Genomic DNA, 54,889 nt, shown 5'->3' with positions numbered 1-54,889 from the left:
GCGTTGAAGGAGTGCTTGGCGACGAACTTCAGCAGCCAGGCGATGGAGCCGTAGGCGACCACGAAGGAGACGATCGTGCCGACGGCCAGCGGTGCGGCGCCGACGCCCGCGCCGAGGGCGTCCTTGAGCTCGTAGATGCCGGCGCCGGTCAGGGCCGGGATGCCGAGGAAGAAGGAGAGCCGGGTGGCGGCGACGCGGTCCAGGTCCAGGACGAGCGCGGTGGACATGGTGGCGCCGGAGCGGGAGAAGCCGGGGAAGAGCAGGGCGAGGATCTGCGAGCAGCCGACCAGCATCGCGTCCTTGAAGGAGGTGTCGTCCTCACCGCGCTTGTGGCGGCCCATCTGGTCCGCGCACCACATCACAGCGGACCCGACGATGAGCGAGCCGCCGACCACCCAGAGGGACCCGAGCGCACCGTCGATCAGCGGCTTGGCGGCCAGGCCGACCAGGACGATCGGGATGGTCGCGTAGATGACCCACCAGGCGAACTTGTAGTCGTGGTGGTAGCGCTCCTCCTTGTTGGTCAGACCGCGGAACCAGGCGGAGACGATCCGCTTGATGTCCTTGAAGAAGTAGACCAGTACGGCGGCGATGGCACCCACCTGGATGACGGCGGAGAACCCGACGACGGACTTGTCGTCGACGGGGATGTTCATGAGCCCCTCGGTGATCTTGAGGTGACCGGTGGAGGACACCGGGAGGAACTCCGTCACCCCCTCGACGACACCGAGGACGACGGCTTGACCGACGGAGATGGCGCTCATGGGATCCAGTTCTGCAGAGTTTGGTCGACAGTGCTGTAGACAGTCCTACAGCGCGCGGGTGTGAAGCAAGTTCTACGCCCACAGGGCCTGGGCGATCGCCGCCCCGGCGAAGGCCGCCCCGAGCCCGGCGACGAGACTCGCGACGACGTTGGCCGCAGCGTAGAGCCCCGCGCCGGTCTCGGTCAGCCGCAGTGTCTCGTAAGAGAACGTCGAGTACGTGGTGAGCGCCCCGCACAGGCCGGTGCCCAGCAGGAGCTGGAGGTGCGGGCTCGCGGCGCCCGCCGCGGCCGCGCCGGTCAGGAGGCCCAGGATCAGGCAGCCGGCGACGTTCACGACGAACGTACCCCAGGGGAAGACGGAGTCGTGCCGGGTCTGGACGGCGCGGTCGGTGAGGTAGCGCAGCGGGGCACCGGCGGCGGCACCGAGGACGACCAGCAGCCAATTCACAACGAGTTCTTACCTTCCACGTCCGGTTCGCCCGGGTTGTCCGTCCGGCCGACATACCTGATGACCTCGCAGTCGTCCAAGGTCACCAGGCCTTCGGTCACCAGTTCGTCGAGCTGCGGCAGGAACGCCCGGATCCGCTCCTCGGTGTCCACGACCACCACCGCCACCGGCAGGTCCTCGCTGAGCGACAGCAGCCGGGAGGTGTGGATGCGGGAGGAGGCACCGAAGCCCTCGACCCCCCGGAAGACGCTGGCGCCCGCGAGGCCGGCCGTGTGGGCGCGGTGCACGATCTCGCTGTAGAGGGGCCTGTGGTGCCAGGTGTCGTCCTCGCCGACGTAGACGGTCAGGCGCAGGGCACGGCCGGTCAGTCTCGTCATCGCTGCCTCCGGGTGAGGACACGGCGGGTCACGGTGGCCGCGCACCACACCGCCGCGAGGGCCGCACACAAGGTCGCGGCGAGATAGGCGAGGCCGGTGGCGGGCCTGCCGTGGTCGACCAGTTTCTGGATGTCGACGGCGTAGGTGGAGAAGGTGGTGAAGCCGCCGAGGACACCGGTGCCGAAGAAGGGCCGGACCAGGCGGTGCGCGGGCAGTGACTCGGTGATCAGGACCAGGAAGGCCCCGATCACCGCGCAGCCGATGACGTTCGTCCAGAAGGTCGCCCAGGGGAACCCGCCCGCCGCGGTGGGCAGGGCCAGGGCGAGGGCGTAACGGGCCACCGCGCCGATCGCGCCGCCCGCCGCGACCATCGCGACGACCGGGGCCTGGGTACGCCATTCGGACCGACGCCGGGGCGTCGGCTGGACATGGAGGCTCTCGGCCTCCGGGGCTGTCATGGGTCGTACATCTCCTGTTCGGGCACCGCCCCGACGGGTGCAACAGGTTACCGCCGGGCGTACCCGCAGGTCACTTCGCGGTGGGCGCCGTGCAGACGGCGACACCGGGCTCCCAGACGCTGCCGAGGACCAGGAGCCGGCCGGTCACGCAGACACTGGTGGCCATCCGGAAGCCGGAGCGCTGCCGGGCGAGGTGGTGGACGACGCGGCCGTCGTCGTCGAGGGCCATGACGGCGACGGTGCCGACCGGGCGGTAGGGGGCGTGCACGGCGGCACGGGCGGCCGTCCGCCGCACGGCGGACGGGGTGCGGTGCAGCAGATCGAGCGGGGGGTTGCGCGGCCCGGCGAGGGCCACCCAGGTGAGATCACCGTCCCGCCACATGTTGTCGGGCATGCCCGGCAGTTCGGCGAAGAACTCGGCGCGGCCGGCGCGCGGGCCGGTGAGCCAGTACCGGGTCAGCCGGTACGCGCCGGTCTCGGCGACGATCAGAAAGGTGCCGTCGCCGCTCACCGCCAGCCCGTTGGCGAACTGCAACCCCTCGCAGACCACTTCGGGGCCCCGGGCGCCGGGGGCGAGGCGCAGCAGACGGCCGGTGCCGCTGTGCTCGACGATGTCGCCGACCCACTGGTGCAGGGGGAAGCGACGACTGGCGACCGTGAAGTACGCGGTGCCGTCGGGCAGGGCGACCACGTTGCTCGCGAACCGCAGCGGCTCCCCCTCGACCGCGTCGGCGAGGACGCGCACCGCACCGTCGGCGAGTGCGACGCGCAGCAGGCCGCGCTCCGCGTCGCACACCAGCAGGTCGCCGTCCGGGAGGAGTTCGAGTCCCAGCGGGCGGCCGCCGGTCTCCGCCAGCACCCGCACCCGGACGGTGTCCGGGTCGCCGAGGCCGTCCAGGCGCAGGATGCGGCCGTCCTCGACGCCGGTCAGGACCCGCCCGTCCGGATCCGTGACCACGTCCTCCGGGCCTCGGCCGCCGACGGCGACGTAGTGGAGGGGGACGAGGCGCGTGGGTCGGTCCATGGGCCCCATGGTGGCAGCCGGGGGCGCTGCCCGGCGACCCGCGAACCGGCCCCGTTTCACCAGCCTTTTTCGAACAGCCGGGCCACCTCGGCGATCCGGATGTCGTCACGCCGGTAGTAGACCCGGTGCCGGATGCGCTTGGTGCGCAGCAGGCCGAGGCGGGTCAGCAGGTCCAGGTGGGCGCCGGCGACCCGGCGGGAGACTCCGAGCTTCGCGGCGACGGCCCGGACACTGACGCCGTCCTCGGCGAGGTCCGCGTGGCGCTGGGGCGGGAAGTGGGCCGCCGGATCATTGAGCCAGTCCAGAATGTCCAGGCGGCTTGTGCTCTTGGCGTTCCTCAGCATCCCCACCGGCCTCCGTCCCTGCCTCCTCGTAGTTCGTGATGCCCACCTTCGCGCAGCCGAAGCCACCACGTCCGGGGCTCGTTGCGCGATGTCCGAGAAGGGACGTCCGGACAGGGCGGAGGGGCCCGGCCGTCCCCTTACGGCCGGGCCCCCGTCAGTGGTGGTTCAGCGGTGGCCGAACCACGCCATGGAGGACAGCGCCCTGTCGTCGTAGCCGAACAGGGCCTGGTTCTCCCAGCCGTTGCCCGAGGTGGCGTCGGTCGGGTCCCAGCCGTTGCCGGTGACGGCGGTCCAGGTCGCCTCCCAGTAGAAGACGCCGAGCCCACGGCCGTTCGGGACGGCCTCCACGATGTTCGCGACGGCGTTCATCCAGGCCAGCTGACCGGCCGCGCTGGCCGGGTAGCCGGTGACCAGTTCGCTGCTGGTGTCTATCTGGTTCTCCAGCGAGTCGTCCTGGGCGAGGGTGAACGGGTAGGCGGTCTCGGCAATGAACACCGGCTTGGCGTAGCGGGAGGCCACGTCGTCCAGGGTGGCCTGGGCGGCGGCGAGCGAGCCGTGCCAGTAGCCGTAGTACGACAGCCCGATCACGTCGTAGTTGATGCCGTAGGTCTTGGCGCTGTCGAACCACCAGCGGACCGTGGCGTCGTCGCCCGCGTTGGCCAGGTGCAGGGCGACCCGGGTGGACGAGGAGACCGCCTTGGCGGCGCTGTAACCGGAGTTGATCAGGCCGGCGAGCTGCGACCAGTTGTCGGTGGAGCCCTCGGACCAGAGCATGCCGCCGTTGATCTCGTTGCCGATCTGGACCATGTCGGCGGTGGTGCCCTGGGCCTTCAGCGCGTTGAGGACGTCGTACGTGTGGTTGTACACGTCGGTCTTCAGCTGGCTGTAGGAGTGCCCGGACCAGGCGGCGGGCTTGGTCTGCTTGCCCGGGTCGGCCCAGCTGTCCGAGTAGTGGAAGTCGACCAGCAGCTTCATGCCGGCCGCCTTGACGCGCCTGGCCATGGCCAGCACGTGCGCCTTGTCGTTGTAGCCGTCGGCCGGGTTGACCCAGACCTTCAGGCGGGCGTAGTTCATGCCGGCGTTCTTGAGGATGGTGACCGCGTCCCCGGTGGTGCCGGAACTGGTCTTGTAGACCCCGCCCTTGGCCTCGCTCTTGGCCAGTGACGAGATGTCGGCGCCCTTGACGGCCAGGCCCGTCGAGCCCGCGGCGAACGTCACGTCGTCGACGTTGATCCAGTTGCCCGCGTTGGCGTCGGAGTAGAAGCTGATCGTGCACTGGTTGTTGGTGACCGCGATCGAGGTGACGATCCGGACCCAGCTTCCGGTGGAGACCGGCAGGTCGGTCCGCTGCTCCGCACTGCCGCAGTTCTTCAGGGACATGTAGGCGGCGTTCTGCCCGCCGCTGGAGCGGACCCAGGCGGTGAGCGTGTAGTTCCCGTTGGTCAGTCCCGACAGGTACTGGTACGTCTCCACCTTGTAGGCGGAGGCCGAGTACTGGCTCAGGCGGTAACTGCCGCTGTGGCCGCCGGACTCGGTGTACGAGGCGCCCGTGTCGCCGTACTCCGACCAGCCGGTGGGCGTGGCCACGCCCGCACCGTCGGATTCGAAGCCGCCGTTGGTGAGGGTGGCCGCCGCCTGGGCGGTTCCCGCGGGAAGGGCGGTGAGGGCGAGCCCGGCCAGGAGCGGCAGCAGCAGGGCTCTGATGGTGCGTCTGGGATGGAACATCATCGTCCGTCGTCCCTTCGACGTGACTGGGGAGGGGGTGTCCTCCGGCGGACCGGAGGAGGGCCCCTCCGCCCGCGGCTCTCGTGGCACACGCGGACGGAGGGGAGTCTCGGCGGACCGGCGCGGCGGCCCGGTCCGCGGCCGGGTCAGCCGTCGAGCCGTACGACCCGGACGGCGCCCGCGGGGACCGCGAGCCGGCCCGCGGCGCGTTCGCCCGTGAGCAGTTCGGTGCCGTGCGCCTCCAGCGGCACCTTGGCGTCGGTGGCGGTGTGGTTGATCGCGAACACGAAGGTGCCGGACTCGCCGCTGCGACGGACCACCTCGACGTCGCGGGGCAGTTCGGCCCGGGGATCGATCCGGGCGTCCTCGGCGGCCCGGCCGAGCAGCGCGTCCAGGCCGTGTGCGTCCAGACGGGTCGACACGTACCAGGCGACACCCTCCCCCAGCTGGTGCCGGGTGACCGCCGGCCGGCCGGCGGTGAGACCGTCGGCGTAGGTCCAGACGGTCTCGGCACCGCGCGGCACGACGAACTCGGTCCACACGTCGCCGGTCAGCTCGGAGCCCTCGGGGCCGGCCAGCCGTACCCGCTGGTCCTTCAGCAGCGGTGAGAACTCCTCCACGGTGAGGCCCAGGGTCTCGCGCAGCGCGCCCGGGTAGGCGCCTTCGTGGACGGCGTCGTGCTCGTCGACGATCCCGGAGAAGTAGGAGACGACGAGGGTGCCGCCGTTCTCGACGTACTCCCTGAGGTTGTTCCCGGCCGCCTCCGTCATGAGGTACAGGGCCGGTACGACGACAAGGGGATAGGCCGACATGTCGCTTTCCGGGTGGGCGAAGTCGACGGTGAGGTGACGGTCGTAGAGGGCCTCGTAGAAGGCGTCGGCGCGCTCGCGCGGGTCGTGGTCCTCACTGGGGCGCCACTGGAGGTTCTGCGCCCACCAGGACTGCCAGTCCCACAGGACCGCCACGTCGGCCCGGGTGCGGGTGCCCTTGATCGGGGTCAGGGAGTCGAGGGACGCGCCCAGTTCGACCACCTCACGCCAGACCCGGGTCTCGGTGCCGCCGTGCGGGAGCATCGCGGAGTGGAACTTCTCGGCGCCGCGCCGGGACTGCCGCCACTGGAAGAACATCGCGCCGTCCGAGCCGCGGGCCACGTGGGCGAGGGAGTTGCGGGCCATCTGGCCGGGCGCCTTGGCCGGATTGCGGGGCTGCCAGTTGACGCCCGACGTGGAGTGCTCCAGGAGCAGCCAGGGGGCGCCGGCGGCGACGGACCGGGTGAGGTCGGCGGCCATGGCGAGGTTGACGTGGGTACGGCGGCCGTCGGTGATCAGGTAGTGGTCGTTGGTGACCAGGTCGACCTCGCGGCCCCAGGCCCAGTAGTCCATCGAGTCGCACTGGCTGAGGGCGGTCATGAAGTTGGTGGTCACCGGGACGCCGGGCGAGAGGCGGTGCAGGATGTCCCGCTCCATCCGGAAGTTCTCGCGGATGGTGGCGTCGGCGAACCGCTTGTAGTCGAGGGCCTGGCCCGGGTTGCCGACGGTCGGGGTGGCGCGCGGGGGGTTGATCTGCCCGAGGTCCGTGTAGTGCTGACCCCAGAAGGCCGTGCCCCAGGCCGCGTTGACCGCGTCGACCGTGCCGTAGGTGTCCGCGAGCCAGCGGCGGAAGTGCGCGGCGCAGGAGTCGCAGTAGCAGGCCGAGACGGGGACGCCGTACTCGTTGTGGACGTGCCAGAGCGCGAGGGCCGGGTGGTCGCCGTAGCGCTCGGCGAGCTTCGTGGTGATGGCGGCGGCGGCCGTGCGGTAGTCGGCGTTGGAGTGGCAGACGGCGCCCCGGGAGCCGAACTCGTGGCGCATGCCCTCGGCGGTGACCGGCAGGGCCTCGGGGTGCGCGCGGTAGAACCAGGCGGGCGGCACCACGGTGGGCGTGCCGAGGTCGACGCGGATGCCGTTCTCGTGCAGCAGGCCGAGGACCCGGTCGAGCCACCCGAAGTCGTACTCCCCCGGCGCCGGCTCGAGCAGGGCCCAGGAGAAGATCCCGACGCTCACCATCGTGACCCCGGCCTCGCGCATCAGCCGGACGTCCTCCTGCCAGACGTTTTCCGGCCACTGCTCGGGGTTGTAGTCCCCACCGAAGGCGAGCCTCGTGAGGCCCCTGGGGCTGGTGTCCGGCATGGATCTCTCCCGTTTATTCGATCACTTGGGAACGTGCACACACATCGGCGGCGGCGTGAGCCCAACATAACCGCACAGCAACAACCATTGACAAGTGTCCGGGATGTTTCTCTACTGTGAACGCTCACAGAGCAGGGCACGGACTCGCGTGGGGCGAGGATCCGGGTCCGAGAACGCTCACAGCATCTGCATGGCAGGTTCCCGCGACGGGCGGGGACCCAGGTCAGGGGAGAGATCCATGCCGCACACGAAGCGCCGTCGCCTCGTGACAACCGCCGTCGCCGTCTCGCTCGGCGCCACCGCCCTCGCCGCCTGTGGCTCGTCCGACGACAGCAAGGCCGACTCGGGACCGGTCTCGCTGACGTACTGGGCCTGGGCGCCCGGTATGGACAAGGTCGTCGACCTCTGGAACAAGGGCGAGGGCAAGAAGGACCAGATCACCGTCACGGTGAAGAAGCAGGCGTCCGGGGACACCCTGGTCACCAAGATCCTCACCGCGCACAAGGCGAAGAACGGCCCCGACCTGGTGCAGGCCGAGTACCAGGCACTGCCGACGCTGGTCAGCAACAACGCGGTCGCCGACATATCCAAGTCGGTCGGGGACGCCAGGTCGAAGTTCGCCGACGGCGTCTGGCAGCAGGTCACGCTGGGCACGGACGCGGTGTACGCGGTGCCGCAGGACATCGGCCCGATGATGTTCTACTACCGCGCGGACCTCTTCAAGAAGTACGGCCTCAAGGTCCCCACCACCTGGGACGAGTTCGCCCGGACCGCCCGCGCCCTGAAGAAGAAGGCGCCGGACGTCGACCTCACCACCTTCTCCGCCAACGACTCCGGTCTCTTCGCGGGCCTCGCCCAGCAGGCCGGCGCCAAGTGGTGGACCACCTCCGGTGACAAGTGGAAGGTCGCCATCAACGACGCGGCCACCCAGAAGGTCGCGAAGTTCTGGGGCGGCCTGGTCAAGGAGGGCGCGATCGACAACCAGCCGATGTACACCCCGGCCTGGAACAAGGCGCTGGACACCGGCAAGCAGATCGCCTGGGTCTCCGCGGTGTGGGCGCCGGGCACGCTGACCACGGCCGCGCCGGACACCAAGGGGAAGTGGGCGATGGCCCCGCTCCCCCAGTGGTCCGCGGACCAGGACGTCACCGGCAGCTGGGGCGGCTCCTCCACCGCCGTCACCACCGACTCCAAGCACCAGGAGGCCGCCGCCAAGTTCGCCGCCTGGCTGAACACGAACGGCGACGCGCTCAACGCGCTGGCCAAGGAGAGCGGCATCTACCCGGCGTCCAGCTCGGCCCAGCTCAGCGGCGCCTTCTCGAACCCGCCGGAGTACTTCTCGAACCAGGCCGACTTCTACACCGAGGCCGCCAAGATCGCGGGGACCACGGCCCCCTCCGCCTGGGGCCCGAACGTGAACGTCGCCTACACGACCTTCAACGACGCGTTCGGCGCCGCCGCCAAGAACAAGTCGGACTTCGTGACCGCCCTGAACACCGTGCAGGACGCCACGGTCGCCGACATGAAGAAGCAGGGCTTCGAGGTCTCTCAGTGACCAGCGCCACCAGCCGGAGGTCGTACGGGGCCAAGGGGGCCCCGTACGCCTTCCTGATCCCCGCAACGGTCCTGTTCGCCCTCTTCTTCGCGCTGCCCATCGGGTACGCGGTCTGGCTCAGTTTCCGCAAGGTGCACGTCTCCGGCCTCGGCCTGGGCGCGGGCGCCCGCAGCGAGGTCTGGGCCGGCCTGGAGAACTACCGCGACGCGCTCACCGACAGCGAGTTCTACGCGGGCGCCCTGCGCGTCCTCGGCTACGGCTGCATCGTCGTCCCGGTGATGCTGGGCCTCGCCCTCCTGTTCGCCCTGATGCTCGACTCCGAGCGGGTCCGTCTCGCCTCCTTCACCCGGCTCGCGATCTTCCTGCCGTATGCCATCCCCGGTGTGGTGGCCGCGCTGCTGTGGGGCTTCCTCTACCTGCCGGACGTCAGCCCCTTCTCCTACGTCCTCGACAAGCTGCACCTGCCACAGCCCGACCTGCTGGACGGCGGCCCGCTGTTCCTGGCCCTGTCCAACATCGCGGTCTGGGGCGGCACCGGCTTCAACATGATCGTCATCTACACCTCGCTCAGGTCCATTCCGGCCGAGGTGTACGAGGCGGCGAAGCTGGACGGGGCCACGCCGCGACAGATCGCCCTGCGGATCAAGATCCCGATGGTGGCGCCCTCCCTGGTGCTGACCTTCTTCTTCTCGATCATCGCCACGCTGCAGGTGTTCAACGAGCCGATGACCCTCAAACCCCTGACCAACTCGGTCAGCACGACCTGGAGCCCGCTGATGAAGGTGTACGTCGACGCCTTCGGCAAGGGGGACATCTACTCGGCGGCGGCCGAGGCGACCCTGATCGCCCTCGCCACGCTGGCCTTGTCCTTCGCATTCCTGCGGGCCGCGAACCGCCGCAACAGGCAGGAGGCAGCACAGTGAGTTCTCTTGCCGTCCGCAAGGCCGCACCGGCGGCCGGCACGACGCCCGGCACCGCCCAGGGCCCGCCGCTGCGCCGCCGTGTCGCCCTGATCCCGACGGCCCTCCTGGTGCTGGGCGCGGTGTACACGCTGCTGCCGGTCGCCTGGGTGGTGATCGCGTCCACCAAGTCGGGCAGCGAGCTGTTCTCCACGTTCACCTTCCTGCCCGGCAGCGGCTTCGCCCAGAACCTCAAGGACCTCAACGGCTACCGGGACGGCATCTACTGGCAGTGGATGGCCAACTCCGCCCTGTACGCCGGGCTCGGTGCCGTGGTCTCGACGTGCGTGTCGGCGGTCAGCGGCTACGCCCTCGCCGTCTACCGGTTCCGGGGCCGCGAGACGCTCTTCAACGTGCTGCTCGCGGGCGTCCTGATGCCCCCGGTCATCCTCGCCATCCCGCAGTACCTGCTGCTCGCCAAGGCGAACCTCACGGACTCCTACCTGTCCGTGCTGCTCCCCCAGATCCTCGCCCCGTACGGGGTCTACCTCTCACGGATCTACGCTGCCGCGGCCGTCCCCGCCGACGTGGTGGAGGCCGGACGGATGGACGGCGCGGGCGAGTGGCGGATCTTCACCCGGATCGCACTGCCGATGATGATCCCGGGCATGGTGACGGTGTTCCTGTTCCAGTTCGTGGCCATCTGGAACAACTTCCTGCTGCCGTACATCATGCTGAGCAACGACGAGCGGTTCCCGCTCACGCTCGGGCTGTACACGCTCCTGATGCAGGGCGCGAACACTCCGGCCCTGTACACCCTGGTGATCACCGGCGCGTTCCTGGCCGTGCTGCCGCTGATCGCGCTCTTCCTCGTCATTCAGCGGTTCTGGAGCCTTGACCTGCTGTCCGGGGCCGTAAAGTCATGACCATGAGCAGTAGTGCGGGGGGCCGCCGCAGACCGCCGACGATCCACGACGTGGCCCGTGAGGCCGGTGTCTCACGGGGCACGGTCTCGCGGGTGCTCAACGGCGGGCACTACGTCAGTCCCGCCGCGCAGGAGGCGGTCAACGACGCCATCCGCAGGACGGGTTACGTCGTGAACCGGCACGCCCGTTCACTGATCACCGGGCGTTCGGACTCGGTGGGCTTCCTGCTGACCGAACCCCAGGAGCGGTTCTTCGAGGACCCCAACTTCAATGTGCTGCTGAGCGGTTGCACGAAGGCCCTGGCCGGGCACGACATCCCGTTGCTGCTGATGCTGGCGGGCACGAAGGACGAACGGCGGCGGATCACTCGCTACATCACGGCCGGGCACGTCGACGGGGTGCTGCTGGTCTCCAGCCACTCCGGCGATCCGGTCGCGGAGGAACTGCGCCAGGCGGGGGTGCCGCTGGTCGCCTGCGGCAAGCCGATCGGGCTCGGTTCGAAGGTCGGCTACGTGGCCGCCGACGACCGGGACGGCGCCCGGGACATGGTCCGGCACCTGCTGGCCGTGGGCCGCCGCAGGATCGGCATGATCACCGGCCCGCTGGACACCCCCGGCGGTGTCGAGCGGCTCGCCGGGTACCAGGAGGTCCTCACCGAGGCGGGTGTCGGGATCGACGAGGCGCTCGTCGTGTCCGGGGACTACAGCCGGGCCAGCGGTGCGGCCGGGGCCGAGCGGCTGCTCGCCCAGGCACCGGACCTGGACGCGGTGTTCGTGGCCTCCGACCTCATGGCGCAGGGCGTGCTGACGGTGCTGGAGCGGGCCGGGAAGCGGGTGCCGGACGACATCGCTGTCGGCGGCTTCGACGACTCTCCGGTGGCGACCGAGGTGAGCCCGGCGCTCACCACGATCCGGCAGCCCTGGGACCGGATCAGCGCCGAGATGGTGCGGGTGCTGCTCGCGCAGATCGGCGGGGAGGATCCGGCGGCGGTGATCCTGCCGACGGAGCTGGTGGTGCGCGACTCCGCGTGAGCCGGGTCGGTCGGGCGCCGCAGGGGGGTGCCGGGAAAGGCCGTCGGGCGTCTGCCGCGCCGTCGTGGCCGCGCAGTTCCTCGCGCCCCTGACGGGGCGCGTCGCCTGGGGCCGGCAACCGGTCAGGATCGGAGAAGCCGCCGTGGGCGTCCCCCGCTTAGCGTGGGATCACCGACCGAGAAAGCGTCGGGACTCGCAGTGCGACAAGGAGAAGGTCCCATGACCGCAGGCATCCAGACGATCGTCTACCCCGTGAAGGACGCGGAGCGCGCCAAGGCCGTGTTCGGTGCGCTGCTGGGCGTCGAGCCGTACGCCGACACGCCGTACTACATCGGGTACAAGGCCGCCGGGCAGGACGTCGGCCTCGACCCGAACGGGCACACCCAGGGGCTCACCGGGCCCACGCCGTTCTGGCACGTCACCGACCTGCGGGAGCGGCTCGCGGCGCTGCTGGCGGCGGGGGCCGAGCTGGTGCAGGACGCTCGGGACGTCGGCAACGGGCGGCTGATCGCCTCGGTGAAGGACGCCGACGGCAACATGGTGGGGCTGCTCCAGGACCCGGTCGCCTGATCGCCGGACCGCATGCGCCTGCACTAGTTGCACGCTCAATGATTGGCTGGATCAGTGCTACCGTGCGGGTATGGCAGTCAAGACGGCGGAGGCCCGGCTCGAAGACCGGTGGCGGGACATCCTGTCGGTGCACGCGCGCACGATGTGCGAGATCGACCGGGTGCTGCATCCGCACGGGCTGGGCGCGAGCGACTTCGAGGTGCTCGACCTGCTGGTCACCGAGACGCCCGCCGAGGGTGACCACTGCCGGGTGCAGAACCTGGTCGGACGGGTGCATCTGAGCCAGAGCGCGCTGTCCCGGCTGATCGGACGGCTGGAGAAGGACGGCCTGGTGGAGCGGTCGGTCTGTGTCGAGGACCGGCGGGGCGTGTGGGTCGCGCTCACCGCCAAGGGCCGCGCCCTGCACGCGGAGGTACGGCCGTTGCAGCGGGCGGTGCTGGAGCGGATGCTGGAGCACCCCGCGGAGCAGTAGTGCTCCGTAGGGCGCTGTCGCTCCTCAGAGGGCGAGCTCGATTCCGTCCGGGAGGACTTCGACGCCTTCCGCGGCCACCTGGGCGCGGGCCCCGGAGGCCGGGTCGAGCAGCGGGTTCGCGTTGTCGAGGTGGGTGTAGATCCGGCGGGCGCGCGGGTGGCGGGCCAGGCCGGCGAGGCTGCCGTGCCGGCCGGAGACGGGCAGATGGTCCCTGGCCGCCTGCCGGGGACCGGAGCGGGCCTTGGCGCCCGCCTCTCCCGCCGTGAAGAAGGTGCCGTCCAGCAGGACGCAGTCCGCCTCCGCGCACAGCTCGTCGAGGGTGTCGCTCCAGGCACCGATGTGGGGCGCGTAGAGCAGCACTCCCCCGGTGGCCAGGTCCTCGATCCGGTACGCCGTGACCCAGCGTCCGTCGCCCTCGGCGAGCCCGGGCGGCACGTACGTCGGGGCCCCGGCGCCCATCGGGTGGGCGGTGACCACCAGCCCGCCGGCCAGCACGAACCCGCCGTCGGCCAGGCTGTCGGCCCACTCCCAGGGGGTGTGGCGGTCGAGGGCGGCACGGGCGGGAGCCAGCACCGTGCGTACCGGCGGGGCCGCGTACACCTTCAGGTCCGACGCGCCGCGCAGCACGCCCAGCCCGGTGACGTGCTCGGCCTCCGCGTCGGTGAGCAGCACTCCGCGCACCGGGGTGTCCCGGGCACCGGGTCCCGGCCACAGCGCGGTGGTGGCGGTGAGCTGGGCGCGGATGTCCGGGGAGGCGTTGAGCAACCACCAGTCCCGGCCGTTGCCGGTCAGGGCGACACACTCCTGGGTGCGGAAGGGCAGCTTGCCGTCCCGGGCGGCGGCGCACAGCGCGCAGGCGCAGTTCCACCGCGGGAACCCGCCGTCGGCTGCGGTGCCCAGCAGGACGACCCTCACGACGATCCGCCCCTCTCGCTCTCCCCGGCCCCTGGTGGGATCTTCCCTCGGGACGGGCCTCGCTACCCGTGGGCGGGGGGAACTTCCGGCCGACCTTCACCGGGCCGCCGGTCCACCGGGCGGCGCGGCGGGATCGGCTCCGAGGGGAAGTCGCGCGGGCCGGTCCACAGGGCGGGTACGGCGTCGCAGCGGCGGCACAGCTCGTAGGCGACGGACTCGTAGTTGACCCGCCAGCCGTGGAAGTGCGGCCAGGCCTCCGCGGTGGAGCGCTCGGCCCGGAAACCGGTCCTCTCCAGCATGGCCACGGCCGCCTCGAACTCCGCGTAGGTCAGGTGGATGGGAGCGTCCGGGGCCGGGTCGGCCTCGAAGGTCGCCCGCACCGAGGCGGCGATGTCGCGCAGCGAGGTGAAGCCGGCGCGCAGCACCAGACGGGCCGCCGGCGGCGCGCTGCCGGGAGCGAGGGCGAGCTGCATGGCCGCCGCGTCCATGACGGCGATCAGGCCGACCAGCCAGCTGCGGTAGGGGCGGGGCGAGCGGAACGCCAGCAGGACCGGATAGGTGGCGTGGCTCTCCCCCATGTCCGCGGCCAGCCGCTCCCAGGCCCGGTACAGCTCGGGCAGCGCGGTCTCGGTGTCGACCAGCCACTGCCGGGCGAGGATCTCCGGGCCCCAGGCGGGCTCGCCGGCCCGGGACTGGAGCAGGGTGACCTCCAGTTCGCGGCGGTTGTAGGCCGCGTACAGCGTGGGGAGGTAGGCGATCTGCAGGGCGATGACGACGGGGCCGGTGGCGGCGGCGACGAAGTCCAGCGCGGACAGCCGCAGCCGGGCGCCGCTGGCGAACCCGAGGGTGAACAGGCTGGAGCCCGCCTCCCGGAAGGCGGTGCTCCAGGACAGCGGGGAGAACGCGTACAGCAGCATCCCGAAGCCGAGGAACGCCCCGCCCAGCCAGGCGGCGAGCATGCCGACCAGCATCAGGGGGGCGAGCCAGGTCTGGGCGCGGTCGATGGCGCGGTAGCCGCCCCGGTGGGCGAGGAGGCAGAGCACCCGGCGCAGGGTCGACCACAGCCGGTACACCAGCACGGAGTACAGGCCTCTGGGGACCACGAGCGTGCGCAGGATGCTGCGCAGGACCAGGATGAGTACCAGGCCCCCGGCCACCCCGGAGATCCATTCCATGGCGCCATTCTGGCCCGCATGGCGGCCTCCCGGTGACCGGGGCCCTGCGTCGTGTCAGCCCGCCGACGGGGCGAGCAGGGTCCGGACTCCCTCCGAGGTGAGGGTCAGCGCGTGCGCGGAGCTGCCGTCGATCGCGAGCGAGAGGTTGTCCTCCGGCCACTGGGAGGCGAGCGCGCCCAGCGGCACCACGCGGTAGCGGGAGACGGTCGGCAGCAGACCGGTCAGTTCTCCTTCCGAGGTGAACACGGGGACGACGGGGTCGCCGTCGGGACGTTCCAGGACCGGCAGCGCGATCACCGCGGGGTCGGCCGCCTCACCGGCGTCGTCCGGCACCGGGACGAGCACGTCGCTGTGGGCGAGCGTGTCCAGGGCGGTGCGGTCCTCGGCGTTCGCGGCCAGCGTGTCGAGCGCCCGCTGGGCCGGCGTCGGGAAGTCGTCGTGTGCGGGTGTCTCCATAGCAGATCCCCAGATAGGTGGTGGTACCGGCCGTCACCGGCAGGTCGCCGGGCGGCCACGGCTCGCGTACCCGAACGGCGCCGGGGCATGCGCCCGTGGTCCCGTGCGCCGAGACCGGTCGCGCTGCCACGCACGCGACGCGTCCTGACCTGCGGCCCCTGGGCCGTGCGTGGCGGAAACCACCGTCCGGGGTGACAGGGGCGGGCCCGGGGGTGGTGCGGAGGCAGTTCCCGGGGGCACGTGCCTCGCGCTCCCTCACCCGGCATTACTCACCGCCGGTGACCAGGGGTAGGGCTAGCCGCGGAAGGTGACGCTCCGCATGCGAGCCGTCACTGCTGCGACAGGAGGGAAGGAACGTCATGTCGGTCGAGACCGGTACGGCGCCCGGGGCGGGCGCCGACGGGCGGGAGCAGCAGAGCCTCGGTACCGCGGCGGCACGGAACCTCACGACGACGACCAAGTCCGCACCGCAGATGCAGGAGATCAGCTCGCGGTGGCTGACCCGGATGCTGCCGTGGGTGGAGGTGCCCGGCGGGACGTACCGCGTCAACCGCAGGCTGTCCTACCGGGTCGGGGACGGCCGGGTGACCTTCGTCCAGACCGGCTCCCGGGTTGCCGTGATCCCCGACGAGCTGGCGGAACTGCCGCTGCTGCGCGGCTTCGAGGACGGCACCGCGCTCCAGGCCCTGGCGGCGCGGTTCGAGCAGCGGGACTACGCGCCGGGACAGGTGATCGTGAGTGCGGGACGGCCCGCCGACCACGTCTACCTGATCGCGCACGGCAAGGTGGAACGGATCACCGAGGGCCCCTACGGCGAGGAGGCGGTCGTCGGACTGCTGACGGACGGCGACCACTTCGGCGGCCGGGTGCTCGCCGGTCCGGACGGCGCCTGGGAGTTCACGGCCCGTGCCGCGACCTCGACCACCGTGCTGAAACTGCCGTACCGGGCGTACGCGGAGGTGACGGACCAGCACGCCGGCCTGCGGGCGCACGTGGAGCTGGCGAGACTCGACGGGCACCGGGACACCAACGCCTTCGGCGAGGCCGCGGTCGCACTCAGCGCGGGCCATGCCGGCGAGCCGGACATCCCGCACACCTTCGTCGACTACGAGCCGGCGCCGCGCGAGTACGAACTGAGCGTCGCCCAGACGGTGCTGCGCGTCCACTCCCGGGTGGCCGACCTCTACAACCAGCCGATGAACCAGACGGAGCAGCAGCTCAGGCTCACCGTGCAGGTGTTGCGGGAGCGCCAGGAGCACGAGCTGGTCAACAACCGGGACTTCGGCCTGCTCCACAACGCCGACCACGGGCACCGGATCTCCACCCATGCGGGCCCGCCGACCCCGGACGACCTCGACGAGCTGCTCGGCATGCGGCGCGAGACGACCCACCTGTTCGCACACCCCAAGGCGATCGCCGCGTTCGGCCGCGAGTGCAACAAGCGAGGCCTGTACTTCGGCAGCGTCGAGGTGGGCGGCCACCACCTTCCGGCCTGGCGCGGTGTGCCGCTGCTTCCCTGCGGCAAGATCCCGGTCTCGGAGTCCCACACCTCCTCCATCATCGCGATGCGCGTCGGCGAACAGAACCAGGGCGTGGTCGGCCTCTTCCAGACCGGCCTCCCCGACGAGGTGGAACCGGGCCTCAACGTCCGCTTCATGGGCATCAACCAACAGGCCGTCGCCTCCTACCTGGTCAGCACCTACTACTCGGCCGCCGTCCTCGTCCCCGACGCCCTCGGCGTCCTGGAGAACGTGGAGGTGTCTCGCCGGGGCTGAGGACCAGCCTTACCCCCCCACGCCGGCGCCCCCCGGCCGGAGCAGTCCGCCGAACTACGCGACAGCACCGTCGAGTTCGCCGACAACCAGACCCCGCCGCCGTCCGAGAGGGAGCGCGGGCAGCTGCTGCGGGCGCTGTCCTCCGACGCGATCCGGGGCAGTCTGGAACGGCACTTCGGGGTCGCCCTCGCCTTCCAGAACTGCCACCGGGTCGCGGTGTTCCCGCCCCAGGCGCGCGGCGGCCGGACGCACCAGCGCTTCACCTCGACGCGCGCGCAGGTCCTCAACCAGTCGCCGGAGTTCCGCGACTGCTGACCCGGTGCCGGGCAGCCGGTCCAGGAGCCGTGGCGACACGTGTTCCTGGCCTGGGCCGGCTACTCGGGCCGGGCGGCGAAGAGTTCGGCGAACCGCTCCACGCCCACGTTGCCGCCGGAGAGGATGACGCCGATCCGGCGCGGCAGCGGCGCCACCCGGTGGGCCAGCAGCGCGGCGAGACCGCTGGCGCCGCTCGGCTCCACGACGGTCTTCAGCCGCTCGAAGGCGAACCGCATCGCGTCCCGGATCTGGTCGTCGCTCACCAGCGAGATGCCGTCCACCAGACGCCGGTTGACGGAGAAGGTCAGCTCGCCGGGGATGTCCGCGGCCTGGCCGTCGGCGATGGTCCTGGGCACCGGGACGGAGACCCGCCGACCCGCCTCCAGAGACCGCTTGGTGTCGTCCCCGGCCTCCGGCTCGACCCCGACGATCCGGATCGCGGGCAGCAGCCCCTTGGCCGCGGTGGCACTGCCGGCGATCAGCCCGCCGCCCCCGACCGGTACCACCAGGGCGTCCAACTCGCCTACCTCCTCGATAAGTTCGAGGGCGGCCGTGCCCTGCCCCGCGATCACGTGCGGGTGCTCGTACGGCGGGACCAGGGCGAGCCCGCGGTCGGCGGCCAGGGCCTCGCCGATCGCGACCCGGTCGCCGGTGTAGCGGTCGTAGGTCACGATCTCCGCGCCGTATCCGGCCGTCGCCGCCAGCTTCGCGCGCGGGGTGTCCTCGGGCATCACGATGACGGCGGTGGTGCCGAGCTCGCGTGCGGCGAGGGCGACGGCCTGGGCGTGGTTGCCGGAGGAGTAGGCGGCGACCCCCTTGGCCAGCTGTGCGGCGGACAGCCGGGACACCGCGTTGTAGGCACCCCGGAACTTGAACGCGCCGATGCGCTGGAGGTTCTCGCACTTCAGGAAGACCTCGGCGCCGACCAGCCCGTCCAGGGTGCGCGAGCGCAGCACGGGGGTGCGGTGCGCGACCCCCTCGATCCGCGCGGCCGCGTCGCGGACGTCCCGGAGGGTCACGGGCGGGGTGTCGGGCATGTTCGTCCTCCGTTCGACGCCAGTCGTCGTCTAGAATTATTGTCTATCATTTGGACGTAAAGTCCAGACCCGACCGGAGCGGGGGCACCGATGCCACACGGATCGGCACGAGGGGCGGCCGGCGAGGCCGGGGCGCGAGCCGAGCAGGACGCGATCATCGCCGCGCTGGCCCCGGTCGTCGACGGGATCGCGGCGACCTTCGGTTCCTTCTGCGAGGCCGTCGTCCACGACTTCCGCCGCCCGGAGCGGTCCGTCGTCGCCATCGCCGGGTCGGTCACCGGCCGGGGGGTCGGCGGGTCGATGAGCGAGATCGGCATGAAGCTGCTGGCCGCCGGGGACGAGGCGGGCGACGAGCTGAACTACCTGACCCGCACCCGGGACGGAAAGCTGGTCAAGTCCTCCACGATGGTGCTGCGCGACTCGGCCGGCACCGTGTTCGGGGCGCTGTGCGTCAACCTCGACGTCACGGTCGTCCACCAGATGCACGCCCTGGTCGGCGGCCTCGCCGGGGTCGACCCCGAGCCCGGGACGGCACCGACCACCACGTTCGGCGACGACATCGCCGCCGTACTGGACTCCGTCGTCGACGCCCGCCAGCTCCGCCGGAACAAGCCGTGGCACCAGCTCAGCCGGGCGGAACGGATCGAGCTGTTCCAGGACCTGGACCGGCAGGGCGTCTTCGCCGTGCGCGGCGCGGTGCGGCAGGTCGCGACGCGGCTCGGCATCTCCCGGGCCTCCGCCTACAACTACCTGGCCGCGGCCCGCGCCGGCTGAGCTGCCGTCCGGTCACCCGATCTCGACGACGCGTGCCCAGCCGGGCGGCTCGTCCGGTACGTAGCCGTCCTCGCTCCAGGTGCCGCCGTGCCGCCTCGGGAACAGGCCCACCACCGTCCGGCACGGCGGCTGCGCCTCGGGCCAGGGCGTCTGCCCGTCGGTCAGAACCACCACGACGTCCGGCGCCGGGCGGGCCCGCAGCGCTCTGGCGAAGCCGGCGCGCAGGTCCGTACCGCCGCCGCCCACCAGGGGGATGCCCTCCGCGCGGCACAGCGGGTGCGCGGTCCGGGCGGCCGCGTCGCAGGACACCACGGACACCAGGTCGCGGCGGCCGCCGACGGCCCGGGAGATGGCGGCCACCTCCAGCAGGGCACCGCCCAGTTCGGCGTCGCTGACCGACGCGGAGGTGTCGATGACGACGCAGACCCGCGGCGGCCGACGGCGCAGGGCGGGCAGCACCACCCCGGGCAGGGCGGCCGAGCGGCGCGCCGGGCGTCCGAAGCTGTAGTCGTCGCCGGCCCCCGCGGCCGAGACCGCCGAGCGGACCGCCGCTCCCAGCAACTCCCGCCAGGGCTGCGGTGGATGGAAGGCCTCCTCCGCCCAGCGCCGCCAGCCGTCGGGGGTGCTGCCGGGGCGGCCGGTGATGGCCTGCGCGACCCGGAACCGGACCCCGTCGCGCTCCTGCTCGCTGAGACCGTGCGCGCCGTCGGGCCCCAGGTCCCACTCCCGCTCGCGGCCGTCGGCGCCGCTGCCGCAGTCCAGCCAGGTCAGGTCCTGGGTCAGCGGTCCCAGCCGGAACTGCCGCAGGTACTCCTCCATCAGCAGGCCCTCGTCCAGCCTCAACGTCTGCGGCCGGACCGCACCCCGGGGGCGGGCCAGGCCGTCGCCGTAGGCGTCGTCGTTGATCTCCAGGTCCGCCGCGATGTTCATCCGCAGCCGCTCACCCGGCCCGGTCAGCCCGCGCTCCCGCGCGACCCGGTCACTGCGGGTGTGGTGGTCGCGCAGCAGGTGGGACACCTCGTGCACCCACACCCCGGCCAGGTCCTCCACCGGCATCCGGGCCACGAACGCGGGCGAGACGTAGCAGCGCCAGTGCCGGTCGACGGCCATGGTCGGCACCTGCCGGGAGACCACGACGTGCAGGGCGAACAGGGCGGTGGCGAGGTAGGGACGAGCACGTGCGGCCTGCAGCCGGGCCGCGTACAGCTTGTCCAGGTCCAGGTCCAGGTCCAGGTCCAGGGCCGGGGCCGGGGCCGGGGCCGGGGTGTCGGCTGTCGTGGGTGTGGTCATCGGGTCGCCTGGGCCGCGACGCGGGCGGCGGCCCGGTCGGCGCGCCGGGAGACGGCCACCGCTCCGGCGAGCCGCTCGACGGCCGCCGGTACGTCCCAGTCGTCCCGGCGCAGCGAGGCGAGGGTGGTGGCCGGGACCACCACCAGGTCGGGGGCGCCGGTGTCCAGGGCCCGCACCAGCAACGCCCAGGCGGCGTCCCAGCGGGCCCGGTCCGGTCGCTCGCGGACCGCGGCCACCACCCCGTCCAGCACGGCCTGGCGCAGGTCACCGCGTTCGGGCAGGTCGGCGGCGGCCGGGTCGGCGAGCAGGAGCTCGGGGTCGGGGAGCTCCAACCGGTCCACGCTCGCCAGCAGTTCGAGCCCAGGACCGTCCCCGACCGTCCCCCTGACCAGCAGGGAGAGCACGTCCCGTGAGGAACCGGCGGCGTACGCGAAGGCGACCAGACGCAGCGTCATGTCCCAGCTGCGGGGCGACGGCCAGGCGCCGCCGCGCCGCACCTCGCCGCTGGGCAGGCGGTGCACGAGCGTGGGGCGGGTGGCGAGCAGCCCGCACACCGCGCGGCGCGCGAAGTCCACGGCGGCGGGCAGCCGGCCGGGGTCGAGCCGGGGCGGGGTCGCCCGCGGCCAGGTGCCGCCGAGGCCGCGTACGACGACCTCGTGGTCGTGGGCCCACTGGAGGTGCACGAACCGGTTGGCCAGCGGCGGGCTGAGCTCCCAGCCGTCGGCTGCCGAGGACCGGGGGTTGGCGGCGGCCACGATCCGTACGCCGGGCGGGAGCCGCAGGGCGCCGACGCGACGCTCCAGGACCAGCCGCAGGAGGGCGGCCTGCACGGCGGGCGGCGCGGTGGACAGTTCGTCGAGGAACAGCAGGCCCCGGCCCGCCGCCACCAGTCGTACGGCCCAGTCCGGCGGAGCCATGGGGACGCCCTGGACGGCGGGATCGTCCCCTACGACGGGCAGCCCGGAGAAGTCGGACGGCTCGTGCACGCTGGCGATCACCGTGGTCAGGGGCAGGTCGAGGGCCGCGGCCAGCTGGTGGAGGGCGGCCGTCTTGCCGATGCCGGGTTCGCCCCACAGCAGGACGGGCAGATCGGCGGCGACGGCCAGGGTGAGCGCCTCCAGCTGGGTGTCCGGGCGGGGTTCGGTGGTGAAGGCGCCGAGCAGGTTCAACAGGTCGTCGGCGGTGGCGAGTTGGTCGGAGACGTGAGTGGGCATGTCTGCATCACCTCGGGGTGTGGGAGGGCAACGGGCAGGGTTCGGCGCCGGACGGCGTGTCAGCGCCAGGCGGCGGGGCGGGGGCCGAGGCGCGGATCGTGCGGGGACCGGTGGCGCCGGGTGCGGACCGGCGCGGGGCGGGATCCGGCGAGACCCGCCCGGTAGAGGCCGTACGCGATCCGGCGGCGCGCCGCCGACTCCAGGGCCTCCTTCAACGGGCCGTCGCGCAGGGCGGCTTCGGGTCCCAGCAGCCCTTCGACGACGGCGAGCGCACCGGCGACGTCCCCGTGGTCGAGGCGGTCACGGACACTGGTGAGGCAGTCGGGGCGGCGGTGCGCCTCGTCGATGGCCCGCAGACAGGGCAGCGGCGGTCCGCCGAGCGCCACCAGCAGTTCCTCGCGCCGCAGTTCGTCCGGGGAGTGGTCCAGCGCGGACAGCACCCCGTCGACCATCCCGATCCGGTGCCGGACGCCCCGGCACTCCACGGGACGCGGCTGCCCGGCCGGTTCCCGGTCCGGGGTCCGGACGGCCGGCACCTGACCGGGTGCGAGTGCGGTGGCGACCAGCGGATGCAGCCGTCCGGCGTCGATCAGCCCGGCGCGCAGCAGCTCCAGGTCCGGGAGCAGCCGGGTGGCCGCGTCCGGCAGCACGGCGACCGCGGCGCTGCCGGTGCCGAGACCGGTGGTCGCCGTCCCGTCGGGCGCGAGGTGCAGTGCGAGCCACCGCCGGCCGCCCGGGCGCACGGCCACGGTGCCGCTGTCCAGCCCCTCGGCACGCAGCACGATCCTCGCCTCGTCCGGCCAGCGGTGCACGGCGCACGGCGTGAGCCGGTCGGCGCCCGCGCGGGTGCGCAGTTCGCCGGCGACGTCGGCGTCCCACAGGTGGCGATGCAGATCGAACCGGTACCGACGGCTGGGACGCGGATGGGGGTGCCCGCGGGCCGCGGGCTCGCCGGACCTGCCGTCCCAGACCGCGAGGCTGACGCGTTGTCCGGCGTCGGCCCAGGCGGGCGGTGTCCGCACCACCAGGTGCAGGGGCCTTCGTCCGGTGTCGTAGCGGGCGAGCGGCATGGTCAGCCCAGGGCGCAGCAGGCCGTCGGGGGCGATCCTCGGCAGGTGCCAGCGCAGCAGGTCGGGGGCGAGCCGGCGCAGGTCGGCGCGGATCCGGTCCCGGACGTCCCGGCCCCGGTCGCGGGCCAGGGCACGGAGGTCGAGGTCGAGGTCGAAACCGGCGGCGGCGCAGGCCCCGGCCCAGTCGCCGGTCTCCCGGCGGGCGGTCGCGGTCTCGATCATGGCGGGCGGCACGGCGAACTCGCGCACGCGCCGCCAGAGGGTGAGGCGGGTGTTCCCGTCCGAGAGGTGAGTGGCCATCAGCACTCACCTTGCGTGGACGGGACCCCCCATCTGCGAACAGAGTGAGTGGTCATCGCCGGGAGCATACGATGAGCCGATCCCGGCCGGCCAGGCATTTACGCGACCGCCGTCCTGACGGTCGCTCAGTCTTTCTTGACCGCCACCCCGCCGTAGAAGCCGATCTGTTCCGAGCCGGGCGGCGGAGTGGTCTCCGGGCGCCAGAACGGGACCTGCGCCACGCCGGGCTCGACCAGCTCGAAGCCCTCGAAGAACCGCTCGACCCGGTCCCGGGGGCGCAGGGTCATGGTGGCGGTGGCGTTGTTGTAGACGGCCTGGGCGTCGGTGCGGTCGGCGAAGTCGGCCGTGGCGTGCGAGAGGACCAGGAAGCTGCCGGGCGGGAGGGCGTCGCGCAGGGTGGCGACGATCCGCTCGGGTTCCTCGTCGTCGCGCACGAAGTGCAGGATGGCGACGAGGAAGAGGGCCACCGGACGGCCGAAGTCGATGACGCGCCGTACTTCGGGGTGGTCCACGACGGACCGGGGGTCGCGCAGGTCGGCGAGGACGATGCTGGTGGAGCCGGAGCGGCTGAGCAGCGCGTCGCCGTGCGCCTTCACGATCGGGTCGTTGTCGACGTAGGCCACGCGCACGTCCGGCGCCAGCTGCTGGGCGACCTCGTGGATGTTCGGCGAGGTGGGCAGCCCAGTGCCGACGTCGAGGATCTGGCGGACGCCGCTGTCGACGACGTGGCGGACCGCCCGCTGGAGGAACGCCCGGTTGGCCCGGACCCCGATGAACACCTCGGGCGCGACGGCGGCGAGCCGGTCGGCGGCCTGGCGGTCCACGTCGTAGTTGTCCTTGCCGCCCAGCAGGTAGTCGTAGATCCGCGCGGGATGCGGTTTGCTGGTGTCGATCTCCACGGGCCGTATGCCGTCCTGCGTCACGTGCGCTCCTCTCGACGACCGCCGGGCCCCCCTTGGCACACCGGCGGCAGGCGACAGCTTTCCACACCGACTTCACTGCCTGCGCACCGAGTTCCCCCACCCCACAGGTCACACGGGGCACAGCCGCCACTCCGGCCGGTGGGCGGAGTCGCCCGGGCCGTACCGACCTGACTACCATCTGGTCCAGGTGTCCGGGCAGGTGGCCCGGTTTGGTTGGGGGTTTCGTATGGTTACCGGTCGTGTGGTGCGGTTCGACAGCTCGCGCGGATACGGGTTCATCGCTCCGGACGGCGGCGGCGAGGACGTCTTCCTGCACGTGAACGACATGCAGATGCCGGAGTCCTACGTCCGCCCGGGTGTGGCCGTGGAGTTCGAGATCGAGAGCGGTGAGCGCGGGCCGAAGGCGTCCGGCGTCCGGCTCGCCCGGGGAGCCGACGTCAGGACGCTCGGCCCGGACGACGATTCGCTGTGCGACCTGCTCAGCGCCGAGGAGTTCACCCGCGAGGTGACCGAGACACTGCTGGCGTCGGCGCCCACCCTGACCGCCGAGGAGATCGTGCGGGTCCGCGGCGCCCTGGCCCAGTTCGCGAAGAACCACGGCTGGATCGAGGGCTGACCCACCCGGGCGGATCCGGGGAGGAAGCGGGTCGCGGTCAGGACGCGAACGGTACCTGGGGCGTCGGTGTCTCGGTCCGTCCGGCGGGGTGCCGCCACACCCCGTCCGCGGCCAGCCGGGGCAGTACCCCCTCCCCGAACCAGTACGCCTCCTCCAGGTGCGGATAGCCGGACAGCACGAACTCCTCGATCCCCAGCGCCGCGTACTCCTTGATCCGCGTGGCGACCTCGTCGTGCGAGCCGACCAGCGCGGTGCCGGCGCCACCGCGTACCAGCCCGATGCCCGCCCAGAGGTTGGGGTGGATCTCCAGTGCGTCCCGGCGGCCCCCGTGCAGGGCCAGCATCCGCTGCTGGCCCTCGGACTCGCTGCGGGCGAGCCCGGTCTGCACCGACCGCACCGTCTCCGGGTCGAACCCGGCCAGCAGCCGGTCGGCCTCCGCCCAGGCCTGCGCGGACGTGTCCCGGGTGATGACGTGCAGCCGGATCCCGAACCGCAGCCTGCGCCCCTGCGGCTCCGCGAGCCCCCGGATCCAGGCGATCTTCTCGGCGACCTGGGCCGGCGGCTCGCCCCAGGTCAGGTACACGTCGACATGACGGGCCGCGACCTCACCCGCGAGCGGCGAGGACCCGCCGAAGTACACCTCCGGCACCGGATCGGGCACCCGGGCCAGCCTCGCGTCCTCGACCCGGAGGTGCTCCCCCGCCAGATCGACCGTCTTGCCCTCCCACAGGCCCCGTACGATCTCCAGGAACTCTCCGGTGCGGCGGTACCGGTCGTCCTTGCCGAGGAAGTCGCCGTAGGCCCGCTGCTCGTGGCTCTCGCCGCCGGTGACCACGTTGAGCAGCAGCCGTCCGCCGGTCCCCCGTTGGAAGGTGGCGGCCATCTGCGCGGCCAGTGTCGGCGAGACGAAGCCCGGCCGGAAGGCGACCAGGAACTTCAGCCGCTCGGTGTGCCGGCTGACCATCGCCGTGGTCAGCCAGGCGTCCTCGCACCAGGCGCCGGTGGGGGTGAGCGCGCCCACGAAGCCGAGGTCCTCCGCGGCCTGGGCGATCTGGCTCAGGTAGGCGACCGTCGGCGGCCGGTCCCGGCCGGAGGCCGTCGCCGGGGTGCCGTGGCCGCCGCCGACGACATGACGGCTGTCACCGTTGGTGGGCAGGAACCAGTGGAAGGTGAGGGACACGGGGAGGTCTCCGTTCGTCAGTGGCCGTCAGAGCAGGCCGTGGCGGGGCGGCGGCGTGCCGTTCAGCACGTACCGGCCGATGTGCTGGATCTTCCAGCGGGCCGGATCGTGCAGCGTGTGGGTGCGGGCGTCGCGCCAGTGCCGGTGCAGGTTGAGGGAGTCGAGGGCCGAGCGGGTGCCGGACACCTCGAACAGCGCTCCGGCGACCTCGACGGCGGAAGCGGCCGCCGTGACCTTCGCGGCGGCCACGGCGATGGACGCCTCGGCGGCCGAGGCGTGGGTGAGGTCGGCGCCGGCCGCGTCGACCGCGCGGGCGGCCTCCCGCAGCAGCGCCTCGGACGCCCTCACCCGTACGGCGAGTTCACCGAACCGCTGGATCAGCAGCGGGTCCTCGGCGGCGGTCTCCACTCCGCTCTCGAACCAGGGCCGGCTCCTGGTGCGGACGAACTCGACGGCCTCGGCCAGGGCTCCCCCGGCAATCCCCACGTCGATGGCGGCATGCAGCAACTGGGCGACCGCCCCGTGGAGTTGTGGTCCCCGGAAGGTCAGGTGATGGGGCAGCACCCGGTCCCCCGGCACGGCGACGCCGTCCAGCCGGACCGTCCCGCTGGCGGTCGTGCGCTGCCCCATGCCGTCCCAGTCGTCGACGACGGTGACACCGGGTGCGTCCCGGGGGACGTACGCCACGTGCAGGTCGTCGTCCTCGGCGCGGGCCAGGACGGGGATCCAGTCGGCGAAGAGCGCGCCGGTGGAGTAGTGCTTGACTCCGGTGAGCAGGTAGGAGCCGTCGCCACGGGGCTCCAGCCGGGTCCGGATGTCCTGGACGTGTTTCGTACCGGCCTCGGACTGGGCGTTGCCGAGGCGGCTGCCCGCCAGCAGCTCGGCGAAGAAGAACTTCCGCTGCTCCTCGCTGCCCTGACGGCGGATCACGTTGGCGTAGACGAAGTGGCTCTGCGGGATCTGGGCGAGGCTGGCATCGGCCGACGCGAGGATCCGGAAGATCTCCGCGAGGGTGCCGGCTCCGACGTCGGCGCCGCCGTGCTCGACCGGCACCGTCACCCCGAGCAGGCCGGAGGCGGACAGCCGGTCCAACTCGTCCCGTGGCAGGCGGCGTTCGGCGTCCCGAAGGGCGGCCCCGGCGCGGAACTCCGCGGCCAGGGCCGTCGCGACGGCGAGCGCCTCCGTGTCGTCGGCGATGATGTGCGCGGTCACCGGTCAGCCCGCCACGGCGAGGACGGGCGTCCGTCCGGCGAGCGCGGTGGAGAACTGGTCGACGACCGGGGTGAGGGCCGCGGCGGCGGCCGGCGCGAGGGCGAGGGTGCCGTCCTCGCGGACGGTGATGTCCTTGTCGAGGGTGAACCAGCCCTGGACGATGTGGGCGGCGCCCATCGAGGTCAGGACCGGGCGCAGCGCGTAGTCGATGGCGAGGACGTGCGCGACCGAGCCACCGGTGGCCAGCGGCAGCACGGTCTTGCCGGTGAGCGCGTACTGCGGGAGCAGGTCGAGCAGCGCCTTGAGGACACCGGAGTACGACGCCTTGTAGACGGGGGTGCCGACCACGACCCCGTCGGCGCGGGCGAACAGTTCGGTCGCCTCGACGATCGCGGGGTGCCGGAAGTCGGCGCCGAGCAGCGCCTCGGCGGGGATGGTGCGGACGTCGAGCGGGATCACCTCGTGGCCCTGGGCGGTGAGCCGCTGGTCGAGGTGGCGCAGCAGCCGTCCGGTGCGGGAGGAGGCGGAGGGACTGCCGGAGACGGACAGGACGGTGGCCATGGAGCTGCCTCTTTCTGGTGGTCCGGGCGCCCGTGCGAGGCGGGCGCCCGGCGGGGAAGGGTCAGGAGTACCAGGTGGGTTCGGGCAGTTCGCCTTCGAGGACCCAGCGGCCCACCTCGCGCCGCTTGTAGGCGACCGGGTCGTGCAGGGTGTGGGTGCGGACGTTGCGCCAGAAGCGGTCCAGGCCCTCGGCGGTGGCCGTGGCACGGGCGCCGGTGACCTCGAAGATCCGGTTGCCGATCTCCAGGGCGACGTCGGTGGCGCGGGCCTTGATCGCGGCGACCCGGACCTCGAAGGCGCCCCGCGCCTCGGGGGTGACGGCGTCCGGGTCGTCGTGCAGCTTCTGGCCCTCGGCGGCGACGGCGTCGGCGAGGGCCTCGGCCGCCCAGAGCTTCGCGGTCAGGTCGCCGTACGTGTCGATGACGTACGGCTCGTCGACGGCGCGTTCGTAACCACCGTGCAGCCAGGAACGGGACCTGGTACGGGTGTAGGTGGCGGCGGTCTCCAGGGCGCCCGCCGCGATACCGAGGTAGAAGTTGACGAACACCAGCTGGATGGTGGGGACGTTGAGGGTGTTGTAGACCCGCGGCCGGAACTCCTTGTCGACGTATCCGGCGGCCGACGACCAGGGGGCGCGTACGCCGTCGAGGGTGACGCCGCCGCTCTCGGTGAGCCGCTGGCCGATGTTGTCCCAGTCGTCGTGGAAGGTCAGGCCCTCGCTGTCGGAGGGGACAATGGCGAAGACGTGTTTGTCGGTGCCTTCGAAGACGCCTTCGAGGACGGTGACGTCGGAGACCCGGCTGCCGGTGGAGAAGGACTTGCGGCCGGTGAAGACCAGGTCGTCGCCGTCCTCGGTGACGACCACGTCCTGGTCGCGGGGGTTGACGGCGCCGCCGAAGAACCAGCGGTTGCGGGCGGCCTCGGCCTCGACGTGCTCCCACTGCTCGCGGGTGCCGACCAGCCGGGCGGCCCAGTTCCAGAGGTAGTGGTAGCCGAGGAGCTGGCCGATGGAGCCGTCGGCCTTGGCGACCTCGCGGACGACCCGGTAGGCGGTGGGCCAGTCCTGGCCCGCGCCGCCGTGCTCGACGGGGCCCAGCAGGGTGACCAGGCCGGAGTCCTTGAGGAGCCGGACCTCGGCGTGCGGGGTGGCGCCGGCCCGGTCGCGGGCGGCGGCGTCGGTGGCGAGGACGGCGGCGACCTCGGCGGCGCGGGCGATCCACTCGTCGGCGGTGGCGGGGACCGGGCGGGTCTCCCAGTCGGCGGGGGTGACGGTGCTCATGGGGTTTCCTCTTTCGCGGCGTGGGGGGTCAGACGTGGGCGGGCTCGGACTCCTGGTCCGGGTCCGGGAGAGCGGCTTCGAGTTCGCGTACGAGGGGCAGCACCCGCCTGCCGAAGTACTCGACCTCCTCGTGGTAGTGCAGGAAGCCGAGCAGGAAGAGGTCGACGCCGAGCCGCTTGTAGGCCACGATCCGTTCGGCGATCTGCTCGGGGGTGCCGATCAGACCGGTGCGGAAGCCGTCGTTGTACTGGACGAGGTCCTCGAAGGTGGAGTCCTGCCACATGCCCTTGCCGTCGGCGGCGGACTGCCCGGCCTGTTTCACGGCCGCGCCGAACCCCGCGACGGCCTCCCTGTCGGCCTTGGCGATGATCTCGCGGAGGGTGTCGCGCGCCTCGGCCTCGGTGTCGCGGGCGATGAGGAAGCCGTTGAGGCCGAACCTCGGTGCCGTGCGGCCCGCTTCGGCCGCGGCCTTGCGGACGTCGTTGATCTGCTCGATCACCCCGTCGAAGTCCTTGCCGTTGGAGAAGTACCAGTCGGAGACCCGCCCGGCCATCGCGCGGGCGGCGGTGGAGTTGCCGCCCTGGAAGATCTCCGGGTGCGGACGCTCGGGGGTGTTGAGCGGCTTGGGCTTCAGGGAGAAGTCCCGCAGCCGGTAGAAGTCGCCCGCGAGTTCGGTGTGGTCCTCGGTCCAGATCTGGCGCAGTGCACGGATGAACTCCTCGGCCCGGCGGTAGCGTTCGTCGTGCTCCAGCCAGGGTTCGCCGAGCGCGGTGAACTCGCCCTTGAACCAGCCGGAGACGACGTTGACCGCGAAGCGGCCGTTCGAGAGGTGGTCGGCGGTGGCGCCGAACTTGGCGAGGACGCCCGGGTGCCAGAGGCCGGGGTGGACGGCGGCGATCACCTTCAGGCGTTCGGTGGCGAGCAGCAGCGCGAGGCTGAAGCCGGTGGACTCGTGCTGGTACTCGGCGCCGTAACTGGCCATGTAACGGACCTGGCTGAGCGCGTACTCGAAGCCGTTGTTCTCGGCGAGGACGGCGAGTTCGCGGTTGTAGTCGTACCCCCAGTCGGTGCGTTGCTCGATGGTGCTGGTGACGAGTCCTCCGCTGACGTTGGGGACCCAGTAGGCGAATTTCAAGGGCGCGGCGGGCATGCGGAACTCCTGTTGCGGTTTTTCGGGCACGCCGGAATTCGGACGGTGCACGGCGCGGAGCAGCACGGGGCGCGGTGCGGTGAATTCGGGCGGGAAAAGGTGATACGCAGAGCGCGGCGGATCTTGGTGGGGCGATCAGGCCGCGGCGCAACAGGAGGCGCTGGAGACGCGCGCGAGGTCGACGTGGCGTCGCCGCGTGAGGTCCAGTCGCATCTTCATGTCGTCGATGGTCGCAGTGGGCGCCGAGACCAGTCAAGGAAAACCCGACCGTTCTCGTATCGCGGACCATTGAATTTCACGAACGTGTGACAGGGAAACCCTTGAACCCGTCCCCGTCGGCCGCGCATTCTGCCGGGATGCGGACCGAACAGCTGGAATACATAGCGGCCGTGACCCGGCTCGGCTCGCTGCGCCGGGCGGCCGACGAACTGCGCCTTTCCCAGCCCGCGTTGAGCGAGACGGTGCGGAACCTGGAGCGGGAACTGGGCGTCGATCTGCTGGAGCGCAAGCGCACCGGGGCGACGATGAGCGCGGCCGGGCAGGAGCTGCTGCCCCGGATCGTCGATGTGCTGGAGGCGGTGGACCGGCTGCGGCTGGCAGCGGGTGAGCAGCACCGCATCAGCCGTATGGTGCGCGTGGGCACGGTCAACGCGGCGACCGTGCCATTGCTCATCCCGGTGCTGCGGGACTTCCGCACCGCGCATCCGGTGACCCAGGTCGAGGTGGTGGGCGCCCAGCAGACGGAGATCCACCGCGGCCTCGCCGAGGGCGGGTTCGACCTGGGTCTCGTGAACCACCTGGACGGTGACGACGTGCCGGCCGGTTTCGAGGCCACCGAACTGCTGCACGGGCGGCCGGTGGTGTGTGTACGGCCGGACAGTCCGCTGGCCGGCCGGGCCGAGGTGACGGCCGACGAGTTGCTCTCCGTGCCGTTGATCGCCATGCGCACCGGTTATGTGATGCACCGTTATGTGCACCGGCTGCTGGCGGGCCGCGCACCCGCGTTCTCCTACTCGACCGACGGCGCGGAGATGGGCAAGCTGATGGTCGCGGAGGGACTCGGGGCCACGGTGCTGCCGGACTTCAGCGTGGTCGGGGACCCGCTGGAGCGCGAGGGGACGATCGTGTGCCGGCCGCTGGCCGGGGACGCCACCCGGGTGCTGCTGACACTGCAGCGCCGGCGGGCCGACTCGGTGCCGCGGGCGGCGCGGGACCTGCACGAGACGTTCGTGCGCCGGGCGGCCGAACTGGGCGGGACGGTGGCCCCGCGGCAGCGTCCCTGACGGTACGTGGACGTGCGGCGCGACGCCCCCGAGCGTGTGGTGCGGGTCTGTTCCACCGCCGTAGCCGGTGGTGCAGGAGGGTGACACCGCGGTGCGGGCGCGCGCCCGGGAGTTGGGGGTGCCGCTGAGCGTCGCCAACCCCAGCACGGTGATCGGTCCCGGGCAGTACCTCGGCCTGGCCACGATGGTCGCGGATCTGTGGCAGGGCCGGCTGGCGGCGCTGCCCGGCGGTCCCGACGTCTTCGTCCCGGTGGTGCCCCTGGACCACTTCGTCCGCTTCCTGGCCGCTCTTCCCGAGGACGAGGAGAGCGCCGGCCGCACCTACTACGTGCTGGACGACTCGACGCCCGAACTGCCGGAGCTGGTCGGCCTGCTCGCCGGTCACATGGGGGTGCGCCCGCCCCGCCGGTCGATCCCGGTGGGCGTGCTGCGCAGGCTGCCGCGCGCGATCACCCGGTCGGACCCCGAGACCCTCTCGTTCCTGTCGGCGGACCGCTACGACACGGCCTCCGCCCACGCCCTTGCGGCGGCGCACGGACCGGCCATGGAACCGGTGGCGACGGCCCTGCGCCGGTGGGCCGACGACCTGGTCGCCACCCGCTTCGGCCGCAGTGCCCCCTGCCGCCGTCCCTACGGCTTCGGCGACGTGGGTGGCGGCCGGACCTGGGTCACGGGCGAACGCCGGCACCCCGGCTGCGTACTGCTGCACGGCCTGCTGCTGAGCGGCGACGCGTGGGCGCGGACCACCGCGAGCCGTTCGGACTCGGCCTCGGGCGCGCCGGCGTCCGTCCACGCCTCCCGGGCCGCCACCACCGCGGCCGCCTGACTGCGGTTCCAGCCGCCGCTGCTGGATCCGGCCCAGCCGTCCGGTGGGGTCCTCACACATGTGCCCGGCGATCCGGACGGGCAGTTGTGCGGCCCAGGGGGCGGTCAGCCGGGACACCCCGGACCGGCCCGCCAGCAGCGCCGCCCAGCTGGCGGGTACGTCGCCGCCCAGTGGGGTGGTCGCGCCGAGGCCGGTCACCAGGACCTCACTGGTGGCGCTCAGCATGACGGATTCCTTCCGCGCGGTGTTCCGGTCCCTGGTCGTGGGCGGCGGGTGCGGGGCTCGGCGTCCGCCCGGTTCCCCGGGGGAACCCCGGCGACACCAGCGCCATGATGGCGATCAGTAATTCCCCGGTGGTGAGAATTTCTTCGGTCCTTTCCATACCCTTCCCGGAACCTCGAATATCGACCGACTGCTGCGAGCAATCTACGCGCAGGAAAGGGCTCGGCGCGTCACCCCTTTTCACGACATCCGGGCGGGTCCGGCCGACCACACAAAGGACTACTTGCACTATTAACAGTCCGTCAGCAGTCCTATTTTATGCAGATAGCCAGGCATCGACCTCTCCAATGTGTCTGTTGCAGCGATGCTTAGCCATGCTCGATAGTGAGGTAGTCATGCCACGGGGGAGCGAAACGCCCAGCACCTTTCATTTTTCACCGCGCCCGAAAGGGGACGATAATTCGTGCCGCAATACACTGAGGGGCAGTTATTCTCAGCCACCCAGGACGTGCGTGTCCTGCGCCGGCCGGTCGAGGTGCAGGGACTGGAGCAGTTGCGGCGCCGGGGAATCCCCCGCCTCCTCGTGGTCGAGAACGGCGCGACCCCGCCGGTGCCGAGCGACTCACGGGAGGACTGGATCCGACCCAGATGAACCTGCTGGAGCCGCTGGTCGAGAGGTACGGCACCCTCGTGGCCCGGCACGAGCTGATCGCGCTGCTCCGCGCCCGCCGCGGAACGGCGAGCCGGAACGCCCTGGACCTGAACATCATGAGAATCCGGCGCAGGCTCGCCCCCCTCGGACTGCGCATCCGGACCGCGAACGCACGGGGCTACCTCCTCGAACCGAGCGAGTGAGTCCCGCAACGGACAGCAGGAGGCGACGCCCTCCACGGCACTCATCGCGCCCAGCAGGGCGCCCCGCCGCCGCACGGGCGCCACCTCCGTGAGGATCGTCAGGTTCAGCGGCATCAGCAGCGCGGCGCCCAGACCCTGGACGGCACGTGCCGCGATCAGGGCGCCGATGCCGGGTGCCAGCGCGGCGGTGGCCGACGCGAGGACGAAGACCAGCATCCCGACACCGAACATCCGTCGCCGTCCGAACCGGTCCCCGAGGGCCGCGCCGGTCAGCATGAGCACCGCGTAGGTGAGGGTGTAGGCGTTGACGGTCCACTCGAGTTGCCGGATGCTCCCGCCGAGATCCGCCCGGATCGAGGGCAGGGCCGCGATGACGACGAGGTTGTCGAGCGACACCATGGCCACACCCAGGCCGCAGCAGAAGAAGGTCCACAGCACGTTCCGTTGCCGCACGCTCATGTCCACCTCCGAGATCGACTCACCAGCCGCAGGAGGTGCGGCAGCAGGAGCGCCGGCTCGACCGGCCGGCGCGCCCTCTCGCGCCACTGTTCGGTGCGCGGCCTGGTGACCTGGTGCACGTCGAGACGGACTTCGGGCCGCACCCGCCGCCCGGCCAGCAGCCGCACCACCATGTGGGAACTGATCACCCCGAACGCCGACGCGGTGTAGGCGACTTGGGGGAAGCTGTAGTCCGGCCGGGCGTGGTTGGCCCGGATCTCCGCCAGCATGTCGGTCGGCACGTGCCGCAACGGCACCGCCCGGCGCAGCAGCTCCCGAATGTCCAGACGGTCCGCGTCGTGCGGGTCGACGGCTCCGGCGAAGGGGGCCCGGACGCTGCGGTAGTCGTAGCAGCGGACGTACTCGGTGCCCGCCATGTCCCAGCCGGTGATCAGGGGCAGCCGCCGCCGGACGGCGTTCCGGTGCAGCAGCTTGGCCCGCCACCCGTCGGTGGTCGTGGCGTCCACGCCGTCGATGATCACCTGGCAGGAGGCGGTCAGCTTCTCGACGGTCTGCTCGGTGACGCCGTCGGTGAAGACCTCGACGGAGGCGTGGGGGTTGATCGCGCGGACCCGCTGCCCGGCCAGCTCGGCCTTGTTCAGTTCGTAGGTCCCCGGGTCGGCGAGGACGAACCGCTGCGAACGGTAGGGGGCCCGGGCATCGGGCATCCACCGCGCCAACACAAGCCCGAAGGGAAGCGAACAGGACACGGAAAGAAGGAACAGGAAGCAGCGGCCGGGAAACAGATGACGGAAAGGGAATTCGCCTCGGGTCCCTAGCTAGGTGCACCACCCTGCGATGCTCCGCGACTTCGTTCGTGCGAGCGTGAAGCGGAGGAGGGCGGACCCCGGGCGCCGATCTCCCTGGTACTGGTCGTTGAAGTTCTCGATCCGGACCAGCTCCAGATCATTGCTCGCGCAGTGATCGCGCATCCACTTCAGGGCGGCATTGGTGGCATCGCCCTGGCCCCGGCCGGCGAAAGTGACCAGGCCGAGGAGGACACGGCGGCCAGGTCGCCGGCCGCCGCCAGGGAAAGCTGATGACGACGCGGGACACCAACGTTCGGGCGATGGACTGCCGCACCCCCGATGTCACCCACGGCCCGAACGGCCCTCCGTGCCCCCCTTCGCCGACGGCCTTCTGGTCACACCCTCCGGGAGGCGGTGAACAGGCCGGGCTGGTGTCGGACGCGCCCCGGGCGCCCCGGCCACTGGTGGTTCACGGCTTGCGGTAGGTGCAGATGTACGTCGGTGCCTGTCCGGCGTACGGGCGGCCGTCCCACGAACCGAGGCGGCTCTCCGGGGTCAGACCGGCTTCGAGGCCGTAGGCGTCGACCTCGTGCGGGTGGGTCAGGCGGGACAGCTCGGAGCCTACCCGGGTGGTGCCGTCGGACTCGTACCAGATGTGCGAGCAGCGCCAGATCCGCTCGGTCGAGGAGAGGACCGAGTGCATCTGGAGGCCGGTGCCCGGCTCTGGGTAGGGAAAGAAAAAGGTCTCGCGGGCGCGGCCGTCGTGCATGGCCTCGATGGTCGCGGGGTCGTGCGTCTCGACGACCAACAGACCGCCCGGCACGAGCAGTTCCGCGGCCCGCTCGATCACCCGGCGCTGCTCCTCGGGGTCGAGGACCATCGAGAGCGTGCCGCAGATGCAGTAGACGAGGGCGAAACGGCGGTCGTCACGGAAGGCCCGCATGTCGCCGTGCACCGGTTCCACGAGCCCGGCTTCCGCGTCTGCCCGCAGGCCGGCCAGCATCTCCAACGAGGAGTCGACGCCCACGACCGGGCCCACCCGAGCGGCGAGCGGGATCGCCACGCGGCCGGTGCCGACGCCGAATTCCAGCGTGCCGGCCTCGGGCGCCGGGTGGAGCTGCGCCAGCCTCTCGGCCGCTTCCTCGGCTACTTGGTCCTTGGGGTAGACCCGGTCGTACCAGCCGTCGAATTGCCGTCCGTATCCGATGTCGTCGACCACGCCGTCGGCGTGCCGTGTGTGCATCCGCTTCTCACTCTCCATGACGTCTGCTCCGGGGGCACCGGCCACTCGGCCGACGCCCCCGGAGCGGGGATTCGGAACTACCGGTCGATCAGAGGGATCACTTGTACGTGGTGGTCGTGGTGATCGTGATCAGAGTGGTCGACGTGGTGGTCCCACGGGCCTGGACCTCGGTCTCGTCGTTGGGGCTCTTCAGGCTCTGGAGCTGGAGGATCTGCATGGTTTCGGCTTTCTGGTAGGAGGAGTTGGTCAGGCGAGGGACTCGGCGGCCTCGGCCGGCTCGTCCGGGCTGACGGTGGTGATGGTGGTGATGGTGGTGACGGTGATCGTGGTGGTTGCGGTGCTGCACGCCGCACCGGTCTGGCCGGCGTCCTCAAGGGCCTGAAGCCGCAGAACGTCCATGAAGATCTCCCTGTGTCGAGTGATGGTTGGGGCAACCGCCGGGCCGTCCGGCCCGGCGGAGATCGTGGGGTGCCTAGGCACCGAGCAGCGGTGCCAGCAGGTCCGCCCGCCGGTGGGCGCTCTCCAGCGCCAGCAGAACGCCGGCCGTTCCGGTCGCGAGATCCATGGAGAGCCGCAGAAGGCCGTCGCCGGGGAAGGCGAGTCCCTGTGCGTGGGCGACGGCGTGCTGCCAGATGTCGCGCTGGTGCCCGGCGAGCGCTTCGGCGTCCGTGACCGCTTCCGACGCCGTCGCGGCGAGGAAGTACAGCAGTCCGGCCCGTCCGTTCAGAAGGCCCGAGGTCGTCACGAACGGCACCGCCGCCGCTCTCCGGGTCTCGGCCAGCGCGGCCTCTGCGTCGGGATCACGGTGTTGTGCCAGGACGGCCTGCAGCGCGAGACCGAGGCCGGCGCCGCCCGCGCGCAAGGACACCATCGGCCGACGGTCGTGCTCGGCGCGCATGGCTTCGGTCGCCTTCCGGTAGGCGACGACGTCTCGCTTCACGTACCGCAGCGCGGCGTCGTCCGGTACAGCGTGGTCGCCGGTGTCCTGCCGAAGCCGGCTCAGGAACAGAGCGGCGCCGGACAGGCCTCTCTCAAGGCCCCAGCCGGGTTCCCCGGTGCGGCTCCCGACGAGGTCCGTCATCCGGGCCGCCACCTCGTGGGCCCGTCGCAGGTGGCGGTCGTCGCCGCTCCTGCGGTGGAAGCCGAGCAGCGACAGGCCGATGCCGGGCAGGCCGGACAGCAGGCTCAGGTCGGCGGGCTCGGGCCGTGCGAGGGTGCGCCCGAGCAGTTCTGCGGCTTCCTGGTGGCGTCCCAGCAGGTCAAGCACGGTGGCCACGCCGTGCGCCCCGGTGAAGAGTCCGGCCGGGAGGGCGTCGGCCTCTCTGGTCGTGGCAGCCACGAGCCAGTCCAGCCAGGAATCGGGGAAGGGGAGGTCCGCCGCCCGGAGGGCATACAGCACGCCGGCGGCGCCGTGCAGCAGATTGACCCCGCCGCCGGGTTCGAAGCCCGCGGGTGCCCCGGGAAACAGCCTGTCGTCGCGGTCCGGGGACGCGGTGGCGGTGATCGCGCGGGCCAGCAGGCCCCGGTCCTCGGCCCACCGGCCGATGGGTTCGGCCCGACCAGGAGAGGCGTCCGGGCCGGTCCGGGGCGGCCGGTCACGGGACCAGGCGCGCAACCGTGCCGCGGCCGCCCGTGCGTAGCCTTCCGGGAGGGGGTAGCACCGTTCGGCCCAGTCCGCGAACAGTTCGGGCTTGTGGGGGTTGCCGGGGTAGAGCGCGGTCAGCGGGATGAACTGGTGCAGTTTCAGTGCGGCCAGCCCGTGCGCGTCGATGTCGGTGCCGCTCAGATGCGTGGGGGCGGCGAAGCCCGGAGCGCCGAGCAGACCGGTGCGTCGTGCGCCGACCGGATGGCAGGCCTCCAGATCGATGAGGGTGACCTGTCCGTCGGGTCTGACGATGACGTTGTTCGGATGGACGTCGCCGAGGACGAAGCCGGCCGCGTTGACGGCCTCGACCGCCCGCTCGATGCGGTGGACCACGTCGAGGGACCACGCGGTGTAGTCGCGGTAGTCCTGTTGCCCGGCATCGCTCCAGGAGATCGGCCGACGCCGGTCGGTCGCCTCGGCGAAGGTGTCGCCGGTGACATACTCCTGCACCAGGAAGTGATGCTCCCAGAAGACGTGATAGCCATACACCTTGGGCACCAGGCCGGTGTCCTGGAGCGCGACCATCACCTCGTGCTCGTGCCGGAGCCGGGCGACGGCGTCCGCACCGGTGCGATCGAAAGCGGCCAGCGGGCGGGCTTCCTTGAGGACGACCCGCTCGCCGGTCTCACGGATCGTGGCCAGATAGACGCCGCCCCCATTGGAGAAGTGGAGGGCCTTGTCGATCTCGTACGGCATGTCCACGAAGCTGGAGCGTGCCAGCTCCTCGATGCGGTCCTGGACGAAGGCTGGGACGTCCAGCCAGTCCGGCAGATGGAAACTGGCACCGCGTCGGTCGGGTACCAGCGTGCCGTCCGGCCGCCGTAAGGCCAGCACGACCCTTCCGTCTGCCTGCTCGGTGTAGATCCGGGCGAACCCACCGTAGCGAAGGTAGACCGGGGCTCGGTCACTCCAACGGAGATCGGAGAGAATATACGGACCGCGAAATCCGTCGAGGGCGCGGGTGAGTTCGCCGAGGATGTCCTTGAGTTCCTGCTCTTCGGCTGGATAGATGGCGATGAATTTTCCGGCCGAGCCACGGTGGGCGTATTTCGAGTTGAAGATTTCCAGCAGGGTGCTGCTGCGCAGGTATTTGAAGTCGGCATGGTGCCGCGCGCATACTCCGGCGGTCAGGGCGAGTACCGAGGGAGCGTCCGCCGCCACCGCCGACACATGGATCTTCCAGCCCTGTGGTGGCAGTCCGCGCCCATAGGACACCGAGGTCCAGACGCTGTGGCCGTCAATCCGGACGCCACCGTCCAGGTCCGGGGTCCTCCAGCGGGTGGCCGTGTCGTCGATCAGCTCCGGCGCTTCGTAGAAAACGGGATCCGCGTATGCGTGGAGATCGAAGCCGGTGAGGCCCATCACATTCCTCTCGGGCAGTGAGTCGGTTCCGGAGTGGTCTGCCGAATGTTCACCGCAGCCCTTCTCGCCCTCTCAGCATGCCAAGTGGAAAGTCGGCTTCATATTCGCAAAAAGAATGGACTTGACAAGCTCCGGAAATCCATGGCGCGGTCTGCACGTCGGCCCTCAGGCGTGATCAGTTCCGGGCCGGTCGTTCGTGGGGAGAGGTGTCGAGCAACCCCCGGCTCGCGGCCGCGGCACCCGCCTGGAACCGGCTGGTGGCATCCAACTGCTCCATGAGTTCGGCGATGTGGCGGCGTACGGTGCGCAGTGACATGCCCAGCCGCCGGGCGATGGCCTCGTCCTTCAGCCCGGCGCCGAGCAGCCTGAGCACGGTGGTGTGAATCTCCCGGGAGACCTGTTCCAGACCCTGGTGAGCCGCGTCGACGAAAGGCGTCGCCCGCTCCCAGGTCTGCTCGAAGATCTCGCAGAGGTAGGAGATGAGGTTCGGATCTGTCACCTCCACAGCCCCTGACGAGTCGTCGGACAGGGGCAGGAACGCGACCGTCCGGTCGAAGACGATGAGTCGGCCGAACAGCTCATGCACGGTCCGGTACCGCGCGCCGAGCGCGGACGCCGCCGACACATACGCCTGACTGGGCCCGTTGAAACGGGCGGTGTGGTGGTAGAGGGTGCGGATACCGACCCCGCGCTCCAGCATCGCCCGGTCGCGGCCGATGGCCTCCTCCATGGCCTCCGGCTTCCGGGAGCCGCCGCCGGGCTGAGAACTGAGCATCTCCCTGACGCACCGCCCAGCGGCCTGGTTGAGCCGACTGCGTACCTCGGCGAGGCTGTCCAGCATGCGCACGGCCGACGCTTCGTCCGGCCGGACCTGGGGGTACAACTCCCGAAAGGCAGCCACCTCTGCCCGAATCCGAGCGGCTTCGGCCTGGCCGGCACGGATGCTCTCCTCGATCGGACCGGTCAGCTGGGCGGCGGCCGTCTCGGGTGCGACGGTGAATCCGACCGCGGGGTCGACCGTGCTGACGCAGATCAGGTGCGCCGCGACCAGGCGCCGAACACTCGCGGCCGCGTCCTCCGGTGAGATTCCCAGGGCCGACGCGAGATACGTCGCCGACACCTGCCGTGTCCTGCCCACGCAGGCGTAGACGTCCTGATCGGTCCTCTGCAGTGTCAGCGGCGCCATCGAGTCCGCCGGCCCGTCCGGTTTGGGCACGTCTGCTCCCTTGTCACTGTCTGGTCAATGCAGCTTGGTGAGAAACCCGGAACCTCGCGTCACGTCCGGCGATGAACGAGGCTCTTCGATGTTCGGCCACTTCTGATCGGAGGTTCCTCATGAAGCGCCTCGAATGTCTGCTGCGCACCCGGCGCCTTGCTACGACGGCCTTGGCGGTCCTTTTCCTCACCGTCGTCGGCCCTGCCGCGGCGGACGAGTCCGGACCGGCGTCGACGGCCACGCCGACCGCCGACGCGCCGGCGTCGAACACGCCCGTGGAGACATCGGCCGTGTCGTCGACCACGCGGTGCACCGCGTACTTCCGCTGCTACGACAGTTCCTGGGGAGGCTGAGATGGGGGCGACGAACGACACCGGCCATCCGCTGTCCACGCTCAGCAGGAGAGAGCGACAGATCCTCGCCGAGCTGCCGGCGGGCACCACCTATGACGTCATCGCCCGACGCCTCGGCCTGAGCAAGCACACGGTGTACACCTACATCCGTCGGATCCGCGAGAAGACCGGCGTCGTCAACCGAACGCAGATGGTCGTCCTCGCCCTACAATCGGCTCGCCCGGCCCCGCCGGGCGTCGTCTCCACGCCGGACCAGTGAGACGCGCGGCCTGGCCCCCGGTCGCGGAGAAGCCGAAACCGGTCCACGGAGCAGGTACCCGCGGCCGAGCCGTTGCACCTCGGCACAGAGCACAGCGGAGGCATTCCCTGGTACGGCGATGGCACGTCCGGGGAGCGCGGAGGCCAGGCGGGCCTGGGACGGGCGAGCAGTGGACCGCGGGCCCGGCCTGGTGCCTCCGGAGGTGCCGGCGGCATGGGGCGGCCAGCGGCGCTCCGTCCTAGGGGGCCAGCGTCCTGAGGTCGGTCACCGAGTAGGACAGTTCGAAGCGAAAACCGGGCCCTGTCCGTACCGGTGCCAGATCATGGAGCTCCTCGCCGGGAGCGATCGGGAAGTCGAGCTCGCTCGAACCGGTCCACGCGTTGGTCACCGTCTGGTCGTCGAAGACGGCCATGACCAGTTCGTGGACCGCGGGCCTGTGCTGCTCGGCCGCCGCGAGGCTCGGGAAGTGCCGGAGATTCACCGTGGGCCGCGTCATCAGGGTGCGCGGATCGTGCACCGGCTCCTCCACGGTGACCAGCGCGTTGGCGAGCCGGTGACCGGCCGCCGAGACCGTCGCGGCGAAACGTCCCCCCGGGGCGAGGGTTGGAGCCGCGTGGTTCGGCACGTCGAACATCCTGGTCTGGTGAACCGTGCCGAGCTTCTTGGGGAAGCCCTGGACCCAGCCGCGGGCCAGCGCGTGGTCGTTGTCGACGTAGATGTAGGGGCACCAGGAAACGGGCCTGTCCTGCCACCGGGCGTCCAGAAGGATGAAGAACTCCCGGTACTGACTCCGCGCGGGGTCGAGATATTCGTCCCGCCCGCCCGAGTACTGCCAGTCGATGAACAGGGCCGTCCCGTGTCCCGCCGATTCCGGATCGGGCGTGAGGCCCTCCGGGAGGGTTGCCGCCGCGGCAGCAGGATCGGTCCAGAACTCCGCCCCGACGACGGTGCCGGCGTAGTGCCACGGCGGCTTCGTCGCCAGGTTCGCGACGCCACGCGGGGACAACGGGACGGTATAGCCTCGAAGCATTTGTCTCTCCCACAGCGAACTGCTCTCGACATGGCCCGGTGTATGTCCACGTCCGGCAGAAAGCAGTCTTCGTCGATATGGGTGAACCGGCCATGTGCGGGTGCCCAAAAGCTGGGCGTTTCTTCGGCCCCGCACCCGAGGGCGTGACTGCGACGATGACCGCCGTGACGACTTGAGGCACCTGGGCGGCGCCCCGGCCGCCCGTCCTGCCCTCGAACGCCCTTCTGACCCCGGACGGGCGCCGGCTGGACGTCGCGGACGCCGAGCGGCGCCGCCACCCCGCTCTCCCACACGGACGGGCAGTCGATCGGCTCCGCGGGGATCGCCACGGCCGTCGCGGTGGCGTTCGCCCTCTTCGCCTGGCACCCGACGCCTGCCATGGTCACAGGTCAGCGCGGTGAGCCTCGGCGACCGAGGTTGCCGGTCCCATACCGCGGACGGATTCACGTACACCGCGTACGCCCTGAGCGGCCTGGCGGCCGGTACCGGCAGCACGGCCGCTTCGCCGCCGTGCGGCAGGCCGTCGACACCCGACTCCGCGCGTGGGCGGCACCGGGCCCGGCAGTGCCATGAAGCCCGGCGTGACCTCTGGGCGCGGTGGCTCGACGGGGGTGGGATCAGGTGGGGATGTGGAAGGATCGGGTCTGTGAGTGTGCTTCCCCCGTCCGGAACGGGTGCGGGTGCCGCAGGCGGTGGTGAACTGCGGCGGGTTCTGGAGCGTTTCGACATCGGCGTCGTGGTGCGCCGGATGGATGCGGGGTTCGGCCGGTTGCCGGCCTACACCGCGTTCGAGTGGCCGGTGGACCGGGCGGCCGTGGTGCGCTGGAACGTCGACCTCATACTGCGCTGGATGGTCAACGGGATCCCGCCGGACAGTTACCTCCGTTCCGAGCTGCACGAGTTCCTGCGCGCCCGCGCCGTCGCCGGCCAGCCGATCGAGGACAGCATCCTGGTCTACCGCCGTGGCGCGCGGATGTTCTGGGAGGCGCTGCTCGACCTGGCCGGTGACGAGGACCGGGCGGTGCTCGTCGCGGAGTGGGACACGGTCTGGGGTTGTCTGGAGGACTACCTCGACCTGGTCGTGGACGTGTTCGCGCGGGCGTACGCCGATCAGCAGGACGCGCCGTCCACGGCCGGTGACCGGCGTGCCAGAGCCCTGTTCGACCGGTTGTGCGCGCGGCTGCCGGTCACGATCGAGGACCGGGACCGGGCCGCCCGGCTCGGCTTCGACCTGGCCGAACCGTACCGTCCGTTCGTCGCCCTGCTGGCCGGGGCCTCGGTCGCCGGTCAGTCCGATCTCGCGTCGCGGCTGCGTACGGCGGGGGCGCTCGCGTTCACCGAGGGGCTCCGGGTGACGGGGCTGACACCGCCAGGGTTCGGCTGGGCGCCGTTCCTGGAGGACCCCCGGCTGATCCTGGCCCAGGATCCGCCACTGACCCGCGACCGGCTCGGCACGGCGGTCGACGGCCTGCGCGCGTTGCTCGCGATCGCGGCCCGGTCCGGGCGCCGCGGCCGGGTGCGCGCCGACGACTACCTGCCCGAACTGCTACTGGCCGACTCGCCGGAAGCCTCCGACCGGATCGTCCGACGGGTCTTCGGTCCGCTGGAGCGTGCCGAAGCCGTGGATCTGGCGGACACGTTGCGGTGCCTCGCCGTGCACGGTTTCGACAGCACGGCGGCCGCGGCCGCGCTGCCGGTGCACCGCAACACGCTGCTGTACCGGGTGGGCCGGATAGAGAAACTGACCGGTCTGTCGCTCAAGGACCAGCGGGACCGCACCCTCGTGCTGCTCGCGGTCACCTGGGAGACCGTCGCCGCCACCCTGCAGTCGGCCTCGGGGCTGTCGGACGCCTTCGACTAGGGCCCTTCTCTCCACCGGGGACCCGTCCGGCCGGGCGGCGGACCAGCACGGCGGACGGGGTCAGGCCGGTCGGGCGATGCCCCGGATCCGGCGTGCCAGGCCGAACTGCATGGCGCCGAGCATGATCAGCCACAGGCCGGCCAGGAAGGACAGCGTCAGCAGCGACAGCCCCGGCCAGACCAGAAGCGTCAGGCCGGCCAGGACACCGAGCAGCCCGATGAAGACGTTCCACCCTCGTCCGGGGAGGCCGGGATGGTCGACGGCCGCGAACACGGCGGTGAAACCGTCCGCGATCCAGTAGACGCCGAGCAGCAGCCCCAGCGCGAGCACCGTGATCAGAATGTGCCGGACCGCGTACAGCCCGAGCAGCAAGCTCACCACGCCGAGGACCGCGGTGAGGGTGCGGGCGCTACCGGTCTCCCCCATGCTCGCCGATCCCACCAGCCGGAAGACCCCGGTGGCGATCAGCTGCGAACCGAGGACCACCGCGAGTACGACGAGGGTCGGACCTGGCCACGCCAGGGATATGAGGCCGGTGACGACCGAGACCAGCCCGTAGAGCAGATGCCAGGTCCAGGAGCCGCCCAGGCGGGCGACGGGGCTCTTGTTCATGCCGCGAAGCTATCGGCGCGCCCGTTGGGCGAACTCCCAAAAACCCGCCAGACCTTCGTGCCCTCGCACAGGACGGAAGGGCGTTGAATGGAGCGGACAGAACGCGCATCCGAGGGGGTCCGGTACCGGTGGCCGCCGGGGCAGTGCCCGAGCGTCGCGGAAGCTGTCCGGAAAGACCTGTTCCAGTTGCCGACGTGAGGAGTGCGAGGACATGGCCGGTCCCGTCGACTGGGAGAGCTTCGCCGTGATGACCGGAGGCGCCAGCGGTGCCCTCACCGGTCTGTTGTTCGTCGCGGTGTCCCTCAACGCCAACCGCATCGCCAAGCACCCGGGTCTGCGCGCGATCGCGGCGCAGACCCTCGTGCTGTTCCTCGCCCCGCTGGTCATGGCCACGGTTCTGCTGGCACCCCGCCAGGCCGACTGGGCCCTGGGCGCCGAGCTCATGGCCGCCGGACTGGCCGGAAGCCTGAGTCTGCTGGCCATAGGCCGACGCAGGCGCGGTCCGGCCACCGCCGACAAACGCCTGACCGGCCTCTTCGACCGCCGGGACACCAGCGTCGTCGTCATGCTGCTGTTCGTGGCCGGCGGCGCCGTCCTGGCGTCCGGCAGACCCGCCGGGCTCTACCTGCTGCTGCCCGCCTCGCTGGTGGCGTTCGTCAGCGGGGTGCTGAGCGCATGGAACTTCCTGCTCCCGCCACCCGACATGCTGTAGCGGTCTCGCGCCGACGGCCCGTGCCCGCCGGGTGCCGACAGCACCAGGGCCGACGGCGACCACGGCAGCGACCACCCCCGTCCACCGTTCGTCGCCGCCCCCGCGCACCGGCGAGAACCGGACCGCACCGAGCATCTGGAAGGTAACAGCGATGTACGCCACGCCCCGGGCCGGCGCCGGGCCCGAGGTGGCCGGGCGGCTGCGCGGCGTACTCCAGGACCTGGACAGCGAGGCGCTGGCACGGCAGTTGGCCCGCGATCTGAGCGACACCCCAGCCGGACGAATACCTGGCCACGGCTCCCGGGCGGAAGCCATGGAGGACATCATCCGCCGCAGCCTGGAACTGGTCAGGAACTGGCTGCTGAGCGGACAGGAGCCCGGCGGGGACGCGCTGTCGGACCTGTACGAGGCGGCGCGCGAGGCGGCGCGGCGCGACCTCACCGTGGAGGACGCGATCCGTGCCTGCTGCGGTGCGGCGCGGGCGGTGCGGAGCACCGTGACGGAGGCCGGCCCGCCCGAGGGCGGTGCCTGGCCGCCGCCTCACCTGGAGGTGCCGTGGGCGTTCCTCGACATGGCCCTGACGACCGTCACGCGGGCGTTCGCCGACCAGCGGGACCTGCCGTCCGCCGACGGCGACTCCCGGGCGGCGACGTTGTTCGCCCGGATCTGCGCCCGGTCGGCGACGACCATCGAGGACCTCGACCGGGCGGAGCGGCTGGGCTTCGAACTCGCAGGCCCCCACTGCCCGTTCGTCGCCGCGATCGACGGCGGCTCGGCCGCCGCGCACGCCGGCCTGGCGGCGCGTCTGCGGTCCGCGGGCGCACTCGCCTGCACACAGGGGCACCGCGTCGCCGGGCTGACCGGTCCGGGCTTCGACTGGGCGGGCTTCCTCACCGACAGCACGCTGATCCTCGCCGCCGAGTCGGCCACCGGCGCCGCCGGGCTCGCGGAAGCGGTCGGCAACCTGCACGACCTGGTCACCCTGGCGGCCCGGGCCGGACGCCGGGGACGGATCCGCCCCGACGACTTCCTGACGGAACTCATGCTCGCGAACTCACCCCGGCTGGCCGAGGACATCGTGCGGCGGGTCCTCGGCCGGCTGGACGCCGAGGACCCCTCCGGGACGTTGTCGCAGACGCTGCGGTGCCTGGCCGCGCACGGCTTCAACCGGACGGCGGCAGCGGCAGCGCTCCCTGCCCACCGCAACACCCTGCTCTACCGAATCAACCGGATCGAGAAGCTGACCGGCCTCGACCTCGACCGGCACGCGCACCGCGAACTCGCCCGGCTGGCCGTCGTCTGGAGAAACACGACAGACGGCGACACCCTGGGCCGACCCGAGTGAGAGCCGGCGGCGGTCGGGTGCACCGACGGGGCAGGTGCCATCAGGGGTTGTCGCGGTGCACAACAGCCGGTCGAATCCTTGGCCCCGTGCACAGCGCGAGCGGTGTCACGCTGACGGCGGCAGGTCAGAACCGGCCGGGCGTGCGCCCGGACGGCTGCCGTAGCGACGGAGGGATGCGGGGATGACTTCTGCACCGAACACGATCGTCCTGATCCACGGCCTGTGGATGACGCCGCTCGCCTGGGAGCACTGGGCGGCCCGGTACGAGGAGCGGGGCTTCACCGTGCTCACACCCGGCTACCCGGGGATCGAGCCGGGGGAGGCCGGGGTGGCGGCGCTCCGCGAGGACGCCTCGGCGATCGCCGGTGTCGGAGTGCGCGAGGTGCTGGATCACCTCACCGCCGTCATCCAGAAACTCGACGCCCCGCCGATCATCATGGGGCACTCGTTCGGCGGGACGTTCGCCCAGTTGCTGGTGGGCGCCGGGCTCGGGGCGGCCGGAGTGTCGATCGACGGCGCCGCGGTCAAGGGCGTGAACGCGATGCCGATCTCGGAGCTCCGTTCGGTCCTGCCGGTCCTGAAGAACCCGGCGAACGCACACCGGGCCGTCCCTCTGACGGCCGAGCAGTTCCACTACGCCTTCACCAACACCCTGGACGAGGACGCCTCCCGGCGGGCCTACGACCGTTACGCCGTGCCGACGCCGGCCCGCATCCTGTTCCAGGGCGGCCTCGCGGCCGTCACCCCGCACGCGGCCACGACCTTCGACTTCGCCGACGACGAGCGGGCGCCGTTGCTGTTCGTCTCCGGCGGCAGCGACCACATCCTGCCCCCGGTCGTCCAGCGGCAGAACTACGAGAAGAACGCCAAGCACTCGACGGCGCTCACCGCCCACGCGGTCTTCGAGGGCCGCGACCACTTCACCTGCGGCGAGCCCGGCTGGGAGGCCGTCGCCGACTTCGCCCTCGACTGGGCGCTGAACCCGCGCGCCGGAGTCCTCGACGCAACGCCCGGCGAAACCCGCTGACCGGACCCCGACCCGGGTCGGGATCCGAACCCGAACCCGAACTCGAGTCCGAATCCGATGAGAACGGCTGACACCGGCTGAGAACGGAGACACCCCATGTCGAAAACGGTGGCCGACGGCCTGTGGGAGATGCTGGTCAGCGCCGGCGTGCGGCGCTGCTACGGGATCGTGGGCGACGCCCTGAACCCGGTCGTCGACGCGATGCGCCGCAACGGCCAGGTCGACTTCGTGCACGTGCGCAACGAGGAGTTCGGCGCCTTCGCCGCGGTCGCCGAGGCGAAGCTGACGGGGCAGCCGGTCGCCGTGTGCGGGACGGCCGGCCCTGGCGTGGCGCATCTGATCAACGGCATGATGGACGCCCTCAAGGAGGAGGTGCCCGTCATCGTCCTGGCCGGCGACACCGAGACCGCCCTGATGGACAGCGAGACCGTCGAGGAGCTGAACCCGTACCGGTTCTTCGCGTCCGCGGCGGTCTACGTGGGCCGGCTGGTCAACCCCGGCCAGCTCCGCACCGTCGTGACCTCCGCGGTGACGGCCGCGGTGACCCGCGGCGGCCCCGCGGTCGTCGCACTGCCCGGTGACATCGCGGCGGCCCGCGCACCGAAGGACCGCTACGAGATCCGGCTGCCCCGCCCGGTGTCCGCGCCGGCCGGAGCGGAGGACCTCACCGCCATGGCCGAGATGATCAACGAGGCGGGCACGGTGGCGGTCTTCGGCGGCCAGGGCTGCGCCGGGGCGCACGCCGAGGTGACGGCGCTGGCCGGGAAACTGGGCGCGCCGGTCGGCTACTCCCTCAAGGGCAAGCAGTTCCTGGAGCACGACAACGCCAACGCGGTCGGGATGACCGGCCTCCTCGGGTACGGCGGCTGCCACCACGCGCTCCAGCACGCCGACGTGCTCCTGATGCTCGGCACCGACTTCCCGTTCAGCGACTTCCTGCCACAGGGCGACACCCGCGTCATCCAGGTCGACCGGAATCCCCAACGGCTCGGCCGGCGCGTACCGGTGGACCTGGCCGTCACCGGCGACGTACGGGCCACCGCGGCCGCGCTGCTGCCACTGGTCGCGTCGAAGTCCGACGGCGGGTTCCTCGCCCGCTGTGTGGAGGAGACCGAGCGGTTCCACCGCAGGATGCGGCACTACGCGGAGAAAGGGCCGCGGATCAGGCCCATCAGGCCGGAGTACCTCGCCACCGTCCTCAGCGACCTGGCCGACGAGGACGCGCTGTTCTTCGCGGACACCGGCACCCCTGTCATCTGGGCGGCCCGGCACATCAGGTACGGGCCGGAGCGGCGGCTGTTCGGATCGTTCTCCTGGGCGTCGATGGCCACCGCTTCACCCGGCGCGTTCGGAGCGCAACTGGCCTTTCCCGGACGGCAGACGATCGCGCTGTGCGGCGACGGCGGGTTCACCATGCTCGCACTCGGCGACCTGCTCACGGAGGTACAGCGCCGACTGCCCGTCGTGCACATCGTGCTGAACAACAGCGGCCTGGACTTCGTCAAGATCGAGCAACAGGAGGCCGGCTTCGTCCCGTTCGGGACCGACTTCGCCAACCCGGACTTCGCCGCCGTCGCCGAGGCCGTGGGTGCCAAGGGCATCCGCATCGAAGACCCCGCCGACGTGGCGGACGGCCTCGCGGCCGCGCTGTCCCACACCGGCGGCCCGGTCGTCGTGGACGTCCTCGTCGACCCCTACGCCCTCGCGGTCCCCGCACACGTCCCCGCCGCAACGGCCGCCGGCTTCACCCTCAGCGCGGCACGTCAGGTCCTCGCGGGCCGCCTCGACGACGTCATCGACACCGCCGCCCACAACGCCCACCTCATCTGAACGGCCGCCCGGTCGACGGAGGAAGACGCCCCATGACGGACAGCCACGACTCCCCGCCGAACGCACCGGACGCGACGCCCGGCGGCTGGCGCGAGATCTACCACGGCGGCTCACCGGAGGCCGAGGAGGCCCACTTCCGTGACCTGGCGGACGTCGTCGTCGGCGTCCAGCGGGCCAACAGGCGGAAATCCGGCGCGCAGGTCTCCCGCCGCACGTTCCACGCCAAGATCGTCGTCGGTCTGGACAACGCCGAACTCGCCTTCCGGACCGATCTGCCCGCCGACCTGTGGGCCGGAGACTTCACCGCCGGAGCCCGGCTGCCGGCCGTCGTCCGGCTGTCCAACGCCAGCGGGACCGTCCGGCCCGACAGCAGCCCCGACCTCCGCGGTGCGGCACTGAAGCTGGCTCTCCCCAATGGCGGCGAACACGACCTCCTCATGACCAGCTACCCGGTCTCCCACGCCCGCGACGCCACCCAGTTCGTGGAGATCGCCAGGATCGGCGCCGGTCCCAGACCCCTGGTCCTGCCCCGCCTGCTGGCGAGTCTCGGCCCTGCGGAGGCCATCCGCGTCCTCCGTAATCTGAGGCAGGCCAACCGCCCCTCGCCCGGCCTGGCCCTGGAGTCCTACTGGAGCCGCGGGGCCGTCCTGTGGGGCGACACAGGCCCCGTCAGGTTCCGCCTCAGCCCACTCGGCCCGCTCGACCGTCCCGCCCCGCCACCGGATCCGGCCGACGGCCTCCAGGCCGACTTCGCCGCCCGGCTGAGCGTGGCGTCGGTCCGGTTCGCCCTGCACATCCAGAAGTACGTCAGCGAGAGGCTCACACCGATCGAGGACGGGGCGGTCGAATGGAGGGAGAGCGACTCGCCCTGGCTCGCCGTGGCCACCCTGACGATTCCCGCCCAGAACACCCTCGACGCGAAGGGCCGGGCAACCCGCGACCACGTCGACACCCTCGCCTTCAACCCGTGGCACGCCCCGGCGGAGTTCCGCCCCCTCGGCAACCTCAACCGCGCCCGCCGCACGGTCTACGCGGCCAGCGCCAGGGAGTGGCACGCCCGGTAGCGGGTGCGCCGAGTCCCATGGGGGCGGCCCGGCCACCCGTCCGGCCCCGTGGATGTGAGCCTGGACGTCGGCCTGGTTCAGCCGGGTGGATGCCGTCGGCTACGAGTTCGTCGAGTTTTTCGACAGAGGAACGAGGTGCGGGATACCCCGCCGTTCGGGCCGTGGGGGTTTCGACGTGGACCGAGAGGGGTTCGCATGCAGACAGACGAGCGACGAATATCCGAGGCACCCGCCGACGGCGATCAAAGCGATCGACGGACCGGCCGGCCACCGGTGTCACGGCTGACCGTGTTCGGCTGGGCCGTCGCGGCGGCAGGGGGCGTCGCGGCGGTTGCCGTGGCCGCCATGACGCTGTACAGCGTGCGTTCGGTGCTGATCAAGGCAGTCATCGGACTGTTCCTCGCCGTCAGTCTGGATCCGCCGGTGCGCTGGATGGTCGGGCGCGGAGCCCGACGCGGTCGCGCGGTCGCCATCATCTTCCTCACGACGCTCGTCCTGGCTGCTCTGTTCCTGTGGGCGTTCCTTCCTCCGCTGCTGAGCCAGGGCACGGGCCTCACCTCCGACTTCCCCGGCTACCTGGCGCATCTGCGCAGGCAGTCGCCGGCCCTCGCCCGGCTGGACGACCGCTTCCACCTGCTGGAGCACGTCACGGCGTGGGCCAGGACGATGCTCGATCGAGCCGGACACAACGCCTGGACGTATGGGCAGCGGGCGATGGGCGCCGTTTCCTCGGCCCTGCTCGTGGGCGTACTGACGATCTATTTCATGCTCGACCTGCCCCGGATACGGAAGGGGCTGGTCGCCGCCTTCCCGCAACGCCACCGCCGCAGGGCCGACGACGCCGTTACCGTCGTCGCCGACAAGGTCGGCTCATACATGATCGGAAATTTCGCCATCTCGGCGATCGCCGGAGTCGCCACGTTCGTCGCGCTGACTGCCCTGCGCGTGCCGTTCGCGGTTCCGCTGGCGGTCTTCGTCGCACTGACCGACCTGCTCCCGATGATCGGCGCGACACTGGGCGCCGTGATCTGCATCGTCGCCGCCCTGGCCACCACCGACCTGTGGCCCAACGCCATCGTCGTCGCTCTGTTCTTCGTCGTCTACCAGCAGCTGGAGAACTACCTCATCGCACCGAAGGTGTTGCGCAACGCGGTGCAGATGTCGGCCCTCGCCGTGCTGCTCGCGGCGCTTGTCGGCGGAACGCTGCTTGGACTCATCGGGGCGCTGATGGCGATCCCGATCGCCGCTGCCGTCAAGGCCATCACTGTCCCGGCGCTGCGAACCCGTCGGCAGGGCAGCCTCGCGACGACGCACGAAACCCCCGGCCCGTAGCTTCGAACGTGGACCTCCGCACCGGGGACAGCCGACGAACGTTCACCGGTCGCCTCCGGCACGACAGCGAGGTCGGCCGCAACGGGCCTTCACGATCTCCAGACAGTGCTGGCCCACCCTGACCGATCTGTCGCTCACGCCCCGCTCGCGTACGTCGTCCGTCCGGACGGTGTACCTGGCCGTGCGCACCGTTTCGACGTCAGCCCTTCGTCGCGGACGCCGGGGGTAGGCCCCGAAAGAGTGCTTAACCTGGGAAGTGCCTCCGGCGGTGGCAGGAACAAGGACCTCGAAGATCCTCATTCTTGCTGGTCAGGTGAGTTTTCTGCTTTCCTGACCGCCTGCCGGACTGCCCGCTTCGTGAAAGCGCGAGGCTAGGGCCGCGGTCGTCTGATCCAGCCAAGCGACCGTTCGACGGCGCGCTGCCAGTTGTCGTACTCCGCCTCCCGGTGGCCGGGGTCCATCGCGGGCAGCCAGCGGGCGGCCGGGTGCCAGTTGCGGCGCAGCACCTCCAGGTCCGGCCAGTAGCCGGCGGCGAGCCCGGCGGCGTAGGCGGCTCCCAGGGAGACCGTCTCGGAGACCATGGGCCGTACCACGGGCACGTCGAGCACGTCGGCGACGAACTGCATGAGCAGGTTGTCCGCCGTCATGCCCCCGTCCACCTTCAGTTCCTTCAGCCGCACGGAGGAGTCGGCGTTCATGGCGTCGACGACCTCCCGCGTCTGCCAGCCGGTGGCCTCGAGGACCGCCCGGGCCAGGTGCCCGCTGGTGATGTAGGAGGTGAGGCCGACGATCACCCCGCGCGCGTCACTGCGCCAGCGCGGTGCGAACAGGCCGGAGAAGGCGGGGACGATGTAGCAGCCGCCGTTGTCCTCGACGGTCCTCGCGAGCGTTTCGATCTCCGGGGCGCTGTTGATGAGTCCGAGCCGGTCACGGAACCACTGGACCAGGGAACCGGTGACGGCGATCGACCCTTCCAGCGCATAGACGGGCGGCCGGTCCCCGATCAGGTAGGCGACCGTGGTGAGCAGTCCGTGCCGGGACCGTACGACGTCGGTTCCGGTGTTGAGCAGCAGGAAGCTCCCCGTTCCGTAGGTGCACTTGGCTTCGCCCGGGGAGAAGCAGGTCTGGCCGAACAGGGCCGCCTGCTGGTCGCCGAGCGCGGCCGCGATGGGCACGCCGGCGAGCGGCGGGCCGGCCTCGCCGTAGATCTCCGCGGAGGGCCTGATCTCGGGGAGCATCGCGCGCGGGACGCCGAAGAACGCCAGGAGTTCCTCGTCCCAGGTCAGCGTGTGGATGTTCATCAGCATGGTGCGGCTGGCGTTGGTGGCGTCGGTGATGTGCAGGCCGCCGTCGGCGCCGCCGGTCAGGTTCCAGATCAGCCAGCTCTCGATCGTGCCGAACAGCACCTCGCCGTCCTCGGCACGCTGTTCCAGGCCCTTGACGTTGTCGAACAGCCAGCGCAGCCGCAACGCCGAGAAGTAGGTGGAGGGCGGCAGACCGCACCGGTCGAGGAAGAACTCCTCTCCGGGATGGCGCGCCAGGTCCTCGACCAGGGGCGCGGTGCGGGTGTCCTGCCAGACGATCGCGCGGCCCACCGGGGTGCCCGTGCGCCGGTCCCAGACCACCGTCGTCTCCCGCTGGTTGGCCAGGCCGACGGCGGCGATCTGTCCGGTGTCGACGGCCGCCCCTGCCCCGGACAGGACCTCGGACATCACACGGCGCAGGTTGTGCCAGATCTCGACGGCGTCGTGCTCGACCCAGCCGGGCTTCGGGAAATGCTGCTGGTGCTCTCGCTGCGCGACGGACACCAGCCGCCCACCCCGGTCGAAGAGGATGCATCGGGTGGAGTTGGTGCCCTGATCGATGGACATCACATACCGTTCCACCATGATCGGGACCTCCTTCCGATGGTCGCGGGGGGGGGAGCGCCGGGGCGCCAGGGCCGGGGGACCGAGGTGTTCACCAGCGGGCGGCGCCCAGGTCTCGGGAGATCGCGCGGGCGGCCTCGCGGATCAGCGTGATCAGGTGGGGCCGGGGCCGGGCCTGACTGTCGCAGATCCTCTCGACGGGCCCGGAGAGCCCGATGGCGCCGACGACGAGACCGCCGTGGCCGCGGATCGGCACGGCCAGCCCGGCCTCGCCCATGCTCATCTCCTGTGTCTCCGCGGCCCAGCCCACCTCCCTGACCTCGGCGAGGGCCCGGGTGAGCTGTTCCTGGGTGACCAGGGTGTGCCGGGTGTACGGCTCCAGGCCCGATTCCACGGCCGCGTCGAGGGGCGCCGCCCCGTAGGCCAGCAGGACCTTGCCGAGCGAGGAGGCGTGCAGGGGGAGCAGCGCGCCCACGTCCAGGGTCTGGAGTGTGTCGTCCGGCCGGAACACGTGGTGGACGACGAGGACCCTGCCCTCCAGGGGGGTGCCCAGGCGTACCGCCTCCCCGCTGCGGGCGGCCAGGGCATCGGCCCAGTTGATGGAACGCGACCGCAGTTCGTTGACGTCGAGGTAACTCGTGCCGAGGTGCAGCAAGGCAGCTCCGAGCTGGTACTTTCCGGTCGCCGCGTCCTGCTCGACGAAGTCCACGTGCTGGAGTGTGCGCAGGATGCCGTGGGCCGTTCCCTTGGCCAGCCCTAGGGAGGCCGCCACCTCGCCGAGCCCCAGCCGGCGAGGCCCGGCGGCGAGCAGGCGCAGAATCGCGGCCGCCCGTTCGATCGACTGGACCGGACCGGCCATGAAGCGAGCTTATTACCGCCACGGCAGGTCTGCCGTGCGGGCGGCGCCCGGGTCACCGCGGCATCGTTCGGTAATGCCGACCGACGTTCATTGACCGACGCGGGCAGGCTCCTTAGCGTGCTACGAGGTCCGGCACATGCGCCGAGGTGTGTGAGGCGGACCCGATGACCTCACCTCTGGAGACACAAGATGGCGGTACAGCTCAATACCCTGGTGCGGGAGGCAAGCGAACACGTTTTCCCGACGCCTCCCGTTCCCGGTGCCGTCTCCGACGTGCGCCGACGGGCCGGTGCGGTCCTGACCGCCTGGAAGGTGTCCCCGGACGTCATCGAGGACGCGCTGCTGGTGGTGTCCGAACTGCTCACCAACGCGCTCGTGCACGCCCTGCCCCCGGCGGTGCTGCGGCTCTCCTGGATCCGCGACGCCGGACTGGGCACCCTGCACATCGAAGTGACCGACGCGGGGCCCTGCCGGGCGGAGGGACAGCCGCCCGCGGGGATCGACCCGGACGAGCACGGGCGGGGCGAGGAGATAGTCCACGCGCTGGCCACCCGGTACGGCATGCGCACGTGCCGGCGCGGAGTGACCCGGTGGGCCGAACTGGTCGCGGTCTGAGGACCCGGACCGGTCCGCGGCGCGTCCGCCCGGTCCCGCCCGCCTGAACCGTCTTCTGGTTCAGGCTCGGTCCAGGCTCACCCGGACCGCCTGTCAGCAGCCGAGGCGCGAGGGCGAGGGGCAGCTCGTCCGCTCGGCCGTTCGGGCACCTCCGCCCGTCTCCTCCACCGACCCGACGCACCGGGAGCGGTCCGCGGCCTGCATACGGAGCAGGAGCAGCG

54 protein-coding genes and 2 pseudogenes (2 of these 56 only partly in view) are annotated in these 54,889 nt (G+C 71.6%); 22 read left to right on the top strand and 34 right to left on the bottom strand.

Features of this window, described 5'->3' with window-relative positions:
• From ACZ3KP_RS28220 to ACZ3KP_RS28185, 8 genes are all read right to left on the bottom strand, one after another.
• Positions 1-764, bottom strand: the 5' portion of a protein-coding gene (locus ACZ3KP_RS28220; RefSeq protein ID WP_467502664.1) for an undecaprenyl-diphosphate phosphatase. 73 nt of this gene lie to the left of the window's left edge; 764 of the gene's 837 nt are visible here — the first part of the coding sequence; the start codon lies at positions 762-764; its stop codon lies beyond the left edge, outside the window.
• 72 nt (positions 765-836) lie between these two features.
• Positions 837-1,211, bottom strand: coding sequence for a fluoride efflux transporter CrcB (gene crcB, locus ACZ3KP_RS28215; RefSeq protein ID WP_132887532.1), 375 nt, complete (start codon positions 1,209-1,211; stop codon positions 837-839).
• A complete protein-coding gene (locus tag ACZ3KP_RS28210) occupies positions 1,208-1,588 on the bottom strand; it encodes a DUF190 domain-containing protein (RefSeq protein WP_360564809.1) in 381 nt (126 codons plus the stop codon). Before ACZ3KP_RS28210 ends, crcB (ACZ3KP_RS28215) begins: the two co-directional genes overlap by 4 nt.
• Positions 1,585-2,046, bottom strand: a complete 462-nt coding sequence (crcB, locus tag ACZ3KP_RS28205; RefSeq protein ID WP_467502661.1) for a fluoride efflux transporter CrcB — start codon at positions 2,044-2,046, stop codon at positions 1,585-1,587. Before crcB (ACZ3KP_RS28205) ends, ACZ3KP_RS28210 begins: the two co-directional genes overlap by 4 nt.
• Before the next feature lie 70 nt (positions 2,047-2,116).
• Positions 2,117-3,070: an SMP-30/gluconolactonase/LRE family protein gene (locus ACZ3KP_RS28200; RefSeq protein WP_467502660.1), complete on the bottom strand. Its 954-nt coding sequence runs from the start codon at positions 3,068-3,070 to the stop codon at positions 2,117-2,119.
• 56 nt (positions 3,071-3,126) lie between these two features.
• Positions 3,127-3,414 carry an ArsR family transcriptional regulator gene (locus tag ACZ3KP_RS28195; RefSeq protein ID WP_467502659.1) on the bottom strand — a complete coding sequence of 96 codons (288 nt, stop codon included), beginning with the start codon at positions 3,412-3,414 and terminating at the stop codon, positions 3,127-3,129.
• Positions 3,415-3,579: 165 nt separating this feature from the next.
• Positions 3,580-5,139 carry a glycosyl hydrolase 53 family protein gene (locus tag ACZ3KP_RS28190; RefSeq protein WP_467502828.1) on the bottom strand — a complete coding sequence of 520 codons (1,560 nt, stop codon included), beginning with the start codon at positions 5,137-5,139 and terminating at the stop codon, positions 3,580-3,582.
• Positions 5,140-5,285: 146 nt separating this feature from the next.
• The gene (locus ACZ3KP_RS28185; protein ID WP_467502658.1) at positions 5,286-7,307 is read right to left on the bottom strand and encodes a beta-galactosidase; all 2,022 of its coding nucleotides are present in this window, start codon (positions 7,305-7,307) and stop codon (positions 5,286-5,288) included.
• A 238-nt stretch (positions 7,308-7,545) separates the two neighbouring features.
• Here ACZ3KP_RS28185 and ACZ3KP_RS28180 point away from each other — a divergent pair, with 238 nt between their 5' ends.
• The 6 genes from ACZ3KP_RS28180 to ACZ3KP_RS28155 all read left to right on the top strand — a co-directional run bounded on the left by ACZ3KP_RS28180 (position 7,546) and on the right by ACZ3KP_RS28155 (position 12,760).
• Positions 7,546-8,862 (top strand): ABC transporter substrate-binding protein, encoded by a 1,317-nt coding sequence (locus tag ACZ3KP_RS28180; RefSeq protein ID WP_467502657.1) that lies wholly within the window; start codon positions 7,546-7,548, stop codon positions 8,860-8,862.
• Complete coding sequence (locus tag ACZ3KP_RS28175) at positions 8,859-9,785, top strand: carbohydrate ABC transporter permease (protein WP_467502656.1); 927 nt, start codon at positions 8,859-8,861, stop codon at positions 9,783-9,785. The genes ACZ3KP_RS28180 and ACZ3KP_RS28175 overlap by 4 nt, the downstream gene beginning before the upstream one ends.
• A complete protein-coding gene (locus ACZ3KP_RS28170) occupies positions 9,782-10,687 on the top strand; it encodes a carbohydrate ABC transporter permease (RefSeq protein WP_467502655.1) in 906 nt (301 codons plus the stop codon). The genes ACZ3KP_RS28175 and ACZ3KP_RS28170 overlap by 4 nt, the downstream gene beginning before the upstream one ends.
• Positions 10,684-11,718 (top strand): LacI family DNA-binding transcriptional regulator, encoded by a 1,035-nt coding sequence (locus ACZ3KP_RS28165; RefSeq protein ID WP_358973707.1) that lies wholly within the window; start codon positions 10,684-10,686, stop codon positions 11,716-11,718. The genes ACZ3KP_RS28170 and ACZ3KP_RS28165 overlap by 4 nt, the downstream gene beginning before the upstream one ends.
• Before the next feature lie 219 nt (positions 11,719-11,937).
• Positions 11,938-12,288, top strand: a complete 351-nt coding sequence (locus ACZ3KP_RS28160) for a VOC family protein (protein WP_467502653.1) — start codon at positions 11,938-11,940, stop codon at positions 12,286-12,288.
• Positions 12,289-12,358: 70 nt separating this feature from the next.
• A complete protein-coding gene (locus ACZ3KP_RS28155; RefSeq protein ID WP_467502651.1) occupies positions 12,359-12,760 on the top strand; it encodes a MarR family winged helix-turn-helix transcriptional regulator in 402 nt (133 codons plus the stop codon).
• A gap of 24 nt (positions 12,761-12,784) precedes the next feature.
• Here ACZ3KP_RS28155 and pqqB read toward each other — a convergent pair whose 3' ends face one another.
• The 3 genes from pqqB to ACZ3KP_RS28140 form a co-directional block, all read right to left on the bottom strand.
• Positions 12,785-13,675 (bottom strand): pyrroloquinoline quinone biosynthesis protein PqqB, encoded by an 891-nt coding sequence (gene pqqB / locus ACZ3KP_RS28150; RefSeq protein ID WP_467502650.1) that lies wholly within the window; start codon positions 13,673-13,675, stop codon positions 12,785-12,787.
• 62 nt (positions 13,676-13,737) lie between these two features.
• Complete coding sequence (locus ACZ3KP_RS28145; RefSeq protein WP_358973695.1) at positions 13,738-14,850, bottom strand: hypothetical protein; 1,113 nt, start codon at positions 14,848-14,850, stop codon at positions 13,738-13,740.
• A 54-nt stretch (positions 14,851-14,904) separates the two neighbouring features.
• Positions 14,905-15,306 carry an SseB family protein gene (locus tag ACZ3KP_RS28140; protein WP_358973692.1) on the bottom strand — a complete coding sequence of 134 codons (402 nt, stop codon included), beginning with the start codon at positions 15,304-15,306 and terminating at the stop codon, positions 14,905-14,907.
• A 359-nt stretch (positions 15,307-15,665) separates the two neighbouring features.
• Here ACZ3KP_RS28140 and ACZ3KP_RS28135 point away from each other — a divergent pair, with 359 nt between their 5' ends.
• The gene (locus tag ACZ3KP_RS28135) at positions 15,666-17,081 is read left to right on the top strand and encodes a family 2B encapsulin nanocompartment shell protein (protein WP_467502648.1); all 1,416 of its coding nucleotides are present in this window, start codon (positions 15,666-15,668) and stop codon (positions 17,079-17,081) included.
• Positions 17,082-17,132: 51 nt separating this feature from the next.
• Positions 17,133-17,396 (top strand): annotated as a pseudogene (locus ACZ3KP_RS28130) (SCO5389 family protein); the annotation flags it as partial.
• Positions 17,397-17,455: 59 nt separating this feature from the next.
• Here ACZ3KP_RS28130 and ACZ3KP_RS28125 read toward each other — a convergent pair.
• A complete protein-coding gene (locus ACZ3KP_RS28125) occupies positions 17,456-18,433 on the bottom strand; it encodes a threo-3-hydroxy-L-aspartate ammonia-lyase (RefSeq protein WP_467502646.1) in 978 nt (325 codons plus the stop codon).
• 90 nt (positions 18,434-18,523) lie between these two features.
• On the opposite strand from ACZ3KP_RS28125, the gene ACZ3KP_RS28120 reads away from it, so the two are divergent.
• On the top strand, positions 18,524-19,207 hold the full coding sequence (locus ACZ3KP_RS28120) for a helix-turn-helix transcriptional regulator (protein WP_467502645.1): 684 nt from the start codon (positions 18,524-18,526) through the stop codon (positions 19,205-19,207).
• 12 nt (positions 19,208-19,219) lie between these two features.
• Here the strand turns inward: ACZ3KP_RS28120 and ACZ3KP_RS28115 are convergent, their stop codons facing one another.
• From ACZ3KP_RS28115 to ACZ3KP_RS28100, 4 genes are all read right to left on the bottom strand, one after another.
• Positions 19,220-20,497, bottom strand: coding sequence for a vWA domain-containing protein (locus tag ACZ3KP_RS28115; protein WP_467502643.1), 1,278 nt, complete (start codon positions 20,495-20,497; stop codon positions 19,220-19,222).
• On the bottom strand, positions 20,494-21,711 hold the full coding sequence (locus ACZ3KP_RS28110) for an AAA family ATPase (RefSeq protein WP_467502641.1): 1,218 nt from the start codon (positions 21,709-21,711) through the stop codon (positions 20,494-20,496). Before ACZ3KP_RS28110 ends, ACZ3KP_RS28115 begins: the two co-directional genes overlap by 4 nt.
• 59 nt (positions 21,712-21,770) lie before the next feature.
• The gene (locus ACZ3KP_RS28105) at positions 21,771-23,081 is read right to left on the bottom strand and encodes a hypothetical protein (RefSeq protein WP_467502639.1); all 1,311 of its coding nucleotides are present in this window, start codon (positions 23,079-23,081) and stop codon (positions 21,771-21,773) included.
• Positions 23,082-23,206: 125 nt separating this feature from the next.
• Positions 23,207-24,004, bottom strand: a complete 798-nt coding sequence (locus ACZ3KP_RS28100; RefSeq protein ID WP_467502637.1) for an SAM-dependent methyltransferase — start codon at positions 24,002-24,004, stop codon at positions 23,207-23,209.
• Positions 24,005-24,230: 226 nt separating this feature from the next.
• On the opposite strand from ACZ3KP_RS28100, the gene ACZ3KP_RS28095 reads away from it, so the two are divergent.
• Positions 24,231-24,620, top strand: a complete 390-nt coding sequence (locus ACZ3KP_RS28095) for a cold-shock protein (RefSeq protein ID WP_358973666.1) — start codon at positions 24,231-24,233, stop codon at positions 24,618-24,620.
• Positions 24,621-24,657: 37 nt separating this feature from the next.
• Here the strand turns inward: ACZ3KP_RS28095 and ACZ3KP_RS28090 are convergent, their stop codons facing one another.
• The 6 genes from ACZ3KP_RS28090 to ACZ3KP_RS28065 form a co-directional block, all read right to left on the bottom strand.
• Positions 24,658-25,800, bottom strand: a complete 1,143-nt coding sequence (locus ACZ3KP_RS28090) for an LLM class flavin-dependent oxidoreductase (protein ID WP_467502635.1) — start codon at positions 25,798-25,800, stop codon at positions 24,658-24,660.
• A 27-nt stretch (positions 25,801-25,827) separates the two neighbouring features.
• Positions 25,828-27,012 carry an SfnB family sulfur acquisition oxidoreductase gene (locus tag ACZ3KP_RS28085; protein WP_467502633.1) on the bottom strand — a complete coding sequence of 395 codons (1,185 nt, stop codon included), beginning with the start codon at positions 27,010-27,012 and terminating at the stop codon, positions 25,828-25,830.
• A gap of 3 nt (positions 27,013-27,015) precedes the next feature.
• Entirely contained in the window at positions 27,016-27,573 is a 558-nt protein-coding gene (gene ssuE / locus ACZ3KP_RS28080; RefSeq protein WP_467502631.1) for an NADPH-dependent FMN reductase, read from the bottom strand.
• A gap of 61 nt (positions 27,574-27,634) precedes the next feature.
• On the bottom strand, positions 27,635-28,852 hold the full coding sequence (locus ACZ3KP_RS28075) for an acyl-CoA dehydrogenase family protein (RefSeq protein ID WP_467502630.1): 1,218 nt from the start codon (positions 28,850-28,852) through the stop codon (positions 27,635-27,637).
• Positions 28,853-28,880: 28 nt separating this feature from the next.
• The gene (sfnG, locus tag ACZ3KP_RS28070; RefSeq protein WP_467502628.1) at positions 28,881-30,002 is read right to left on the bottom strand and encodes a dimethylsulfone monooxygenase SfnG; all 1,122 of its coding nucleotides are present in this window, start codon (positions 30,000-30,002) and stop codon (positions 28,881-28,883) included.
• A 135-nt stretch (positions 30,003-30,137) separates the two neighbouring features.
• Positions 30,138-30,215, bottom strand: a complete 78-nt coding sequence (locus ACZ3KP_RS28065) for a putative leader peptide (protein ID WP_350786652.1) — start codon at positions 30,213-30,215, stop codon at positions 30,138-30,140.
• Between the two features lie 143 nt (positions 30,216-30,358).
• Here ACZ3KP_RS28065 and ACZ3KP_RS28060 point away from each other — a divergent pair, with 143 nt between their 5' ends.
• On the top strand, positions 30,359-31,285 hold the full coding sequence (locus ACZ3KP_RS28060; RefSeq protein ID WP_467502626.1) for a LysR family transcriptional regulator: 927 nt from the start codon (positions 30,359-30,361) through the stop codon (positions 31,283-31,285).
• Positions 31,286-31,352: 67 nt separating this feature from the next.
• The gene (locus ACZ3KP_RS28055) at positions 31,353-32,111 is read left to right on the top strand and encodes an NAD-dependent epimerase/dehydratase family protein (RefSeq protein WP_467502624.1); all 759 of its coding nucleotides are present in this window, start codon (positions 31,353-31,355) and stop codon (positions 32,109-32,111) included.
• A 111-nt stretch (positions 32,112-32,222) separates the two neighbouring features.
• Here ACZ3KP_RS28055 and ACZ3KP_RS28050 read toward each other — a convergent pair.
• From ACZ3KP_RS28050 to ACZ3KP_RS28020, 7 genes and pseudogenes are all read right to left on the bottom strand, one after another.
• Positions 32,223-32,336: pseudogene (locus ACZ3KP_RS28050) on the bottom strand (beta-ketoacyl synthase N-terminal-like domain-containing protein); the annotation flags it as partial.
• 390 nt (positions 32,337-32,726) lie between these two features.
• On the bottom strand, positions 32,727-33,647 hold the full coding sequence (locus ACZ3KP_RS28045; RefSeq protein ID WP_467502827.1) for an MFS transporter: 921 nt from the start codon (positions 33,645-33,647) through the stop codon (positions 32,727-32,729).
• Positions 33,644-34,354: a ThiF family adenylyltransferase gene (locus ACZ3KP_RS28040; protein ID WP_467502622.1), complete on the bottom strand. Its 711-nt coding sequence runs from the start codon at positions 34,352-34,354 to the stop codon at positions 33,644-33,646. Before ACZ3KP_RS28040 ends, ACZ3KP_RS28045 begins: the two co-directional genes overlap by 4 nt.
• 550 nt (positions 34,355-34,904) lie before the next feature.
• Positions 34,905-35,696: a class I SAM-dependent DNA methyltransferase gene (locus ACZ3KP_RS28035; RefSeq protein WP_467502620.1), complete on the bottom strand. Its 792-nt coding sequence runs from the start codon at positions 35,694-35,696 to the stop codon at positions 34,905-34,907.
• A 228-nt stretch (positions 35,697-35,924) separates the two neighbouring features.
• The gene (locus tag ACZ3KP_RS28030) at positions 35,925-36,077 is read right to left on the bottom strand and encodes a class III lanthipeptide (protein WP_467502618.1); all 153 of its coding nucleotides are present in this window, start codon (positions 36,075-36,077) and stop codon (positions 35,925-35,927) included.
• A 73-nt stretch (positions 36,078-36,150) separates the two neighbouring features.
• On the bottom strand, positions 36,151-38,685 hold the full coding sequence (lanKC, locus tag ACZ3KP_RS28025) for a class III lanthionine synthetase LanKC (protein ID WP_467502616.1): 2,535 nt from the start codon (positions 38,683-38,685) through the stop codon (positions 36,151-36,153).
• 175 nt (positions 38,686-38,860) lie between these two features.
• Positions 38,861-39,901 (bottom strand): helix-turn-helix transcriptional regulator, encoded by a 1,041-nt coding sequence (locus tag ACZ3KP_RS28020; RefSeq protein ID WP_467502614.1) that lies wholly within the window; start codon positions 39,899-39,901, stop codon positions 38,861-38,863.
• A 119-nt stretch (positions 39,902-40,020) separates the two neighbouring features.
• Between ACZ3KP_RS28020 and ACZ3KP_RS28015 the strand changes: the two genes are divergently transcribed.
• Positions 40,021-40,254, top strand: a complete 234-nt coding sequence (locus ACZ3KP_RS28015; protein ID WP_467502612.1) for a hypothetical protein — start codon at positions 40,021-40,023, stop codon at positions 40,252-40,254.
• A 1-nt stretch (position 40,255) separates the two neighbouring features.
• Entirely contained in the window at positions 40,256-40,513 is a 258-nt protein-coding gene (locus ACZ3KP_RS28010) for a response regulator transcription factor (protein WP_467502611.1), read from the top strand.
• A 238-nt stretch (positions 40,514-40,751) separates the two neighbouring features.
• Here the strand turns inward: ACZ3KP_RS28010 and ACZ3KP_RS28005 are convergent, their stop codons facing one another.
• Positions 40,752-41,543 (bottom strand): acetoacetate decarboxylase family protein, encoded by a 792-nt coding sequence (locus ACZ3KP_RS28005; protein WP_467502609.1) that lies wholly within the window; start codon positions 41,541-41,543, stop codon positions 40,752-40,754.
• 646 nt (positions 41,544-42,189) lie between these two features.
• Between ACZ3KP_RS28005 and ACZ3KP_RS28000 the strand changes: the two genes are divergently transcribed.
• Positions 42,190-43,404 (top strand): PucR family transcriptional regulator, encoded by a 1,215-nt coding sequence (locus tag ACZ3KP_RS28000; RefSeq protein ID WP_467502607.1) that lies wholly within the window; start codon positions 42,190-42,192, stop codon positions 43,402-43,404.
• A 60-nt stretch (positions 43,405-43,464) separates the two neighbouring features.
• On the opposite strand, the gene ACZ3KP_RS27995 is transcribed toward ACZ3KP_RS28000, so the two are convergent.
• Entirely contained in the window at positions 43,465-44,016 is a 552-nt protein-coding gene (locus ACZ3KP_RS27995; protein WP_467502605.1) for an HdeD family acid-resistance protein, read from the bottom strand.
• A 211-nt stretch (positions 44,017-44,227) separates the two neighbouring features.
• Here ACZ3KP_RS27995 and ACZ3KP_RS27990 point away from each other — a divergent pair, with 211 nt between their 5' ends.
• From ACZ3KP_RS27990 to ACZ3KP_RS27965, 6 genes are all read left to right on the top strand, one after another.
• Complete coding sequence (locus ACZ3KP_RS27990) at positions 44,228-44,728, top strand: hypothetical protein (RefSeq protein WP_467502603.1); 501 nt, start codon at positions 44,228-44,230, stop codon at positions 44,726-44,728.
• 151 nt (positions 44,729-44,879) lie between these two features.
• Positions 44,880-46,073 (top strand): PucR family transcriptional regulator, encoded by a 1,194-nt coding sequence (locus tag ACZ3KP_RS27985; RefSeq protein ID WP_467502601.1) that lies wholly within the window; start codon positions 44,880-44,882, stop codon positions 46,071-46,073.
• 181 nt (positions 46,074-46,254) lie between these two features.
• Positions 46,255-47,100 (top strand): alpha/beta hydrolase, encoded by an 846-nt coding sequence (locus tag ACZ3KP_RS27980; RefSeq protein ID WP_467502600.1) that lies wholly within the window; start codon positions 46,255-46,257, stop codon positions 47,098-47,100.
• A 96-nt stretch (positions 47,101-47,196) separates the two neighbouring features.
• Positions 47,197-48,930: a thiamine pyrophosphate-dependent enzyme gene (locus tag ACZ3KP_RS27975; protein ID WP_467502598.1), complete on the top strand. Its 1,734-nt coding sequence runs from the start codon at positions 47,197-47,199 to the stop codon at positions 48,928-48,930.
• 32 nt (positions 48,931-48,962) lie between these two features.
• A complete protein-coding gene (locus ACZ3KP_RS27970) occupies positions 48,963-49,994 on the top strand; it encodes a catalase family protein (protein ID WP_467502597.1) in 1,032 nt (343 codons plus the stop codon).
• Between the two features lie 195 nt (positions 49,995-50,189).
• Positions 50,190-51,326 carry an AI-2E family transporter gene (locus tag ACZ3KP_RS27965; RefSeq protein WP_467502595.1) on the top strand — a complete coding sequence of 379 codons (1,137 nt, stop codon included), beginning with the start codon at positions 50,190-50,192 and terminating at the stop codon, positions 51,324-51,326.
• Between the two features lie 371 nt (positions 51,327-51,697).
• Here ACZ3KP_RS27965 and glpK read toward each other — a convergent pair whose 3' ends face one another.
• Both glpK and ACZ3KP_RS27955 read right to left on the bottom strand, forming a co-directional pair.
• Positions 51,698-53,215, bottom strand: coding sequence for a glycerol kinase GlpK (glpK, locus tag ACZ3KP_RS27960; protein ID WP_467502593.1), 1,518 nt, complete (start codon positions 53,213-53,215; stop codon positions 51,698-51,700).
• Positions 53,216-53,285: 70 nt separating this feature from the next.
• The gene (locus ACZ3KP_RS27955; RefSeq protein ID WP_467502591.1) at positions 53,286-54,053 is read right to left on the bottom strand and encodes an IclR family transcriptional regulator; all 768 of its coding nucleotides are present in this window, start codon (positions 54,051-54,053) and stop codon (positions 53,286-53,288) included.
• Positions 54,054-54,242: 189 nt separating this feature from the next.
• Here ACZ3KP_RS27955 and ACZ3KP_RS27950 point away from each other — a divergent pair, with 189 nt between their 5' ends.
• A complete protein-coding gene (locus tag ACZ3KP_RS27950; protein WP_467502589.1) occupies positions 54,243-54,668 on the top strand; it encodes an ATP-binding protein in 426 nt (141 codons plus the stop codon).
• Positions 54,669-54,761: 93 nt separating this feature from the next.
• Here ACZ3KP_RS27950 and ACZ3KP_RS27945 read toward each other — a convergent pair whose 3' ends face one another.
• Positions 54,762-54,889, bottom strand: the 3' portion of a protein-coding gene (locus ACZ3KP_RS27945) for a PP2C family protein-serine/threonine phosphatase (protein WP_467502587.1). Its footprint extends 1,108 nt past the window's final position; 128 of the gene's 1,236 nt are visible here — the last part of the coding sequence; its start codon lies off the right edge, out of view; the stop codon is at positions 54,762-54,764.

This window comes from Streptomyces sp. NPDC020958 (assembly GCF_055562175.1).
The sequence above is the reverse complement of the archived record's forward strand: the minus strand, read 5'-3'. Positions and strand labels throughout refer to the sequence as shown.

Excerpts from the sequence above, each read along its gene's own strand:
- glpK (WP_467502593.1), bottom strand. The coding sequence starts at position 53,215 with ATGGTGGAACGGTATGTGATGTCCATCGATCAGGGCACCAACTCCACC.
- ACZ3KP_RS28160 (WP_467502653.1), top strand. The coding sequence starts at position 11,938 with ATGACCGCAGGCATCCAGACGATCGTCTACCCCGTGAAGGACGCGGAG.
- ACZ3KP_RS28105 (WP_467502639.1), bottom strand. The coding sequence starts at position 23,081 with ATGGCCACTCACCTCTCGGACGGGAACACCCGCCTCACCCTCTGGCGG.
- ACZ3KP_RS28195 (WP_467502659.1), bottom strand. The coding sequence starts at position 3,414 with ATGCTGAGGAACGCCAAGAGCACAAGCCGCCTGGACATTCTGGACTGG.
- ssuE (WP_467502631.1), bottom strand. The coding sequence starts at position 27,573 with ATGGCCACCGTCCTGTCCGTCTCCGGCAGTCCCTCCGCCTCCTCCCGC.
- ACZ3KP_RS27950 (WP_467502589.1), top strand. The coding sequence starts at position 54,243 with ATGGCGGTACAGCTCAATACCCTGGTGCGGGAGGCAAGCGAACACGTT.
- ACZ3KP_RS28125 (WP_467502646.1), bottom strand. The coding sequence starts at position 18,433 with ATGCCCGACACCCCGCCCGTGACCCTCCGGGACGTCCGCGACGCGGCC.
- ACZ3KP_RS28005 (WP_467502609.1), bottom strand. The coding sequence starts at position 41,543 with ATGCTTCGAGGCTATACCGTCCCGTTGTCCCCGCGTGGCGTCGCGAAC.
- ACZ3KP_RS27975 (WP_467502598.1), top strand. The coding sequence starts at position 47,197 with ATGTCGAAAACGGTGGCCGACGGCCTGTGGGAGATGCTGGTCAGCGCC.
- sfnG (WP_467502628.1), bottom strand. The coding sequence starts at position 30,002 with ATGCCCGCCGCGCCCTTGAAATTCGCCTACTGGGTCCCCAACGTCAGC.
- ACZ3KP_RS28110 (WP_467502641.1), bottom strand. The coding sequence starts at position 21,711 with ATGCCCACTCACGTCTCCGACCAACTCGCCACCGCCGACGACCTGTTG.
- ACZ3KP_RS28120 (WP_467502645.1), top strand. The coding sequence starts at position 18,524 with ATGCCACACGGATCGGCACGAGGGGCGGCCGGCGAGGCCGGGGCGCGA.
- ACZ3KP_RS28155 (WP_467502651.1), top strand. The coding sequence starts at position 12,359 with ATGGCAGTCAAGACGGCGGAGGCCCGGCTCGAAGACCGGTGGCGGGAC.
- ACZ3KP_RS27985 (WP_467502601.1), top strand. The coding sequence starts at position 44,880 with ATGTACGCCACGCCCCGGGCCGGCGCCGGGCCCGAGGTGGCCGGGCGG.
- ACZ3KP_RS27990 (WP_467502603.1), top strand. The coding sequence starts at position 44,228 with ATGGCCGGTCCCGTCGACTGGGAGAGCTTCGCCGTGATGACCGGAGGC.
- ACZ3KP_RS28135 (WP_467502648.1), top strand. The coding sequence starts at position 15,666 with ATGTCGGTCGAGACCGGTACGGCGCCCGGGGCGGGCGCCGACGGGCGG.
- ACZ3KP_RS28200 (WP_467502660.1), bottom strand. The coding sequence starts at position 3,070 with ATGGACCGACCCACGCGCCTCGTCCCCCTCCACTACGTCGCCGTCGGC.
- crcB (WP_467502661.1), bottom strand. The coding sequence starts at position 2,046 with ATGACAGCCCCGGAGGCCGAGAGCCTCCATGTCCAGCCGACGCCCCGG.
- ACZ3KP_RS28010 (WP_467502611.1), top strand. The coding sequence starts at position 40,256 with ATGGGGGCGACGAACGACACCGGCCATCCGCTGTCCACGCTCAGCAGG.
- ACZ3KP_RS28145 (WP_358973695.1), bottom strand. The coding sequence starts at position 14,850 with ATGGAATGGATCTCCGGGGTGGCCGGGGGCCTGGTACTCATCCTGGTC.
- ACZ3KP_RS28075 (WP_467502630.1), bottom strand. The coding sequence starts at position 28,852 with ATGAGCACCGTCACCCCCGCCGACTGGGAGACCCGCCCGGTCCCCGCC.
- ACZ3KP_RS27955 (WP_467502591.1), bottom strand. The coding sequence starts at position 54,053 with ATGGCCGGTCCGGTCCAGTCGATCGAACGGGCGGCCGCGATTCTGCGC.
- ACZ3KP_RS28140 (WP_358973692.1), bottom strand. The coding sequence starts at position 15,306 with ATGGAGACACCCGCACACGACGACTTCCCGACGCCGGCCCAGCGGGCG.
- ACZ3KP_RS28115 (WP_467502643.1), bottom strand. The coding sequence starts at position 20,497 with ATGACCACACCCACGACAGCCGACACCCCGGCCCCGGCCCCGGCCCCG.
- lanKC (WP_467502616.1), bottom strand. The coding sequence starts at position 38,685 with ATGGGCCTCACCGGCTTCGATCTCCACGCATACGCGGATCCCGTTTTC.
- ACZ3KP_RS28180 (WP_467502657.1), top strand. The coding sequence starts at position 7,546 with ATGCCGCACACGAAGCGCCGTCGCCTCGTGACAACCGCCGTCGCCGTC.
- ACZ3KP_RS28035 (WP_467502620.1), bottom strand. The coding sequence starts at position 35,696 with ATGGAGAGTGAGAAGCGGATGCACACACGGCACGCCGACGGCGTGGTC.
- ACZ3KP_RS28030 (WP_467502618.1), bottom strand. The coding sequence starts at position 36,077 with ATGGACGTTCTGCGGCTTCAGGCCCTTGAGGACGCCGGCCAGACCGGT.
- ACZ3KP_RS28185 (WP_467502658.1), bottom strand. The coding sequence starts at position 7,307 with ATGCCGGACACCAGCCCCAGGGGCCTCACGAGGCTCGCCTTCGGTGGG.
- ACZ3KP_RS27970 (WP_467502597.1), top strand. The coding sequence starts at position 48,963 with ATGACGGACAGCCACGACTCCCCGCCGAACGCACCGGACGCGACGCCC.
- ACZ3KP_RS28210 (WP_360564809.1), bottom strand. The coding sequence starts at position 1,588 with ATGACGAGACTGACCGGCCGTGCCCTGCGCCTGACCGTCTACGTCGGC.
- ACZ3KP_RS28165 (WP_358973707.1), top strand. The coding sequence starts at position 10,684 with ATGACCATGAGCAGTAGTGCGGGGGGCCGCCGCAGACCGCCGACGATC.
- ACZ3KP_RS27980 (WP_467502600.1), top strand. The coding sequence starts at position 46,255 with ATGACTTCTGCACCGAACACGATCGTCCTGATCCACGGCCTGTGGATG.
- ACZ3KP_RS28045 (WP_467502827.1), bottom strand. The coding sequence starts at position 33,647 with ATGAGCGTGCGGCAACGGAACGTGCTGTGGACCTTCTTCTGCTGCGGC.
- ACZ3KP_RS28065 (WP_350786652.1), bottom strand. The coding sequence starts at position 30,215 with ATGCGACTGGACCTCACGCGGCGACGCCACGTCGACCTCGCGCGCGTC.
- ACZ3KP_RS27965 (WP_467502595.1), top strand. The coding sequence starts at position 50,190 with ATGCAGACAGACGAGCGACGAATATCCGAGGCACCCGCCGACGGCGAT.
- ACZ3KP_RS28040 (WP_467502622.1), bottom strand. The coding sequence starts at position 34,354 with ATGCCCGATGCCCGGGCCCCCTACCGTTCGCAGCGGTTCGTCCTCGCC.
- ACZ3KP_RS28015 (WP_467502612.1), top strand. The coding sequence starts at position 40,021 with ATGAAGCGCCTCGAATGTCTGCTGCGCACCCGGCGCCTTGCTACGACG.
- ACZ3KP_RS27995 (WP_467502605.1), bottom strand. The coding sequence starts at position 44,016 with ATGAACAAGAGCCCCGTCGCCCGCCTGGGCGGCTCCTGGACCTGGCAT.
- ACZ3KP_RS28060 (WP_467502626.1), top strand. The coding sequence starts at position 30,359 with ATGCGGACCGAACAGCTGGAATACATAGCGGCCGTGACCCGGCTCGGC.
- ACZ3KP_RS28190 (WP_467502828.1), bottom strand. The coding sequence starts at position 5,139 with ATGTTCCATCCCAGACGCACCATCAGAGCCCTGCTGCTGCCGCTCCTG.
- ACZ3KP_RS28095 (WP_358973666.1), top strand. The coding sequence starts at position 24,231 with ATGGTTACCGGTCGTGTGGTGCGGTTCGACAGCTCGCGCGGATACGGG.